The organism is Sporosarcina cyprini, from assembly GCF_022048975.1.
Lineage (GTDB): Bacteria > Bacillota > Bacilli > Bacillales_A > Planococcaceae > Sporosarcina > Sporosarcina cyprini.
The window spans coordinates 1-57,468 of the sequence record NZ_JAKMHX010000022.1; the positions used below are offsets into that span (position 1 = coordinate 1).

Genomic DNA, 57,468 nt, shown 5'->3' on the forward strand with positions numbered 1-57,468 from the left:
GAGGCTTCCTGCGTTGTGTCTTCAGCGGCAGATTGTACATCTTACGCATTCGGCGAATCCTCTTGATGTTCACCACAACACCGTACTGTCTGTAGAGTTCATTTTTGAACCTCACATCCCCCAAGTTTCCGCCGTGCGTAACATAGAGGGATAACATCTGATTCAACAAGGGCTTGTCCCGTTCCGCTTGTGTCTCCGTCTTTTCTTCTGACAGTAATTTATAGTAATAAGAACGGCTGAGCTTGGTGATGCTTGTCAGCAGACTGATCGGATATCGGTCCTTGTAGGCTTCAATAAACTCAAAATCCATCTGTGTTGCGTTCACCCCCTTTTCAATTGTAAAAGCTTTTTTAAATAGAGAATCTCTAGTTTCAGCCGTTCGTTCTCTTCCGCCAAATCTTCCTGCTTTATTCTTCCTTTGTTCATCTGTCCGCGGGTATCCCGCAGGGATTCAAACGATTTGGTATCCTGCACAATTTTAGCCCACTCATAGATTCTTCTCCGGTTTGATATGTTGAACCGTTTTGTGAGAGCACTCGCTTTGTGGCCTTCAAAAAACAATTCTACTACCTCTTTTTTCTCTTCAAATGTGTAGTTTCTCTTCTTACCCATAGTAGCAGCACTCCTATCTAACGTAGTTTCAGTATAGTGTGCGCTTTATAGATTGTCTCTTTAGATGGTATTATCTCAGTCCTGAGCTACCACTCGTAAAAGCTGGCAACCGCTCGTATGTCCAAGGGAACCACTCGTAAAAGTCCGGCAACCGCTCGTATGTCCTGGGGAACCACTCGTAAAAGCCGGCAACCGCTCGTATGTCCCGAGGAACCACTCGTATAAACCGGCAACAGCTCGTATGTTCCGATGAACCACTCGTATAAACCGGCAACCGCTCGTATGTCCTGGGCTACCACTCGTATCCGCCGACAACCGCTCGTATATCCTGGACTACCACTCGAATAAGCTGGCAACCGCTGTATGTCTTGGGCTACCACTCGTATAAGCTGGCAACCGCTCGTATGTCTCGGGCTACCACTCGTATAAGCTGGCAACCGCTCGTAAGTTCTAGGCTACCACTCGTATCCGCCGACAACCGCTCGTATATCCTGGACTACCACTCGAATAAGCTGGCAACCGCTCGTATGTCCCGAGGAACCACTCGTATAAACCGGCAACCGCTCGTATGTCACGGGCTACCACTCGTAAAAGCCCGACAACCGCTCGTATCCCCTTATCCAATCCCATTTTCATTCCATCTTACTTGGAACAAGCAATTGCTACTGCAGGTTTCATGTCTAAAATATCAAAAAGGACTGTCCAGCAAATCAGTTTCCACTGACTTGTCGGACAGTCCTACGACTTAACCATTGCACCTATTATTCTTCACGCTGCACTAAACATTCAGCGGCATTTCCAGCTGCGTCTGTCACAACTATGCTCAGAAGATCTTTCCCCGCTTCAAATGAAGGCAGCTCAAATGAAAACGTCCCGTCTTGATTCAACAAGAAAGATACAGCCTCACCTGACTGGCCGTTTTTCGTCAATATGTACGAGGCCTGCAGTTTTTCATTCAGCTCGAATCCTTCTCCGATTTCTTCCAAGGCCTGATTGAATTCGATATAGTGGTCTGTCACTTGGCCTTTCACCGAGGCCGCATCGATGGAAGCAGTCACCACAGGCTTTGTTGTTTTCACAAAGACAGGACCGATACTGGCATTCAGAGCGAGCGCTTTTACCATTCCTGTAAAATTAACTGAATAGATTCCATCCGCCAGTAGCGTTTCTTCTCCGGACCAGGAGGATTTGTATCGTTGAAGTATCGGAAACTCCCTTGTTCCGAGGCTAATCCCGTCTTGATAGAACAAACTATCTACCGGTTCTTTTGTTATATAATTAACAAGTTCCAAGGATGGATAAGACACATCGGTATTCACCGACAATCTGACAGCTACGTGCCCGCCTGCTTCCGTTTCAGTAAAGGAGAGATCCGTCTTCGTCATGCGAAACTCCTCAATGGCAGGTGTGACGGTTGCTCCGTTGCTGAAATCAGCTGCAAATGGCAATGATATTTCAACCGATTGGTCGCGGTTGGCAATTCGGATATAGCCTGTTAGCTCGTCTCGATATTTCGTATTTGGATTTTTTGATGCTTTTAATGAAACCTGCAGCCTTTGTTCCCCATTGAGTGTAAAGGACGGCGGATTAATCGTCACTTCTGCATCTCCAAACGCTTTAATCACTTGAACCGTGACATCATATTCTCCGCCCGTCCCTTTTATATCTTTTACTAGAAGCTGTTTGGATATCGAGATGTCCTCATCCAGCGATACAGAACCAAACGTAACAGTACCTTTTGGATTCTCCACCAATTCTCCCTCACCATTCATTTCGACCTTCTCAATGGAATAGGCGAGGATAGCCGGGTGAACAGCTTCATAAGGCTGTACACGTCCCGCGCCTTGATCGAACACATCAAACTTTTCAGTATCCAGCACTCTTGCTGTATTCGAAAGCGCCACTTTAATATCAAACGGCGTCCAGTCCGGATGGGCTTGCTTAATGAGTGCTGCTACCCCAGCTATGTAAGGTGCTGCCTGCGATGTTCCAGTCTCCCGTTTATAGGCATCTTTATAGATGGCGCCTGATTTATCTTCCACATATCTCGGCATCGTTGAGAAAACTTCTGTTCCTGGCGCCAGCACATCGGGCTTAATGTCAAAATCCGGTTTGGACGGTCCACGGGAGCTTGAGCTGTCCACCTGATCATCCCGCGTCGAATTGCCGACTGAAATGCCAAGTCTGGAAGTGCCGGGAGCACGCACGGAACCACGAACCGGCCCTGTGTTGCCAGCCGTGCTTATCGCAACGATCCCAGCCATCACCGCATGATTTAGAGCGATCGAGACGGCATGGGTTTCTAAATCGCTATCCAAGCTTAGCGATAGATTAATGATATCCATCTTCTGCGCGACCGCTTCCTCAATTCCTTTAAGAAGATAGGATGTTTTTCCGGCTGTATATGCGCCAAATACCCGATAGGCATACAACTCAATTTTAGGAGCTACCCCTCTTACTCCATTTTTCCCTGCCAAAATTCCAGCGATATGCGTTCCGTGATACGATTCAAACGCGGCTCCGGTAGACGGATGTTTTTCCGGAGCTCCTTCCGGGCGTTCAGCAGGTGACGTCTCGGAAGGATCGTCTTCCTCCCTCGACCGGGCGTATTCTTCCGGATTGGATTGATCCACAAAGTTTTTCCCGCCTTTATATACGTCTTTTAAATCGGGGTGGTTTTTATCTATGCCCGAATCAAGAACCGCCACCTTAATTCCCTGTCCTTCAATTCCATCTGCCCAAAGAGCTTGCAACTCGGGAAAGAGGCGATCGATTTCGGTTTCATTATCAGACGGGCAGGCAGCGGACGTCGCAACCGCTCCTCTCACTTGCACATCTGGTTCAATCCAAACCACTTCCTTGAGGGAACGGACTTTTCCGATGTCTTTCCGTCGGATAATTGCAGAGAATGCATTTAGTACGGTGCGAAACGGCTGAACCTCACTAACCCTGATGTTCCTTGCAGCCATCTCATGAATGACTCGCTGTTGTTGCAGGTTTACGGCTGCATCCGCTTTTTTATAAGCTTCGTCAGTGAAAGGAATGCCGTCCAATTCCGCCGCACGTCTCTGCAGAACGATAGGATCTTCACTCAAATGAACAATGACAGCTATTTCTTCCTCTTCAGATGATCTGTTATACAAATTCCGCATATAGAATCTCCTTTAGCTGTTCTTCACAAGTTCTCATCATTTGTTCATCATTAACTTCAAAATCCACTCATCTGTTTGCCGTGTCCCTTCATTTCCAAGCGTACAGAAAGCTTCAATGCTCTTCTCGACGTCATCGTGAATAAAACCGTCTGTGGATTGAATTTCTTGGTGGCTCATTGCAAGCAGAGCCGATTGGACGGCTACGTTGGAGCAAGTGGAGACCTTCATGGCGCAACCAGCTTTCGCACCGTCGCAAATCATCCCGGACACATTGCCAATTGTGTTTTGCACCGCCGCTTTCACTTGCTGAAGTGTCCCGCCAAGCAAATAAACGATGGCAGCGCTGGCTCCCATTCCGGCAGCTGTTACACCGCATAACGCCGATAAACGGCCAAATTTCGATTTTATATGAATGGTGACGAGGTGGCTGAGCGCTACAGCGCGGATCATGACTTCCTCAGAAACTTGAAGCTTCTCTGCTGCAGCAACGACCGGCAGCGTGACGGCAATGCCTTGGTTTCCACTGCCTGTATTCGCCATAACCGGCAAGGTGGAACCCGCCATCCGCGCATCGGAACCAGCTGCAGCAAGCGACATAGCCGCTGTCGCTAAATCATCTGACAGAATCCCTTTCTTCACGTTTTCCTGAATCGTACGGCCGACATTTAACCCATAGTCACCGGACAGCCCTTCCAGCCCGATCACTTTATTCAGTTCAATACTTCTCTTTACAAGAGCCAATTCCGATAACTCCGCTTGCAGCACCCACTCATAAATTTCATCAAGCGTCAGTGCCTCTAGCTCTTCCTCTTCCGATTGGATGCGGATGTTTTCACACCCTCCGCGGAATACAGCTTCGCCATCCACTTCAATTAACGTAATATTGCTATGGTTATCGCTAATAATTACACGAGCTTCCTTTTGATCTGTCTTCACCTTCACTTCTATATATAATCTTTTCGGCGTATCTGCCTGGCCCGCCTCGATTTTTCCTTCTTCTATAAGTTGAAATGCTTTCATCTCATCATCTTTTGTCAGCCCATCCAGCAGTTCCAATTTCCTCTCCGGATTTCCTCCTACCGCACCGATGGCGGCAGCAAAGTCGAGACCTTTTCCTGTCATGCCCGGAATACCGACGGATTTTGCATTTTTTATGATATTTCCGCTGGCCATCACGACGATTTGTCGGATTTCGCCTTCCGCATGGCTCTTGGCTGTCGCAGCCGCTAATGCGATCGCTACCGGTTCAGTGCACCCCAATGCCACAACTAGCTCTTTCTCTAAAACCGCTGAAATTCTATTTCTCTCCATTTTTACAACCCCCATTTGTTCGTCATGATGCCGCCGTCCTCATCCAATTCAGTACAGCATCTTATCTGCTCTTTCCCTTGAACATACTGACTTTCGTCCTGAAGTTCAATGGGGTTCGTCTATTATGGAGTTTTTCATGTCAGGTTGGGCAGCATCCACTCCAATCCACCAAAAAAACGCCTATCCGGCGTAACCAAATAGGCGAGGTGTGAATGAAAATGGATTATGTTTTATAAGTCGGTTCATCAATTCAAATAGGATCTTCAGATTTCATTTCCGCTATCAAATCAAAATAGCGATTCGCTTTCTCTTCAATATAGGCCGCTCTCTGTTTCGCTTCTTCCAGCTGTGCATGCGCCGCAGCTTGTTGTTTACGCATGATCTCATGGCGCTCCGGCACGGTGGCATCCCCTTCCTGGCAGAGGGCGATATATGTTTTAATATCGTTTAGTCCCATGCCGCAATGCCTCAGATGTTTTACACACAACAGCCAGTTAACCGCAGCTGGGTCGAACTGGCGATTGTTATGTTCGTCGCGCTGTAAATTCGGCACTAATCCTTTGTCCGTATAGTAGCGGACTGTATGCTCGGTTAACTCAAGCAATGCAGCCACTTCCTTCACCGTATACATCGCCAACCTCCTTTATGGGCGCCCAAATGAACGGCTATAAAATTGTCCTGATTGAACCATCCGGCGTACTTTTTCTAAACGGAGTGATTCATATTCTTCCAATGCTTGGACAGCCGCCTGTCCTTGAACGCAATTTTCTGCGCATCTACCTAAAGCCACAGCATCTTGCAAGGATTCATTAAACCCGCTTGCCGTAACAGGAGCCGGAACATGTGCCGCATCCCCAACGAGCGCGATCCGGCCCTTCGCCAGCCGATTGGGCACATATTCTTTTATCGGAATCCCGATTAGCGTCCGTTCTCGTATGGCATGACGGGCAGCAAATCGCCAAGGTTCTGGCCAGCCTGCGGTCTCTGCTTCCAGCTCTCTGAGCGTCTGCTCCGGTATATCTTGTCCATTCAATGAATGAAATACGACCATTCCTTCGACACACCCCAGTTGGCGCAATAAGCCGCTTCGCTTATTGTCATACCATGTACAGCCGATTCGGCGGCTCCCGGCAACAGAAGATTTATCCTCCCTTTCAATAATGGAGCCGAACTTAAAACCATCATAACTGTCAAACATCTCAACGGAAGGACCGCTAGCTGCAGGACGAAGTGATTCAGGCAAATCATTCTCATCGATGGAGGCGAGCCATCCCATATAGCCAGCGTATGTAGCGTTCGGTTTGTCAGGCGATACATATTTTCGCACCTGGCTATTGTGCCCGTCCGCCCCGATCAGCAGATCTCCTTCAACTCTCTCCTCTTGATCGGTTACGACCCAGGCTGAGTTAGCATCCTGTTCTACTTCGACAATCCGTGTATTATAGCGCAGCTTGATCCTGTCATCCTGTTTAGCCGCCTCCCGCAGACGCGACTCGATCGAAGCCCAAAGCTGGACGGAACTTTTCCCTCCAGACACAAGTTGCTTCAGCAGTTTCTCTGTCTTCGAGCGACCGAACGTTCCACCGTCTACACGGAGACCCGATCCGCCAATCCGATGTTCCCCGACTTTCTCTACGATGGTGACCTGGACACCCTCTTGCGCGAGGGCAATACCGGACATGAGCCCTGAAAGTGAGGCACCGACAATAACAGCCGCCCCTTTTTGGCCTTTCTCTATCTCAACATTCATAACGCCGAGCCCCCTCCCGATTTTTTAAAGTAGTATATCACCTTCGAGTGACTCGAAGTCAACCTGAAAGGGTTACTTCTAAGAGCAAACACCAGCCACCGGAACAGAAAAAGCCTGCTCGTTTTGAAAGCATCAAAACAAACAAGCTTATATCTCTTTAAGCTAGGCTATCCAGAGATGAAAGTAACCTTCGCGTCTGCACTAATTAAATTATTTTCGCTTCCAGAGGACAATCATGAGAATCGTAATTAGAGCAAAAGCGACGAATGCCATGAAAGGAATTGTGATAAATCCTAAGTAATTAACGTACTGGCCTGAACACGGCACACCGCTTGTACAAACGCTAAATTGCTGTAACGAAGGGATTTTCTGCAGTGCGTAATGATAAGAAGAAACGGCCACACCGATCATTGACAAAGGCAGTGCATACACATATACGTTTTTATCATTGCGATAAAACGCGATCCCCAGCAAAAAGACCAGCGGGTACATTAGAATACGTTGATACCAGCAGAGATCACAGGGGATGAACCCCATTCTTTCGCTAAAAAACAAACTTCCTGCCATGGCGATTATAGCTGCAATCCACGCAAGCAATAACGGTTTATTTACCACTTGCCGTCGCCTCATCTACCTGATCAAAGAAATCCTTCATACTGCTTCCTTCAAACAATTTTCCGTTAATAAAAATCGACGGTGTTGAGGATATTCCTAAATGATTCGCTATGCTCATGTCCTTCTTCAAAGCTTCATTCCCTTTTCCTTCTTGATACGCATTCAGCACTTGCTGTACATCCTCTGCACCTACAACTTCAGCTAACAGCGTTTCCATAACGTCATCTGTGAATTGCATGGCTTTACCAGATTCGTCGGTTTGATTGGCGAACAATAAATGATGGAACTTCCAGAACACATCATTGCCGAGTTCCTTATAGACAGTCTCAGCAAATTGCGCAGACGCGGTCGAGTCAGGACCCATGAAAGCATAATTCATAAAATACACTTTGGCCTTCCCTGTTTCAACAAGCTCCTTTTCAATTACCGGAAGAAGACTGTCATTAAAATCTTTGCAATGAGGGCATTGATAGTCTCCAAACTCAACGATTTTGACAGGTGCAGATGCATCTCCTAAAAAAGGCTGCCCTTTATAGTCAATGTCGGCGGACTCCTTTTCTTTTCCTGTCAGCACTATAATCCCAATGATACAGACAGCTATAACTCCAACAAACCAAAATATTTTCTTTGACAACGGTACCACTCCTAAACGAAAACTACTTTATGTAGTGTGATGAGATAATAAATTTACGCAAGCGCATAAATAAATAGGCCACTAATGATACTAAAGACTACAATTGACAGAAAGACTGTTTTTATCGGCAGCCGCAACCGAAACTCATGGACTGGATTCAATATCGATTCAATCCGAAGATCAACGGCAGTCGCAGCAAATGAAACAAATGTAAATGGCATCTTCTCTTGCTTCCCTACTCTAACCATTTTCACAAGCGCACTGCCCAAATGAACAACTGTCCCCTGTCGTTGAATTGCAAATTCATCCGCCAACACTTCCTGTACAACCTTATATTGACGATAAAACCATTTTTGAATTGGGATATACCACATGACAGATGAGCTGAGAGATAATAAGAAAACCTTTAAAGGATCGCGATTTACTTTGTGGTACATTTCATGAGCCACCACTGCCTCTAGCTCTTCTTGATTTAATAAATGATACAAGCCCGTTGTAATGATGATTTTAGGTCGGATAAACCCCATTGTAAATGCAGCAGGCGTCGGATGCGAGAGAACAATAATACATTCTTTTCCGAGCTTGAAAACTTGATTTAACTTCTTTGTAAGTTCTCTTTCCTTGTACTGCTGAAAATGTTGCTTCACTTTAGTCATTTGAATCCATTGCAAACCAATTTTCCATAACGAAAACAACAATGTATACACGACCAGCCCATCAAGCACATGCATCAAGGATGACAGACCAATTTCCTTAAGCCAGCTATGACATACGGAAACCATGTTAAGCTTCATATCGCAACCTGCAAATATAGAAACGGCATACAGAACCATTTGAATAGCGATGATGCTGGTTATGAGAATCGAGACAGTCAAAATAAAAAACGATTGGCGTTTTACCATACATTACAGCCCTTTTTTCAATTCTTCAATTTTACGTTCCAGCTTCGCGACAAGATCGTCATCAGCTTCCTCGAGCGCGTCTAGCATATGGCTGACGACCACACTTCCAAACTCATCCATCAGTTCGTTTGTCATTTCTTTCGACTGGCTGTTTAAAAACTCCATCCTGGATTGAATCGGTTTGTATAAAGAAGATCTCCCTTCGGTTCTCTTCTGAAGAATATTCTTCTCTACCAGTCGATTCATCACCGTCATTACCGTGTTAAAATTCGTTACTTTTTCCTGGTCAAGAACTTGCTGCACATCCCGTATAGTTAGTTCTTCAGCATCCCATAAAATGTCCATAATTTTTGCTTCGAGCGGCCCAAAAAACCGGGTCAGCCCACTCTCATTCAATTTAAAGCTTTTTACTCTCAACTTCGAACACCTCACACTACATATTGTAGTGTCTCATTTTACATTATGCAATAATTACTTTCAGACTTGCAACGCATAAAAAAGCTCACCCTTTCAGAAATGGGGTGAGCCTGCGTTTCGGGAAATCCTCGTATAAAACACTAAAAAACTCATTGAATAAAATGAGCTCATATGGTATTTTTATATAGATAGGCATTTATTAATAAAAACGTCTATATTTACCCTATCTTAATTGTACACCATAACCTATTTGTTCGTCAACCCTTTTACTCATTTTTTTAAGGAGCGTGTGCTATGAGGTCAAATTTCGAGCAGGAGCAGCAAAGAGTAACTGATGTGATGGAGTTAATTCAAAACAAGATTCGCCGGTTGGAGAAAGAAACGTCACAACGCCGGGACGAAGTGGTGAGCATTCGGAGACATTTTTGGGATGAGGTCAAGGTAAATACGGATTCGTTCGATGATTATCTTGAAACCATTATCGGCTTGCGGCAAGAAGCTCAGGCCCTTTCTGTGAGCCAAAGCACTCATCGGCAAGCTTCCAAAAAATTGTCCACACTTCGCCGGATGCAGGATGCCCCCTATTTTGGCCGGATCGACTTTCTGGAAGAGGGCTTTTCATCTGACGAACAAATTTATATTGGCATATCCACGCTGACTAACGACAGCGGAGAGGACTTTATTATCTACGATTGGCGAGCGCCGATTTGCAGTGTGTATTACGATTATCAGCCAGGTGCAGCCCATTATACGACACCGGGTGGAGTGATTCGTGGAGAGCTGTTGAAAAAGTGGCAGTATCTCATTCGGGGCGGTGTTCTTCAATCCTTATTTGATACGAGTCTCACAATCGGCGATGAAATTTTGCAGGAGGTATTAGGGAAAGGCACCGACAAACAGATGCATTCGATTGTTGCCACTATTCAACAGGAGCAAAATAAAATCATCCGCCACGATCAAGGCAAACTGCTCATCGTCCATGGAGCGGCAGGCAGTGGCAAAACGTCTGCGGCGCTACAGCGGATTGCCTATTTGCTATATAAATATCGCGACACGATCAAAGCAGATCAAATCATCCTGTTCTCGCCGAATACGATGTTTAATCATTATGTAGCCAATGTGCTTCCGGAGCTCGGTGAGGAAAACATGCAGCAGGTCACCTTCCAGGAATATCTGGACTATCGACTAGGGAAACAGTTTACTGTTGAAAACCCGTACGACCAATTGGAATATGTGTTGACTGCCGCACACAGCAGTTCCTATTACGCCAGAGTGGCAAGCATTCGACTCAAGGCCTCTACTCCGTTTTTCGAAGCAATTGAAGGCTATCGACATGCCTTGGAGACAGCAGGGATGTCGTTTAAAGGAGTAGCCTTTAAAGGGGAGACCATTGTTAGTGGAGAGCAAATTGCTGAACAGTTTTACGAGCACGACACCGCAATCCGCTTTCATAACCGACTTGAGAAATTAAAGGATTGGCTGTTGCAAAAAATAGCCGACTTCCAAGAAACAGAGTGTACAAAACCTTGGGTTTTAGAGGAAATCGAGCTGCTTAGCAATGAGGAGTACCATAAAGCACGCATGCTTCTTGCAAAAAAGCACGGCGTGCAAAAAGAAATGATGGCGGATTTTGATGTGGATCCTGATGAACTTGCCCAATTGATCGTTCGACAGCGGATGAAGTCACTGCGAAAACGTGTCGAAGCATATGATTTTATTCATATGAAAGAGATTTACAAGCAGCTATTTACTTCCCCCGAGCAAATTAGGCAATGGTATGACGGAGAGCTAATTGAGGAGTGGCCTGCTATCTGCAAAGAAACACTGACAACGATCAACGATGGAATCTTGCTTTACGAGGATGCCACACCGTTTTTGCTATTACAGGAGCTCATTCTCGGGTTTCAATCCAACCGGACAATTAAACATATTGTCGTAGATGAAGCACAGGATTATTCACCGTTCCAGTTCGAGTATTTACGACGGCTGTTTCCTGCTGCCAAGATGACGGTTCTGGGCGATTTCAACCAGGCTATTTTTGCGCATGCAAGAGACCGGGTTGACTTTCAAACACTCACTGGGCTGTACGGGGCGGAACAAACGGAAGTCGTCCACTTGGCCCGGAGCTATCGTTCCACGAAACCGATTATCGAATTCACACGAAGACTCGTACCGAACGGCGAGGAGATTATTCCATTCAATCGTGACGGCGAGCTGCCTGTTCTGACACAGCTCGAAAGCAAGGAGGCACTGCACCGCCACATCACCTCGAAGGTGGCAGAACTGCAAAGCCTCGGCTGCCAGAGTATCGCCATCATTTGTAAATCAGCAGCAGAAAGCCAGAATGCCTTTGATGCCTTATCCCATATCGAACAGATTAAGTTCCTTAAGAAAGGCACAATGGAATACGAGCAAGGTGTTGTCGTCATTCCGTCGTATTTGGCGAAAGGAATTGAGTTTGAAGCAGTTATTATTTACAATGCTTCCGAAGCAGTTTACGGGGATGAAAGCCTGCAGCGCATTTTCTATACCGCTTGCACGAGAGCGATGCATTATCTGTATTTATACAGCGTCGGAGAGCCGACTTCCTTGTTGCACACTATTCCTAAAGAATATTTCATCCAAGCATAATCAAAAAAGCGCCACTTTGTTCCGTGCGGAACGAAGCGGCGCTTTATTTCTTACTGTTTTACATCAACCACCAGTAACTGCAGTATCCTCAGTCGTTACACGCTTCTCTTCTTTAATCAAAGCTGCTGAAATGGTACCGATCACAAGCAGGAAGCCTGCGAAGTAGAAGCCCATGTTCAAGCTGCCTGTAACGTCAGTCAAGAAACCTGTAATGTATGGCGCCAAGATGGATCCACACATCCCGATAAAGTTATACACACCGAATGATGTAGAGTATGCATTCTTCGGCGCATTGTCTGCCACAACGGCAACCAATACCGGGTTTGTACTAATCTTACCGAAAATCCCGTAACCGATTAGAGCAGCGTATAGTACCCACATGCTATCAAACGCTACGATCGATACAAGTGCAACGAGCGATGCCGGAAGCATGATAAGCAATACCGGACGGCTCTTTCCTAGACGGTCTGCAACCCAGCTGAAGAAGATAGAAGCTGGAATGGCTGCCCAAGGTACAAGAGAAGATACAGTCGCAACTGCGCTTCCTTCAATACCGCGAGCATGTTGCAAGTAGTACGGCATCCAAGTTACAACAACGAAGAAACCGTAGATGGCACAGAAAATTGTAATGTAAGACATGAGCAAGTTGCGGTTTTTGAACAAAACGCTCATTTTAAGTTTTTCTTGTTTATCGAGTACAGCATTTACTTCTTTGCCTTTTGGCTTTTCCTTAACGAGCCACCACATGAGCAAACCGATTAAGACAACCGGAATAGCGACGATATAGAATGGCGCTCTCCAGCTCATCCCTGCTTCAAGCGTGAAGCTGGATAAGTAGTACCCTGCGGAAAGACCGAATGCCATACCGCTGTTAATGATCGCAGAACCGACAGTCAAGTGCTTTTTCGGAATCGCTTCAGAAGACAATCCATACTGTGGTCCGTAATAGAATCCTTGGAAAATACCAACCATTAGCCACATCAAAATAAATAGGAAGAAGCTAGGCATTGCGCCTGAGATTGCTGCGAATAGTCCAAATAAGATAATACCTGGAACCAATACTTTCTTCTTCCCGATTTTATCTCCTAACATACCGGATGGAATGTTAAGTCCTGCATAACCGATGAAAAAGATACTGCTGATCATACCAAGTTGTCCAGCAGATAAACTGAACTCATTTTGAATATCATCCATGACAGGGTTCAAGATTGCACGTGTTCCATAGATAGCAACCCACCCTAAAAAGAATACGATAACGGCTTTGACCCAATACGGGATCAATTCGTCCTTCTGGCCATTATCATGAACTTGCTTTGCCATTATGAGTGCCTCCTCATTCTTTCTATAATGGTACTTCAGGAAAATGATCATTTACCTTGCACTGTTATCATACGGCAGAGAGCATTGCAGACGAATAAAAACACGTAATGCGACATTGCTAAAACATTAAATTTCTAAGTAATTCCTGCCAAGTTCAAATCGACCAGCGGCTTCCGCCTGTTTATCCGATTCAGGCCGATCAAAAACAATTTCACATGCAGTCCTCTAAAAGGCTTTGCCGGACGCTAATTAATTGTTGTGAATAGCTGCTACACTTTTCAACATATAACCAAGACCCGGATACGTAATGATATACTCTTCCGGTTCCTTCAATCGTTCTTTAATTTTGCGCCGGATCCGTGCTATGCCGACACGCAAATATTCCACATCATCGCGATATTGCGGTCCCCATACTTCCGACAGCAGTGTTTCGTGCTGAACAACCTTGTCCAAATTGAGCGCCAGAATCTCCAATAGCAGAAACTCGGTTTGTGTGAATTTCAATTCTTCTCCGTCAATCCACACCCGCTTGCTGCCTACATCAACTTGAATGGAGCCTGTCTCAATCATCGAAGAGGCGTTTACAGTCCCTTCCGTGAGAGCCGGCTGGCTTCTGCGCAAGACGGCATTTACACGTGCGAACAGCTCATCTAACGAGAAAGGCTTCGTCAAATAATCATCTGCTCCGAGATTCAAGCCATTTACTTTATCTTTCGGATTGCTTCGCGCTGTCAGCATGATAATGGGCGTATGTGAGAACTTCCGGAGTTCTTTTAACACATAAAATCCATCCTTGCCCGGCATCATAATATCGAGCAAGATTAAATCTGGCGAAATCAGATCATAGTTTTCAAGCAGCTCTTCTCCAGAAGATGCCGTCTCAACGTCATATCCAACCGAACGTAAATTTGCTGAGATGAAACGTAGAATCTTCGCTTCGTCATCTACGACACATATTTTTTGTTTCATCCCTTACCACCCTCTCTTAATGGAAAGTAAAGTGTAAACGTACTGCCTTTTCCAGGCGTGCTGTCCGCTTTGATTTTCCCCTCATGGGCTTCCATAATTCCTTCGCAGATCGACAGCCCGAGACCCGTTCCGCCGGAGCGCCGTGTGGCGGTCACATCCACCTGATAGAAGCGATTGAAAATCTTCTGCAGATGTTCCTTGGAAATCCCAATACCATTATCCGATACAGCAATCGTCAGCCAATTGCCCTTCTTTTCAAGCGTCACGTCTATCTGCTTTTTCGGATGATCATTATAGCGGAGCGCGTTCGTAAACAAATTGACCAGCACTTGCTGCACGCGTGTTTTATCAGCATAGAAGAACAGGTAATCTTCCGCTTTGTTATGAAACTCGATTTTTGCATTTTCTTTTAATACAAACGGAATCAATTCAATCGATTTTTCAATCACATGGTCCGCTCGAATCATATTGCGCTCGATATACATGGAGCCAGATTCGATTTTTGAGATATCCATCCAATCGTCAACCAGCTGCTGAATACGCTCAATGTCTTCATGGACCCCTTCAAGCAGTTCACGCTGGAAATCAGGCTCCCATTCGACGTTATCGCGGAGCAGCGTCTCGACGCTTCCCCGAATATTGGTGATCGGCGTCTTGAACTCATGCGATGTCAAGGAAATGAGGTTGTTTTTCAACGTATCAATTTCCTCTTCTTTTGTGATATCACGAATAAGCAGACCCTCACCAATCTTCTCATCATCGGAAACAACAGAAAACTTATGGAGCATGTAGAAGTCGGTATCCCCGGTTTTCGTCTTGTGCTCCAGCTTCAATTCATTTACATCGCCATTAAAGTAGGAAATTAACTCTTCTTCGGTAATATCGAATATTTTGCTAAGTCGCTTTAAGACATCCGGCAACCGTTTAAGCTCCACATTTAATCCATCGCCATCAATTACATTCAAGAAAGATTCATTGACGTAATCGACTTGGTAATTATTATTCAGTAGCATAATTCCTTCCGACATACTTTCCAGAACGGCATCGAGCTCTGCGTGTTTATTGCGATAGCGCTCAAAAAGCAATTTGTTTTGCATCATAATGGCAAGCGACCTTGAAAAAGTTTGTAGGAAAGACTGTTCTTTCGACTCGATTGTCTGTCCTTCCAATAAATCAATGATTAAATAGCCATTCGGCAATTCACTTAGAATGATGGGTTCGATCCGTTGATTTGTACCTTGAACATGCTGTTCCATATACTTCTGCAAGCTGATGTTTTTGTAGATATGCTCACGTGTCACAGCCAGCTCACGGAACCAGATATGTACTGAAAACGGAACAGTCGGCTCCATTTTTTGCAGGCATAATTGAATAAAGTGAGGCAAATCCACCTCAGAAGACACTGGTGTAATCAGCTTGTTGACAGCCAGCAGCTCGGCATTCCGCGTTTCTAAATTAGCAGTTCGCTCTTGCACGCGTGCTTCAAGCTTTGTGTTCAGCTCCATCAATTCAGCACGGTTTTCCTCGATTTCGAATAGCATTTCATTGAAATGAGTGAGCAGGTCCGTCATTTCCTGGGGCCCGTCGATCTGTTCTGCAATTTGTACAGGCTGATTGGATTTGTAGCTCGCTGAATACCGTTTGATCGTATCGAGCAAATTGCGAATCGTTCTTTCAAGCCTTGCGCTTAGGTAAAGACTAGCCAGAACGACCAACAGTGCCGTTAAGGGAATGAACCATAATATCGTAATAGCCGCATCTTTCAATGGTTTTAAAATTAGCGTAGACGGGTTCGCAATCCAAAGCGTCCAACCGAGATTTGGCGTTTTCGTATAAGTGATGAATTCCTTTTCCCGGTCTTCTTCTTGTATCGTCATACTTTTGACGGAACCGCCATTGGTTTGATTGATCGTCTGAACAATTTTAGAATCCGTCAGGTTGACCATCTTCGTTTTGGTGTCAATATCCGGATGGATAATGACATTATTATCTTGATCCAGCAAAACAGCATAATTCGCGTCGCCGGAAATCCGGGTCGAAACATACTTTTCTAATGCATGTAAGTCGATTGCCCCTAATATGTAGCCTTGCATTTGACCGTTGCTGTTAAAGATAGGCGATACAATAGCTACAAGCAGTGTATCGGTCCCCCCTCTGCCATGGAAGACCGGAGATACAACTTGCCGCTTTGTTTTCAGCAACTCTTTGTAATACGATCGATCACTAAAATCAATATGTTCGCGCGTTGCACCATCTGTATAGACTGGCGGATAGAAGACGAGCGACTCTCCATGTTTATCCCCGACATACAAATTGACGAATCCAGGATAGTGGGCTTTGACATCCCCCAGCACCTCTTCGATTTTTTGCATATCGTCCGACTCCATTAAAGGTGCAATAATGGAAGACATGGTCTCAATGACACTGCCATGCTGTTCCATGTAGCTTTCTATATTATCATCTAGAAACTCGGTCACTTTCGTCTGGCTGTCTTGATTATCTTTAATTAAAGAGGAGAGCTGAAAGAATTGAAAAATCCCAAGTGAAATAATAGTCGTCAGCCCAATCGCTAAAAACGAATAGCTCAATTCCTTTCGAAACGAGCGGGATGGTATTTTCTTCATTCAGTCCCTCCTCTCTTTGTGAACTACAATCTACGAGGTAACCTCTTTATAGTAATATATAATAATATTATTTTGTAATTTGAGTGCCTGCTTTGCCTTCAACAGCTAAATCTGCTTGTCCAAGAGAACAGATAATTGCACGGCCGCCACGTTCAGCAAATTTCATCGCCGCTTCCATTTTAGGACCCATGCTTCCTGCAGAGAACTGTCCTTCATCTGCATATTTCTTTGCTTCTTCTAACGTAATGCAGCCAAGCGCTTTTTGATCCGGCTTGCCGTAGTTCACGTAGACATTATCTACGTCTGTCAAAATCATGAGGACATCCGCTTCTGATTCTTCTGCAAGACGGAATGCACTGCGGTCTTTGTCAATAACGGCTTCAATGCCAGTCAGGCTTCCATCTTCTTTACGTGCAACTGGAATGCCGCCGCCTCCAGAAGCGATGACGATGACTTGGTTGTCTGTCAGCATTTTAATAGTTTGTGAGCTTAAAATGGATTTCGGTTCAGGTGAAGCAACCACTCGTCTCCAGCCGCGTCCTGCATCTTCTTTCACGACCCAGCCTTTTTCTTTAGCCAATTGTTTCGCTTCTTCCTCTGAATAGAAGACACCGATCGGCTTGGACGGATCAATAAATGCCGGATCTTCCGGGTCCACTTCTGTCTGTGTCAGCATGCTGACAACTTCGCGGTCTAGCTTCAACTTATTCAATTCATTTTTCAATGATTGTTCCATCATATAGCCGATAAAACCTTGCGACTCCGCGCTGCAAACATCCAATGGAAGCGGTGGAACGAAATCCTTCGCTTCTTCGTTTTGACGAAGAATATTCCCGACTTGCGGTCCATTCCCGTGAGTGACAATGACCGTGTGTCCGTTCTTTACAATCTTCGAAATGATTTCTGTGCTGATCCGCACGTTTTCATATTGATTTTCATACGTCGCTTCCTGTTTAGGTTGGAGAATTGCATTTCCTCCGAGTGCGATTACTACCTTTTCAGCCATTCTAATTTCCTCCTCTTTATCAATAAACCAAGCAACATTCCAAAAACCGTGTCGATTCCGGAACTATGCCCCATATCCAGTAAATCTTCAATCACTGGTTCCAATGTATAAATATCGGTCTTCTCTGTTAACGCGGATACTGCCTTCACTACCGTCGAGCTGAATCTGCCATCCAGTGCATACAGCAAATATTCTAGGCCAACATCCGTAGTCAGATTTTCTTCCGCCACTAAACGGCGAAGCGTTTGAAGTGCTTCTGAAGAGATCAAGCCAACAGCTGTATGGATGGCCAAGATCCCAACGAGATGATCATCACCTGATGGAGTGAGCCCCTGGCCTCGGCCCAAAAAGAACCGCAAGCTTTGTTCCAATTTCTTTTGATCCGATGAAAGGAGTACCGCAACGAGCTCTTTCAGTTGCCGGCCTGTTTCGCTAGCAGGCCTATTTCCTTCCAGATAGTCCGCTACAAACTCTTCAATCTCAATGTCCAATCCCGTTTTCATCGGTTTTTCCACCAAGATGGATAGAAGCATGACTAAGTTATTCGTCACATTTTCTGCCTCAAGCTCACGACAGGACAACTCCCAATGAAACGGGTCGGCTTCAGCAAGCGAAACGGCAAGTGACGCCGCTTCAAAGACAAGCTCCTGTGAATCCGCTTGCCATTTCACCAGGCTTTCCTGTTCAATGGCTTTTACAAAAGAGTGAACATCCTCACCCGATAGGTGGATACCGAAAGGAAGCTCGCCATTCTTCTTCGTTCCGATGAAAAACAACCTGCCGCCCATCCGGATATTCACGCCATTTTGAAAGACACTGTGCACAGAGCCTTCCGGGTGCTCAGAAAGCAGCAGAGGAATACGCTGCTCGTATTCCTTTGCTGCTGCAACTGTTTTGTTTCCTGCCCCGCTGTTCATTAGATCAAGCCGAGTTTGATCGCGTACGCTTCCAATGCTTTTTCAAAGCATTCTTTCGGTGCACGGACCGTACCTGCTCCTACTTGTCCCATTCCAGCTTTTTTATGGGCAATCCCTGTATTAATGACTGGCTCAATGCCTGTCTCCACTACTTTACGTGCATCAATTCCGAGACAAGCGCCTTGGAAATCCCACGTAGGAATTGTGAAATTGCTGTTTTGAGATACACAGATCTCAGCCATTTCGTTACTTGTCGCAAGTGCATCGTCAAAACCGCCTGCACCGACAAAGCGAGTAACGCCTGGTGCAGCGATCATCGCCATACCGCCGACGCCGAATGTTTCTGTAATGGCGCTGTCTCCGATATCCGGGTTGGCATCTTCTTGTGAGTAACCTGTGAAGAACAGGCCTTGTGGCGTGTTAACCGGTGCTGTGAACCACTCGTCACCCATTCCGCTAATACGGATTCCGAAGTCTTTACCATTACGGCACATTGCTGTAACAACTGTACCGTGTTCAATCGTGCGCGCCGCATCCATGACTGCCTTGCTAGTTGCCATGGCAATGTTCAGGAAGAACTGGTCAGTATCCGCAAGGAACTGAATGACATCTTTGCGGTCTTTATCATCCATTTCTACTTGTACGATGTACGGGCTGATTTCCTTCAAGAAGATCAACGATGCCGCAATATTACGTTGGTGGAACTCGTCACCCATTGTGATCGCTTTTGCAATCATAACGTTCAAGTTCAAGCCGTCTTCTGTCAGCTTAAGCGCTTTCGAGATTGTCGGGCCAAGTACGTTTTGCATCCATTTCAAACGGTCAATAACTTCTTGAGAGTTTGCACCGAAACGAAGCACTTTCCCGATTCCTTCGTTCATAATGCAGTACGCTTCATTGCCATCCGTGCGGTTTTCTACAACAAAAACAGGCATGTTGGCAGAAGTAATTCCGCCCATAGGACCTACCGCGTTCACATGGTGGCAAGGGATGAATTTCACTTCGCCGGAAGCAAGCTGTTTTTCCGCTTCTTCTGGAGTAGCTGCCCATCCTTCATAGATCGATGCACCAATGCAAGAGCCTTGCATTGGGCCTGTCATGTCTTCCCACTTAATTGGAGGGCCTGCATGGAGCAATACTTTACCATCATTAAGTTCTTTTACTTTTTCTTTAGCCGGAACAACATCTACTAAGAATGGCGCTGAGCCGGTAATTTTGTCGATGACTGCCTTGTTTGCTTCATCCATTGAATTGTATTTCATACTCGTTCCACCTCATTCGTTATATTTAAAGCCGTTCTATCCCGATATGGCGAAGGCCCAGTCCATCTTCGGCCAGACCTTCATTCACTATCTTGCCGTCCTGTATTACTTCAACAAGCTAAGGATTTTAGCCATACGCGCGTTACCGCCGGCAATTGGACGCCAATCATATTGCACGAATTGAGTGCCTGTATCTGCAAGCGCATCCGTAAAGCCTTTTAAACCGACATTGATGACACGCGGACGGTCTGAAACGAGGGAAGCGATTTCATCGGAAACGGACAAATCGAATTCCTTGCCAGACTTCTCGCCTTCCACATGCTTCTTCTCGTAGTCTTCTACGTGAAGTCCTACGATGCTAAGTGCTGTACGGACTGCTTCGTTGTTCGTTTCTTTTACAATAATGCCTGCTTCTTTCAATGCTTTCACATGGCCATCGTAGCTTTGCGGATCGTTTTTCGTACCGCAAACGGTAGCGACGACATGCAGTGTGCGTCCATCTTCTTTAGCAGTAGCCACTGCTTTTTGAATGGAAGGAAGCAATGCACTTGCCATGTCATCATGCGAACCATAGCCAAGTACGAAATCGAGAAGAATGACAGCTGTAGATGCATCAGCACCTGCCTCTTCAATAAATTTCGAACGTGTTTCAGGATCGATCATCGGATGCGGCTTTCCTTGTGTGTACTTGTCATCACCAAGGTCGACAACTTCATGGCCTTCATGTTTAAGAACATAACCTTCTTCGTTTTTGATATGTGTTCCAAGTCCCAAAGCGTCTGAGATCAAGATCGCTGCTTCCGAAGCGAGTGTTCCGCCCGAATACAAGCCCTTTAATGTACGTTGGCCTTCTTTAAGATCTGTGTTGGACACTGTGAAATCACCAGCATTATAATCAGGTTTCACTTCATTGCCTTTTGCCAGGTCAACAGCGATGTAAGCTGTCTCTGCAAGCGTGTATGCCTGATATACATTGCCAACGTATTGCTCTGGCTTTTCGCCGAGGAATACAGCAACGACAGGTTTGGTCAAGCTTTGAAGCAAGTCCATTACTTCATTCCGTACATGCTCTGCAGGCGGCTTCGAAATGATTGTGATGATTTCTGTTTGGCTGTGATTTTCAAGCGCTCGGATGCCATCCATCATCGTGATTGCACCGATTGGATCTTTCAAGTCACGTCCGCCTGTTCCAATCGCATGGCTGACACCTTCGCCGAGACGGTCAATAATCGTTGAGACTTCTTGGATCCCTGTTCCGGAAGCACCTACGATACCGATGCGTCCTTTGTTTACTACGTTAGCGAATGCAAACGGCACGCCATCCAAAATACCTGTACCACAGTCAGGACCCATAACAAGCAATCCTTTGTCATGCGCTTTTTGCTTTAGACAAAGCTCGTCCTCAATCGATACGTTGTCACTGAATAAGAAAACGTGAAGTCCACGGTCAAGCGCCTTGTCCGCCTCGTCTGCTGCATATTGACCCGGCACTGAAATCATAGCGACATTCGCACCTGGTAATGCGTCCACTGCTTTGTCCCATGTACGCACTGTTTCAAAGCTTTGTTTTTTATTGCTGATGGATTGGTCTTTCAAATACTGATCGACTTTTTCTAGCACTTTGTCAATTAAACTAGCATCGTCTGTGTCTACAACGATTGCCATGTCGTTTGATTCGGCTGCTTCCAATTCAGGTGTATGCAATCCAGCCGTATTGAAAATATCCTTGTTCGCTGGAGTCGCCATCATTATTTGCACCTTGTTGAGCCCTTCCATCGTCGACACGGAATTCGTAAGTAACATCAGGTTGATGGAGTCTTGGTACGAGTTCTTCTTAATAATCGTATGAAGCACAAAAATCACTCCTATATTTTTTTGAAAATCAGCACAGCAAGTCACATGCCCAAAAATTCTCAGAAATAATCGCATGCAGCTGTTGATTTTCTACGCCAAAATCATTGTAACTGAGGCGCCATTGCAGACGAATAAAATCCACGGGTCCCACATTACAAAAACGTAAAAATTCTGATCAAAAGCTGTTTTCTTAGCGAACGGTAGTATAGTATTTAGAAGAAAAATGTTGAAATGAAATAGATTTTGAACCTAACGATAATCTAAAGAAGTTCAAGAGTACAGAGGAGACGAAATGATCATGGCAGAAACATTTGTCTATCGGCAAGTCGGAGAGTGTTCCATTGAGGGTGTGCTCCATCGCTCACCTGTGAAACAGGCGCCTTTGCTTGTTTTTATCCACGGAGGCGGACTAGTGTGGGGCACGAAGGACGATTTACATAAAGAACAAATAAAACGGTACACCGAAGCGGGATTCCACGTGTTTTCTGTCGATTACCGCCTGGCACCGGAAACTAAGCTGACCGGCATTCGGGAAGATATCGAAAGTTTGATCGCATGGTTAAAAACCGAGGCCTCTTCTATGTTCGACTTTGATCCGAACCGCGTGGCTGTAGTCGGCAGTTCCGCTGGCGGTTATTTAGCTTTGCTGTCCGGCACTTTTGAGGTGAAGCCGGATGCCATTGTGTCTTTCTACGGCTATGGACAAGTGACCGGAGACTGGTATAAGGAACCGAGTCCTCACTTTACAGCAATGCCTACGGTTCCTGAAGTGCTTGCAAACCAGCTAGTACAACCCTCGCCGATTTCTTCGGCTCCCATTCAAACAAGATACGCCATTTACTTGTATTGCCGTCAGACGGGCTCATGGCTTGATTGGGTGGCAGGTAAAGATCTTGCCAAGGACGAAGAGGCCTTGAAAAAATTTGCTCCTTTCGAGCTTGCAGACGCTGCATATCCGGCCACCTTGCTAATTCATGGAGATGCAGACAAAGATGTTCCTTATTCGGAATCAGTCGGAATGAAAGCGAAGCTGGACGCCCTGGGAGTCTGCAATGAACTGCTGACAATCCGGCAAGGACAGCATAATTTTGATGCGAACATGGAGGATCCGGACGCGATATATGCAGTGGAACAGACGATACGATTCCTGAAAGAGCGTTTTAAAATCGAAGAATCCTAACAAAGGGGAGTGCTTGAAATGAGAGTGAGCTTTGACGAGCTGAAAATGTTAATAGCACGGAAATTGACGAAGGCCGGTCTGCAGCCAGCGCATGCAGAAACGGTTGCCGATGTACTGGCACATGCAGATGCCCGGGGGATTCATTCACACGGTGCGATGCGGGTCGAGTATTATGCGGAGCGTATTGCAAAAGGTGGAACGACGATTGAACCGGATTTCAAATTCACAAAGACCGGAACGGGAACGGCCGTGCTGGATGCCGATAACGGAGCCGGGCATGTGGCGGCGAAAGAAGCAATGGAACACGCCATTCAAATGGCTCGCGAAAACGGTACAGCCATCGTTGGCATACGCCGAATGGGCCACAGCGGCGCCCTGTCTTATTTCGTCGAGCAGGCTGCTGAAGCTGGTATGATCGGCATTTCCATGTGCCAATCGGACCCTATGGTCGTTCCGTTTGGCGGTGCCGAACCGTATTTCGGTACAAACCCGATCGCTTTCGGAGCACCGGGCAAAGATGGCGATAAAATCATTATTGACATGGCGACAAGCATCCAGGCTTGGGGGAAAATCCTGCATGCCCGTTCAAAGCAAGAATCTATTCCAGATACGTGGGCAGTCGACAAGGATGGAATTCCAACGACAGACCCATTTAAAGTGAACGCCCTTCTGCCAATTGCCGGGCCAAAAGGGTATGGTCTCATGATGATGATCGACATCTTATCAGGCGTTCTGCTTGGTCTGCCATTTGGCAAGCATGTGTCCTCCATGTACCACGACCTGACTGCAGGCCGTGAGTTGGGCCAGCTGCATATCGTCATTGATCCCGGCGCTTTCACAAGCACGGAATTGTTCCGCGAAAGCATCTCCGGCATGATGAAGGAATTGAACGAGGTGAAGCCTGCTCCAGGGTTTAATCAAGTGCTGTATCCGGGACAAGACGCCTTGCTGAAAGAGCAAGAGGCCATGAAGAACGGAATTGAAATAGTCGATGATATTATCGATTACTTGCGGAGCGATGTCATCCATAACAATCAATACGATCATAAAGATCCGTTTGCGAAGTAAAATGACGAATGAGCGCAGCCAGGTTAATTCCCGGCTGCGCTCATTTTATCAATCCACGGTCTGTGCCTGCTTTAACAGGAAAGCCCGCAAGACTTGCGCGCCTTCCATCAGCTGCTCCATGGAAGTAAATTCGGCTGGATTATGGCTAAGTCCATCCTTGGACGGAACGAAAATCATGCCTGTCGGACAGAGAGAGGCCATATTCATTGCATCATGGCCAGCGCCGCTCGGCATCTTCATCCAAGCGATTCCTTGTGCCTCGCAAACTGATTCCAAATCCTTCACTAGCGCGTTGTCCATTTGAACAGGCGTCTCGCTTGAGATTTCCTCCATCCAGATATTCAGGCAACGAGCTTTCTTCACATCGTCTATCGCTTTTTCAAGTGCCTCCACGACCCGCTGGCGGGATTCGAGGCTCGTTCCTCGGATGTCGACATCCAATTCCGCGAGGCCCGGCACAACATTCATGGCGCCAGGCTGGATGGAAAAGACACCGACCGTACCGACTGTGCCATGCGCAAGCTCCTCGATTGCTGCCCGCTCCACGGCAAGTGCAATTTCCGCTCCACCTAGAAGGGCGTCATGCCGATAATCCATCGGCGTTGTGCCGGAATGATCCGCCGTCCCCTCGACATGCACGTGAAAACGAATAGGTGCCGCAATAGCGGAGACAATCCCAATCGAGACGTCTTGCTTTTCAAGAACTGGCCCCTGTTCCACATGCAGCTCAACGAATGCCTTGAATTCATCACGAAAACGCTTTGCCAAATGAACCTCTTCCAAATCAAGACCGTTCTCTTCAAATGCATGCATCAGCGTGACTCCGTTTTTATCTGTCAAAGACCTGGTATACGCAGGATCCAGCCGCCCCGTCATCGCTTTGCTTCCTAAAGTCGATGCACCAAAGCGAGCGGATTCTTCACATGCAAAGATGATCACTTCGAGCGGGTGCAAAGTAGCAATGCCCTCATCCGCTAGGGAACGCATAATTTCAAGAGCGACAAGAACGCCCGCCGTTCCATCGAATTCTCCAGCAGCATACACCGAGTCAATATGCGAGCCCGTTGCCACAACCGGCAAGTCAGGGGCAGCCCCTTCCCGGCGCGCAATGACATTCCCCGCATAATCGGTCCGCACCGTCAGACCCGCAAGCTTCAGCTGCTCGATCATATAGAGCCGAGCGTCGCGTTCCATTTTCGTATAGGCCAATCGATTAATGCCTTCTCCTTTGTCCGTGAACTTCGCAAGTTCTTCAAACGAGAGGCGCAGCCGGTCCATCTTCATGGCAATTCCCCCTCTTTCTATAATCGTGTTTCTATTTACAAAATTGTTATATCTCCAAGTATCGCAAGTTGAAGCTAGAAAATCAAATCTGTTTTTTGGACTGCAATCAATCACAACAGGAGGATGGGGATAGTATGAAGAATAGGAGAAATTGAAAAACCCCTCCCCGAAAAATCGGGAAGAGGCTGTATACGTTGATTAACGCTTCGAGAACTGTGGTGCGCGACGAGCAGATTTAAGACCGTATTTTTTACGTTCTTTCATACGTGCGTCACGTGTAAGCAATCCAGCAGCTTTAAGAGCCGGGCGGAAGTCAGGATCTACGTTAAGTAGAGCGCGAGCTACGCCGTGGCGGATAGCGCCAGCTTGACCTGTGTAACCGCCGCCGTGGACGTTTACGTGGATGTCATAGCTTCCAAGTGTTTGTGTTGCTACTAGTGGTTGTTTGATCACTTCGCGAAGTGTTTCAAATGGTACGTAGTCTTCTACGTCACGGTTGTTGACGACGATTTTTCCTTCGCCAGGAACGAGACGTACACGAGCTACTGAACTTTTACGACGGCCAGTGCCGATATATTGTACTTGTGCCAAAGGTGGTTCCTCCTCTTAATTATCCACGAAGCTCGTAAGCTTCTGGTTTTTGTGCCGTATGTGGATGTTCCGCTCCAGCATACACGTGAAGTTTCTTGATAGTTTGACGACCTAGAGGACCTTTTGGAAGCATCCCTTTAATCGCTAGTTCCAACATTTTAGTTGGGTAGTTAGTACGCATTTCAAGCGCTGTACGAGACTTGATACCGCCTGGGTGGTTCGAGTGGCGATAGTAAATTTTGTCGTGTAGTTTGTTTCCAGTAAGGTGAATCTTGTCCGCGTTGATGATGATTACGTGATCACCAGTGTCAACGTTTGGTGTGAACGTCGGTTTATGTTTACCGCGTAAGATCGCTGCAACTTCAGATGCAAGACGTCCAAGCGTCTGGCCTTCAGCGTCGACAACGAGCCATTTACGCTCTACTTCGTGACCTTTAGCCATGAATGTTGTACGCATGTATTGTTCCTCCTAATGAATGTCAAAATTGTTCCGTTTTCTCTATCCCTAAACACAAATAAACTTTCCGGGGCTTATTGTGGGGTTATTGAAATACCATTTATCATCTTATAATGTTTACCACTTTAAGTCAAGCGTTTTTGTGAAAACACCAGGAAAAGTTGGCTCAGCCGTCATATGTGACATTAACAAGGTACAAACCGTGAGCTGGCGCGGTTTTCCCTGCCCTTTTACGGTCTTTCGCCTCTAAGATCGCCTGAATGTCCGCCGGCTCGTTCCAGCCGATTCCGACGGCTAGCAGCATGCCTGCAATGGTCCTCACCATATTGTATAAAAATCCGTCGCCTTCGATTGTCATGATCAATTCCTCGCCCTGCTCCTCAATGGTGAGCATGCGTATCGTCCGCACTTTACTTGCAGTTGCCGTTTTTGAAGAGCAGAAACTAGTAAAGTCATGAGTCCCCATAAAATAGTTCGCTGCTTCGCGCATTCGCCCGATGTCTGGATTCCATTTGCCCAAATGAACAGAATAATTCCGCTCAAACGGGCTTTGCACTTCACTTTTTGTCCATTTGAACATATACGTTTTTCCAGTGGCCGAATAGCGGGCATGAAAATCGTCATCGACGAATTCCACAGACTCCGCCCGGACATCTTTTGGGAAGTACACATTCAACGCCATTTTCCACCGTTCCAGCGATAGATCGAGCGGTGTGTCGAAATGGATGACCTGTCCCAGGGCATGCACGCCTGCATCGGTCCTTCCGCTCGCTACAGAGAAGATCGACTGGTCTTTATGGAGCTTGCGAAGCCCCTTATCGATTTCCGACTGCACCGTGCGCATCTTCGGCTGATACTGATAACCTGCAAAATTCGTTCCGTCGTAGGAAATGACAGCTTTCACTCGTCTCATCATATCCCTCCTAACTCCGAAGCAAAAGTAATACGGCCAGCAATAAGCCAAAGATGACAAGAGCTAATGTATCGCGCCATTGCCAATCCAATTGGCGGTATCTCGTGCGCCCTTCTCCTCCGCGGTAGCCGCGGACTTCCATCGCGATGGCCAAATCCTCTGCCCGCTTGAAGGCACTGACAAACAAAGGTACGAGCAATGGGACTACGGCTTTGATCCGCTCTTTCAGAGAACCTGTTGTCAAATCGGAACCCCTAGCCAGCTGGGCTTTCATGATTTTATCCGTCTCGTCCATCAAGGTTGGTATGAACCGCAGAGAAATCGACATCATGAGCGCCAGTTCATGGACAGGGAGCTTCACCTTTTTCAATGGGTTCAGCAAGGTCTCCATTCCGTCCGTTATGGAAATTGGCGAGGTCGTCAAAGTTAGAATCGTCGTCATCAAAACGAGAACTAGAAAACGAACGGAAATATAAATCCCCTGCCGAAGCCCTTCTTCATAAATCCGGATGAACTTCCATTCAAACAAAATCGGTCCTTCTTTTGTGAAAATGAAATGCATTAACAGCGTAAAAGCGACCAGGAATAAAATCGGTTTTAATCCATTAAACAAAAAATACATCCGAATTCTTGACGTCAAAATGGTCAGTAGCGTAAACGCCAGCAGGACGGCATATGTCGCTGTATTATTGGCGAAAAAGACGGCTACGATGAACAGAAAGACAAAAATCAACTTCGATCGGGGATCCAGCCGATGGACGAAGGAATGGCCTGGGATATAGCGGCCAAAAATCATTTTTTCCATCATCTTCGGCCACCTGCTTCCTTCAAGACCACGGCCATCTCTTTTGCGAGCTGCTCCTCTGTTAAAGCTAGTCTTCCGAGCTGTTTACCCGTCAGTTTCTCAAAATCCCGCTGGAATCGGACAGAACGCGGAACCCCTAACCGATAGGAAGCCAGCTCCTCTGCCTGCCCGAATACATCCTCCGGTGTGCCGGATAAAACAGACCTCCCATCGTGCATGACGAGGATCTGGTCGGCATATCTCGCCGCGTCCTCCATGCTGTGCGTGACTAGGATGGTTGTCAGGTTCTCTTCTACATGCAAACGGTGGAACAGTTCCATAATCTCTTTCCTACCCCGCGGATCAAGTCCCGCTGTCGGTTCATCCAAAATGAGTACAGAAGGATTGAAAGCAAGAACGCCCGCAATTGCCACCCGGCGCATTTGACCGCCTGAAAGATCGAATGGCGACTTCTGTGCCACATCGGGCGGCAAGCCGAGGAGCTTGATCAATTCATGTGCCCGGCTTCTTGCCTCCTCTTCCGGAATGCCAAAATTCAATGGACCGAACATAATATCCTTCTCAACCGTTTCTTCAAACAGCTGGTGTTCGGGGAATTGAAAGACGATGCCGACATGCTTTCTGACATCCTTTAAAGCCTTCCCTTTCGTATCGGATGTAATGACAGTCGGACCGACTCGCACAGAGCCTTCAGAAGGCTTCAGGAGCCCGTTCAGATGCAAGAGCAATGTGGACTTGCCCGAACCGGTATGTCCGATTATAGCGGTATAGGAGCCGGATGGGATGGTCGCATTGACCTCTTCCAATGCTCGTTTTTCAAAAGGCGAATCCTTCGCATATAAATAGCCTACTTGTTGAAGTACGATGTCCATAGTTCATTCACCAACTCTTCTTCTGACATATGGTTACCATTCAATTCAATGCCCTCATCTCGAAGATAGCTGGACAATTTCATGGAAAACGGCAAATCAAGTCCGATGGCTTCCAGCTCATGCCCTCTTTCGAAGATCTCCGCGGGCGATCCAATGGCAAGCACCTTTCCTTGATTCATGACAATGACGCGGTCAGCCAACAGGACTTCTTCCAAGTCATGCGTAATAGAGAGAACCGTCAAGCCCGTTTGCCGTTTCAGCTCCTCTACCACCCGGATGACTTCATCCCGGCCTTGCGGATCCAGCATGGAAGTCGCTTCATCCAAGATGAGTAGCTCAGGTTCGAGGGCAAGCGCCCCTGCGATTGCTACACGCTGCTTCTGTCCGCCAGATAGGTGATGGGGTTCGTGGTCCAGAAAGGACTCCATCTTCACCTGGGCAAGGGCAGAATGCACCCGCGGCACCATCTCCTCAAAAGGAACTCCATTGTTCTCCAAAGCAAATGCGACATCATCCTGAACGGTCGAACCGACAAACTGATTGTCGGGGTTCTGAAAAACGATGCCCATTCGTGACCGGATGTCCCAAAGATTCTCTTCACCCAACTCTTCCAGGAAGACGCGAATCGTCCCTTCGCTTGGGAATAAGAGTCCGATGATCAATTTGGCCAATGTCGATTTACCGGAACCATTATGTCCAACTATCGCAATCCATTCACCCTCTTTGATGGTGAATGAAATATCATCCAATGCTTTTCTGCTCTCCTGCTCGTCTTCTGATGCATATGTGAATGAAACATGTTCTAACGAAAGGATTTCCTTCAATTCGACCACCCCAGACTGAATCGTTATGTATCATTTGGAGCATCAAGTCCGTAAAGAATTCACTCCACTACGGCCCGTTCGGCGAGAATATGCATTGACAAGCTGTTACGGCCTCCACCGATCATGCGTATGGTGGGGGTCTTACAGCCAGTGAATGCAGGATATAAAAATAAAAATAAAAAAAGCGCGCACCTCATCCGAAGAAATGCGCTCATATCTATAACTGATAGCGGGTGCTCAATCCGAATCAGCGGATGAGGTACGTAGAGCTAGACCAATGGAGGTACAGTACCTGCCATCAATCGTAACACTCAGCTTTTCATATTGTCGTATAAATCTATTGTAAAAGAAGGGTGTGGCTATGCGAATGCCAGACACACCCTCCTCCGATTCCAAACAGACACCGGCGGCATACGTACCGCCCGTCTAGATGGATTAAACTAATTCGATAACTACTACAGGTGCTCCATCGCCACGGCGAGGTCCCATTTTCATGATACGTGTGTAACCGCCTTGGCGATCTGCATAACGCGGTGCAACTGTATCAAACAATTTTTGCAATGCAAATGTCGTTTGCTCTTTGCCCTCTTCGTCTTCAGTTACAATCACTTCACGACGGATGAACTCAGCAGCTTGACGACGCGCATGCAAATCTCCACGCTTACCAAGAGTGATCATTTTTTCGACTACGGAACGCAATTCTTTTGCGCGCGCTTCAGTCGTTTGGATACGCTCATGAATAATGAGGTCTGTCGCTAAGTCGCGTAGCATCGCTTTACGTTGTGAACTTGTGCGTCCAAGTTTTCTGTATGCCATAGAAGTTTCCCTCCCTCAATTTATTTCTTAATCTTCCGAGCGTAACCCAAGGTTCAACTCGTCCAATTTCGCCTTCACTTCTTCAAGTGATTTACGGCCAAGGTTTCGCACTTTCATCATTTCATCCTCTGACTTGTTAGCAAGTTCAAGGACTGTATTGATGCCTGCACGTTTCAGGCAGTTATAAGAACGAACGGAAAGGTCAAGTTCTTCAATCGTCATCTCAAGGACTTTCTCTTTCTGGTCTTCTTCTTTTTCCACCATGATTTCAGCAGATTGTGCTTCGTCAGTCATGCCGACAAAAATGTTCAGATGCTCCGTCAGGATTTTTGCTCCGAGCGAAACAGCTTCTTTCGGACCGATGCTGCCATCTGTCCAAATATCAAACGTCAACTTGTCAAAGTTTGTACTTTGACCGACCCGTGTGTTTTCAACTTGGAAATTGACGCGTGAAACTGGAGTGTAAATAGAGTCAATCGGAATAACACCAATCGCAAGATCCTCACGTTTGTTCTGATCAGAAGGTGCATAGCCGCGTCCACGGACAGCATACATGCGCATGCGGAGATGCCCGTTTTTGCCAAGCGTTGCGATATGAAGATCAGGGTTCAGCACTTCGACATCACTATCGTGAGTAATATCAGCTGCTGTTACAACTCCTTCACCTTTTACATCTATTTCAATCACTTTCTCATCATCTGAGTAGATTTTGAGAGCAAGCTTCTTCACGTTCAAAATAATTGTTGCTACGTCTTCGACGACACCTTCAATTGTAGAGAATTCATGAAGAACCCCGTCGATCTGAATAGATGTTACGGCAGCTCCTGGCAATGAAGAAAGAAGCACACGGCGCAAGGAATTCCCTAACGTATTTCCGTATCCACGCTCCAATGGTTCAATAATAAACTTACCGAACTTGGAATCTTCGCTGATCATAACTGTTTCAATCTTCGGTTTCTCAATCTCGATCATTCATTTACCCTCCTTCAAAACGTCTAGTATATAGGCCGTTCCATATTGAAATCGATTCGTATAGACAACAAATTGCAATCACACAATTCATTTTTGCCAAAAATTGTGCTTCTCAATCAATTGGAGAACAAACCTTTATACACGACGACGTTTTGGCGGGCGGCAACCGTTATGTGGTACCGGAGTTACGTCTCTGATTGCAGTTACTTCAAGACCTGCAGCTTGTAGTGAACGAATTGCAGCTTCACGTCCAGCACCCGGTCCTTTTACTGTAACTTCCAAAGATTTCAAGCCATGCTCCATAGATGCTTTCGCAGCTGTTTCAGCAGCCATTTGTGCAGCGAATGGAGTTGATTTACGGGAACCTCTGAAACCAAGTGCACCAGCGCTTGACCAAGAAAGTGCATTCCCGTGGCTGTCAGTGATCGTTACGATAGTATTGTTGAACGTCGAACGGATATGTGCAATACCAGTTTCAATATTCTTTTTTACACGACGTTTACGAGTTTGTTGTTTACGTGCCATGTTTAGAAAACCTCCCTTACTTATTATTTCTTCTTGTTAGCAACTGTCCGCTTAGGACCTTTACGAGTACGTGCGTTGTTTTTCGTGTTTTGTCCGCGTACTGGCAATCCACGACGGTGGCGGATTCCACGGAAGCTACCGATTTCCATCAAACGTTTGATGTTGAGGGAAGTTTCACGACGAAGATCCCCTTCTACTTTCAAGCCGTCGATTTGCTCACGGATTTTATCTAGTTCTGCATCAGTCAAATCGCGAACGCGTGTGTCTTCAGAGATACCAGCGTTAGCCAAGATCTTTTGTGCAGTAGTTTTACCGATTCCAAAAATGTATGTCAATGAAATGACAACGCGCTTATCGCGCGGTACGTCTACTCCAGCAATACGTGCCATATAGAGTGTGCACCTCCCTTTGAATTAGCCTTGTCTTTGTTTGTGTTTAGGATTTTCACAGATTACCATTACTCGGCCGCGTCTGCGAATGACTTTGCATTTTTCGCAGATCGGTTTTACAGATGGCCTTACTTTCATCTTACCCAACCTCCTTCAATATTCCGGAGTTGCAAAAGTTTATTTGAAACGGTATGTGATCCGACCGCGTGTTAAATCGTAAGGCGAAAGTTCCAATGTCACTTTGTCGCCTGGCAGGATGCGGATAAAGTGCATACGGATCTTGCCTGATACATGCGCAAGAATCGTATGGCCATTTTCCAATTCTACCTTGAACATCGCGTTCGGCAACGTTTCGACTACGGTTCCTTCAACTTCAATTACGTCGTCCTTCGCCATCAATCCTGTCTCCCTTCTATATCCAATAAAGGTCCTAACCATCTAGCGGCAGCAGAGTCGCCTTCAAAGCTCCTTCAACATATGTCCGGATTGCATGAGTGATGTTCGAAAGACGTCTGTCACATTTCGTTTCCCGTAAGTCAGTCCCCGACTATTGTTGTGGAATATCGCATCGGAATAGACACGACCGACAGGATTGCCGTGGAGGAACCCCGAATTCGTTTTAGTCCTTTTCGACAAATACATTATAGCCACTCGCATGGCGAAATGCATTTGATTCGATCTGGTGCGAATCATCATCGGGCTCTTACCAGTTCCTATACCGGGCACCATATGCTTTTGCAGCTCGTTAATCTTACTTTCCGTGCAGCAAGTGCTGCCCTTTACAGAAGGCGTGCATGAATTGTGCCCGGAAAGGATCACTGTGCGCTTTCGCTAAGGATTGCGTCCAAATCTTCAAAAACGTCATTGATGTCCTGCTCACCATCAATATTTGAAAGCACGCCTTTTGCATCATAGAACGCTAAGAGCGGTGCTGTTTGATTCATATTTACTTCCAGACGGTTCGTGACAGTTTCCGGATTATCATCCGCTCGCTGATAAAGTTCCCCGCCATCCTTGTCACAGACACCATCCACTTTTGGTGGATTGAACTGCAAATGATAGGATGTGCCGCATACTTTGCAAATTCTGCGACCGGTCAATCTTGCGATCAGTTCTTCCTTTTCGACTTTGATGTTTAGAACATCGGTGATTTTCCGTCCCATATCAGCGAGAAGCTGATCGAGCGCCTCGGCTTGAGGCACTGTGCGAGGAAATCCATCTAAAAGGAAACCTTTGTCGCAATCCGACTTGCTTAATCGTTCACGAACGATTCCGATAGTCACTTCATCAGGCACAAGTGCGCCTTGATCCATGAACGACTTTGCTTTGACTCCAAGTTCCGTGCCTTCTGCTATTGCAGCACGGAACATATCGCCTGTAGAAATATGAGGGATTTCGTACTTTTCGACAATTTTGTCTGCCTGTGTGCCTTTGCCGGCTCCAGGTAGACCCATTAATACGATATTCATACGTCTTGCCCTCCATCCATATTACACCGATAGGGCCAAACCTATACGGATTTATTTCATGAAGCCTTTGTAATGCCGTTTAACGAGTTGGGATTCCAATTGCTTCATAGTCTCAAGGGCAACCCCGACGACGATGAGCAAGCTCGTTCCACCGATCTGAGCCGACTGTGGAAGGTTGGCTAGATTGATGAAGAAAATCGGCATGACTGCGACGAGCGCCAAGAAGATGGAGCCGACGAATGTCAGTCTGTACAAAGTGCTAGTCAAGTATTTTTGTGTGTTTTGTCCTGGACGAATGCCCGGGATGTAAGCACCTTGCTTTTTCAAGTTGTCCGCCATATTTTCTGGATTCACTTGAATGAATGCATAGAAATAGGTGAACGCAAGGATCAATGCTACGTAAATGATCATTCCGACAGGATGTGTGTAATCGAATGTTCGAGTAATGAACTTCGTTACGCTGTTCTCGCCGAAAAATGCTGCCAATTGCTGTGGTGTGATGAAAAATGCCACGGCAAAGATTACTGGAATAACTCCGGCTGCATTCAATTTCAATGGCAAGTGAGTTTGTTGTCCTGCAGTTGTTTGACCGCGGCCAGTCACTCGTTTTGCATATTGAATTGGAATTTTACGAAGCGCTTCTTGTACGTATACGACACCAGCAATGATTGCGATAATGACAATCAATAAAAGTGCCATCGTTGCAATACGGATGAATAGCAGGTCGCCCGCATCTTGAATTTGAGTGGCATACAGTTGGTTAACCGCGTTCGGGATACCCGCCGCAATACCAGCAAAGATGATAATGGAAATTCCATTACCGACACCTTTTGCGGTAATTTGTTCACCTAGCCACAACAAGAATGAAGTTCCTGCTGTCAGAACGATTGCAATTACGATGTAAGTTGAAATGCCTTCATCCTTGATCAGCGTGCCGCCGAACATTTGGTTAAACCCGAATGACATGGCAATCGCTTGGATAAAAGCAAGAACAACAGTGAAATAACGTGTGAACTGGGCAAGCTTCCGTCTTCCGACATCCCCTTGCTTCGCCCACTCTGTAAATTTCGGAACGACATCCATCTGCAATAACTGCACGATGATGGATGCGGTGATGTAAGGCATGATTCCCATCGCGAAGATAGAGAACTTGGATAATGCCCCACCACCAAATGTGTTTAAGAAACCGATAAATTGGTTATTGGTTGCTTGTAAAGCAGTCGCGTCAACGTTTGGCACTGGAATGAAAGTTCCGAGCCGGAAAACGATGAGCACGAGTAGTGTGAAAATGATTTTAGACCTGATATCTCTAACGCGCATAAAGTTGGAGATTGTCTGAAACATTATACCACCTCGGCTTGCCCGCCCGCTTTCTCGATTGCTTCTTTAGCGGAAGCAGAGAATTTGTGAGCTTTGACAGTGATCTTTTTCTCAAGAGTCCCATTACCAAGAATCTTAATACCGGATTTTTCATTGCTCACAATTCCTGTTTCGACTAGCAATTCAGGCGTTACTTCCGTGCCATCCTCAAAACGGTTAAGTGTTTCAAGGTTAACGATCGCGTATTCCTTACGGTTGATGTTCGTAAATCCACGCTTAGGAAGACGTTGGAAAAGTGGAAGCTGACCACCCTCGAATCCAAGACGAACGCCGCCGCCGGAACGAGCCTTTTGACCTTTGTGACCTTTACCGGAAGTTTTACCAGTACCGGAACCGATACCACGTCCAATACGCTTACGTGATTTACGTGCGCCTTCGGCTGGTTTCATTTCGTGTAATTTCATCCTTATCGGCACCTCCTTATTCGAAAATGTGGATTATTGTTCTTTTACAGATACCAAGTGGCTGACTTTGTTGATCATGCCGCGGATTGCGACGTTATCTTCATGTTCAACCGTTTGGTTTAATTTGCGCAGACCTAATGCTTCAACTGTTTTGCGTTGTGCCGGTTTAGCACCGATCACACTTTTAGTAAGGGTGATTTCAAGTTTGTTTGCCATTGTATTTCCCCCCTCAACCTAACAGTTCTTCTACGGATTTGCCGCGCAATTTTGCTACGTCTTCTGCGCGTTTCAAGCTCTTCAGCCCTTCAATTGTTGCACGGACCATGTTGATCGGTGTGCTAGAACCTAGAGATTTTGAAAGGATATCCGTGATTCCTGCTAGTTCTAGTACCGCACGGACAGGTCCTCCGGCGATAACTCCAGTACCAGGTGCTGCTGGTTTGATAAGGATCTGTCCAGCACCGAAACGTCCTAGTACTTCGTGTGGTGTAGTTCCTTGTACCATTGGCACTTCAATCAAGTTCTTCTTCGCATCTTCGATAGCTTTACGGATTGCATCTGGAACCTCTTGTGCTTTACCAGTTCCGAAACCGACACGGCCGTTTTTATCTCCGACTACGACAAGTGCAGTAAAACGGAAACGACGTCCACCTTTAACCACTTTCGCTACGCGGTTAATCGTAACTACGCGTTCTTCGAATTCACTTTTAATCTGATCATTACGACGCATGAAATATGTCCCTCCTTCTTAATTAAAATTCCAGTCCATTTTCGCGTGCTGCGTCCGCAAGAGCTTTGACACGGCCGTGAAATAGGTATCCGCCACGGTCAAAAACGACTGCCTTGACGTCTTTTTCAACGGCTTTTTTCGCGATCATTTCGCCGACTTTAGCTGCTGCTTCAGCATTGCCTTTTGAGTCAGCACCGAACTCTTTATCCATAGTGGAAGCACTTGCAATCGTAACGCCATTCACATCATCGATCAATTGTGCATAGATATGTTTATTTGAACGGTACACATTCAAACGTGGACGCGCTGCGGATCCGCTGATTTTCGTACGCACACGTGCGTGACGTTTTTTACGTACAGCGTTTTTATCCTGTTTTGTGATCATCGTGGTCACTCCTTCCGGATGCCTTAAGCGGCATTATTTACCTGTTTTTCCTTCTTTGCGGCGGATTTGTTCGCCTTCGTACTTAATACCTTTACCTTTGTAAGGCTCTGGTGGACGTACTTGTCTGATGTTCGAAGCAAGAGCACCTACACGCTCTTTGTTGATGCCGCGAACGATGATCTTTGTATTGGAAGGAACTTCAACTTCGATTCCTTCTTCTGGTGTGAACTCAACTGGATGAGAGTATCCAACGTTCAATACAAGCTTTTTACCTTGAAGTTGTGCACGGTAACCTACCCCGACAAGTTCAAGAGTACGCTCGAATCCTTGAGATACACCTACGACCATGTTGTTCAAAAGTGAACGAGTTGTTCCGTGGATGGAACGGTGTTCTTTCGCGTCAGAAGGACGGATCAAAGTGATAACGTTGCCTTCTTGTTCGATTTTGATATCAGTGTTAAATGTATTTGTAAGTTCGCCTTTCGGTCCTTTTACAGTCACGTGGTTGTCATCAGAAATAGTGACAGTTACGTTTTCAGGCACCTCAATCGGCTTTTTGCCAATACGGGACATTCAATTGCACCTCCATTCTATTGTTGCGGATTACCAAACGTAAGCTACGACTTCTCCGCCTACTTGTTTTGCACGAGCTTCCTTATCTGTAAGGAGACCATGTGATGTGGAAACGAGGGCGATACCTAGACCATTCAAAACTTTAGGCACTTCGTTCGTTTTTGCATAAACGCGAAGACCCGGTTTTGAAATACGTTTAAGACCAGTGATAACACGCTCGTTGTTTTGACCATATTTCAGGAAAATGCGGATGATGCCTTGTTTGCTATCTTCCACGTATTCGACATCGCGGACGAAACCTTCACGCTTCAAGATTTCTGCGATTTCTTTTTTCATATTTGAAGCAGGTACCTCAAGCTTCTCGTGGCGAACCATGTTCGCGTTACGGATGCGTGTAAGCATATCTGCAATCGGATCACTCATTGTCATTCCATTAACCTCCTTCCCAAGTTAGGGGATTACCAGCTAGCTTTTTTGACGCCTGGGATTTGTCCCTTGTATGCAAGTTCGCGGAAACAAATACGGCAAAGTTTGAATTTACGATATACGGAGTGCGGACGACCACAGCGCTCGCAACGTGTATATTCTTGTACTTTGAACTTTGGCGTACGTTTCTGTTTAACGATCATTGATTTCTTAGCCACGTTTTCGCCTCCCTTTTATTTACTTTTGGAACGGCATGCCGAACTGCGTCAATAACTCACGTGCTTCTTCATCGGAGTTTGCAGTCGTAACGATGACGATATCCATTCCACGTACTTTTGATACTTTATCGTAGTCAATTTCAGGGAAAATGAGCTGTTCTTTAACACCTAGCGTATAGTTGCCGCGACCATCGAATGCTTTTTTAGAAACACCACGGAAGTCACGTACACGAGGAAGTGAAATAGCGATCAGCTTGTCAAGGAATTCATACATGCGATCTCCACGTAGCGTTACTTTCGCTCCGATTGGCATACCTTCACGTAGACGGAATCCAGCGATTGACTTCTTCGCTTTTGTAACTACTGGTTTTTGACCAGAGATAATTGTTAAATCTTCTACTGCCGCATCTAGTGCTTTTGAGTTTTGAACTGCGTCACCCACACCCATGTTGATGACGATTTTCTCGACTTTCGGCACTTGCATGACAGACTTATATTCAAACTTGCTCATAAGAGCAGGTGAGACTTCTTTTACAAATTTATCTTTCAGACGGCTCATTCTAAAGAACCTCCCTTCTTCAAGAGATTATTTTTTTTCTTTAAGTTCTTTTTTGCTAATTACGTCAAGTACTTCGCCGGACTTTTTAGCAACACGGGATTTGATGCGGTATGTTTTGTCGCCTTCCGTTTTTTCCTCGTATTTATAACCGACGCGAGTAGGTTCGCCCGATTTAGGATCGATTAGCATTACGTTAGAAACATGGATAGCTGCTTCCATGCTCACAATGCCTCCTTGAGGATTTGCTTGGTTCGGTTTCGTATGCTTTTTGACGATGTTAACACCTTCGACAAGAACTCGTTCTTTGTTTGGAAGTACTGAGAGGATGACGCCAGTTTTACCTTTGTCTTTCCCAGTGATAACTTTTACTTTATCGCCTTTTTTAACGTGCATTGTATCGCACCTCCTTGATTGGCACTGTCATGTGATTAAAGAACTTCTGGAGCTAGTGAAATGATCTTCATGAAGTTGTTGTCGCGAAGTTCGCGGGCAACTGGTCCGAAAATACGAGTTCCACGTGGGCTCTTATCATCACGGATGATTACGCATGCGTTTTCGTCGAACGTAATGTAGGAGCCATCTTTACGACGCACTCCGCTTTTCGTGCGGACGATTACAGCTTTAACAACGTCACCTTTCTTGACAACGCCGCCTGGTGTTGCTTTCTTGACCGTAACAACGACGATATCACCGATATTCGCAGTCTTGCGTCCAGTTCCACCAAGTACTTTAATAGTTAAAACTTCACGCGCACCTGAATTGTCGGCAACTTTCATACGAGTTTCCTGTTGAATCATTGAGGCTACCTCCTCTCGGAATTTACTTTCCGAACGTTATTAAATGATGACCGCTTTTTCGACTACTTCGATGAGGCGGAAACGTTTTGTTGCTGATAATGGGCGAGTTTCCATAATGCGAACGATATCGCCGATTTTCGCTTCATTCATTTCATCATGTGCTTTGAATTTCTTTGAATACTTTACACGCTTACCGTATAAAGAATGCTTTTTATGTGTCTCTACCATTACGGTAACTGTTTTATCCATTTTGTCGGATACGACACGGCCTGTATATACTTTGCGCTGGTTACGCTCAGTCATGGCTGCAACCTCCTTCATCAGTTATTTGCACTGATCTCTCTTTGACGTATTACAGTTTTCATGCGCGCAATCGATTTGCGAACTTCGCGGATGCGTGCAGTGTTTTCTAATTGTCCTGTCGCTAATTGGAAGCGAAGGTTGAAAAGCTCTTCTTTCAGTGATTTTACCTTTTGCTCGATTTCTGCAGTTGTCAAGTCACGGATTTCATTAGCTTTCATTAGACTCACCACCAATTTCTTCACGTTTAACAAACTTGCTCTTTACAGGCAGTTTGTGCGATGCGAGTCGAAGTGCTTCACGTGCAACTTCTTCAGACACACCTGCAATTTCAAACATTACTCGACCAGGCTTTACAACTGCTACCCAGCCTTCAACAGCACCCTTACCGGAACCCATCCGGACTTCAAGAGGCTTTTTCGTATATGGTTTATGCGGGAAAATATTGATCCATACTTTACCGCCACGCTTCATGTAACGTGTCATCGCAATACGGGCAGATTCGATTTGACGGTTTGTGATCCAGCCAGATTCAGTAGCTTGGATGCCGAATTCACCGAATTGAACTTTTGCGCCGCCTTTTGTCATACCGCGCATTTTGCCACGGAATACACGACGGTGTTTAACGCGTTTAGGCATTAACATATTATTTGCCTCCTTCCTCAGAGTTCTTCTTCACTGGAAGGACTTCTCCCCGGTAGATCCATACTTTAACGCCTAGCTTACCGTAAGTAGTATCGGCTTCTGCATGTGCATAGTCGATGTCAGCACGTAATGTATGGAGAGGAACAGTTCCTTCGCTGTAGTGTTCCGCACGAGCGATGTCAGCACCGCCAAGACGTCCGGATACTTGCGTTTTGATACCTTTAGCGCCAGCACGGATTGTGCGTTGGATCGCTTGTTTTTGTGCACGACGGAAAGATACACGACTTTCCAATTGACGTGCGATTGATTCTGCAACCAATTTCGCGTCAAGATCAGCACGTTTGATTTCTACGATATTGATGTGAACACGCTTGCCAGTGATTTCGTTAAGCTGTTTACGAAGTGCCTCGACTTCAGAACCGCCTTTACCGATCACCATACCTGGCTTCGCAGTGTGAATAGTAATGTTAACACGCTTTGCTGCACGCTCGATTTCCACTTTGGAAAGCGCTGCGTCTACTAGGCGTTGTTCGATATATTCACGGATTTTCAAGTCTTCGTGTAATAGGTCTGCGTAGTCTTTTTCTGCATACCACTTCGAATCCCAATCACGAATGATGCCAACCCGTAAACCATTAGGATGTACTTTTTGACCCACGAATTATCCCTCCTTCTTTTCAGATACCACTACAGTGATGTGGCTAGTACGTTTGTTGATCGCACTTGCACGGCCTTGTGCACGTGGACGGAAACGTTTCATTGTCGGACCTTCATCTACGAATACTTCGCTTACGATGAGGTTTTCGACATCCATTTCATAGTTGTGTTCAGCGTTTGCAATTGCTGATTTCAATACTTTTTCTACAACCGGAGATGCCGCTTTAGGCGTCAGGCGTAGAATCGCGACAGCTTCACCGATTTTCTTGCCCCGGATAAGATCAACGACCAAACGGACTTTGCGAGGAGCAATACGGACTGTGCGGGCAGTAGCTTTTGCTTGTTGCATCAGGAATACCTCCTCTCAATTAGCGTTTTGTTTTCTTATCGTCGGCACCATGACCTTTGTAAGTGCGCGTAGGTACGAATTCGCCCAATTTGTGACCAACCATATCCTCAGTCACATAAACAGGTACGTGTTTGCGTCCGTCGTATACAGCAATCGTCAATCCGATGAAAGACGGGAAGATAGTAGAACGGCGAGACCAAGTTTTGATAACCTGTTTCTTTTGTGCATCTTTTTGTGCATCAACCTTTTTCAATAGATGATCATCTGCAAAAGGTCCTTTTTTCAAGCTGCGGCCCATGTCGAAACCTCCCTCCGTGATTGTACTACGGCCCAGTCATTGAACCGCAGTGCTATCACATTATTTTTTACGACGACGAACGATAAGTTTGTCGGATTTGTTGTTTTTCTTACGAGTTTTATAACCAAGAGCCGGTTTGCCCCATGGTGTAACAGGAGTCGGACGACCGATTGGTGTACGTCCTTCACCACCACCGTGTGGGTGATCGTTAGGGTTCATGACAGAACCACGAACAGTCGGGCGCTTCCCTAACCAACGAGAACGACCAGCTTTACCGATGTTGATCAATTCGTGCTGTTCGTTACCAACTTGACCGATAGTAGCGCGGCAAGTAGCAAGAACCATGCGAACTTCACCAGATTGTAGACGGATGATGACATATTTGCCTTCACGACCTAGAAGCTGTGCAGATGTACCTGCAGAACGTACTAGCTGTCCGCCTTTACCAGGCTTCAACTCGATGTTGTGAATCGTAGAACCCATTGGAATGTTTTCTAGTGGAAGTGAGTTTCCTACACGGATATCAGCTTCCGGTCCAGACATGATTGTCATGCCTACTTCAAGACCTTTTGGTGCTAGGATGTAGCGTTTTTCTCCATCTGCATAGTTGATCAATGCGATGTTAGCAGAACGGTTTGGATCGTATTCGATCGTAGCAACGCGTCCTGGAATGCCATCTTTCAGACGTTGGAAATCGATGACACGGTATTGGCGCTTGTGGCCTCCACCTTGGTGACGAACAGTCATCCTACCTTGGTTGTTACGGCCGCCTTTGCGTTTGAGCGGTGTAAGCAATGATTTTTCCGGCTTATCTGTCGTGATGGCAGAGAAGTCCGAGCTAGTCATGTTACGACGTCCGTTGGAGGTAGGTTTGTATTTCTTAATCGCCATTGGTGTTCCCTCCTTCGTTTAATTGCGTTTCAATTACATTTCAAATAGTTCGATGTCTTTGGAGTCTGCTGTCAACGTAACGATCGCTTTACGGCGCTTGTTAGTATAACCAGCATGTTTGCCCATACGCTTGAACTTACCTTTGTAGTTCTGAACGTTGACTTTTTCCACTTTCACGCCGAAGATTTCTTCGACTGCTTGCTTTACAAGCGTTTTGTTAGCGCGTGTATCCACTTCGAAAGTGTATTTTTTTAACTCCATTTGTTCAGAAGAACGCTCGGTAATGACCGGACGTTTCAATACATCACGTGCTTCCATTAACCAAGCACCTCCTCTAATTTTTCAACTGCACCTTTCGTGATGACAAGCTTGTCATGAGCGACAAGGTCAAGAACGTTGATGCCGTTAGCTGTAACTACGCTTACGCCAGGGATGTTACGAGCGGACAATGCCACTGTTTCATCTAGGTCAGCAGTTACGAACAATGCTTTTTTCTCGATTGAAAGGTTTTCAAGCACTTTTACAAATTCCTTTGTTTTTGGTGCATCGAAAGCTAGGCCTTCCAATACGATGATTTCTTCGTCGCGAACTTTTGTAGAAAGTGCAGAACGAAGAGCTAAGCGACGAACTTTTTTAGGAAGTTTGTAGCTGTAGCTTCTTGGAGTTGGACCGAATACGATACCGCCTCCACGCCATTGTGGTGAACGGATGGACCCTTGACGAGCACGACCTGTTCCTTTTTGGCGCCACGGTTTACGTCCACCGCCGGCTACTTCCGCGCGAGTTTTTACTTTATGGTTACCTTGGCGCAAAGAAGCGCGTTGTTGAACCAATGTTTCAAATAGGACAGCTTCGTTCGGCTCGATTCCGAAGATTGCTTCGTTCAATTCGATTTCGCCGACTGAAGAACCTGTCTGGTTTAGTACGGATACTTTAGGCATTCTTGTTTCCTCCTTCCTTTAGAAATTAGTTCCCTTTAATAGCACTTTTCACTTGGATCAATGATTTGCGTGCTCCTGGAACATTACCTTTAACTAGCAACAAGTTACGCTCAGCGTCAACTCGTACGATTTCAAGGTTTTGAATAGTAATTGTTTTCCCGCCAGTACGTCCAGGTAATTTCATACCTTTGAATACGCGTTGTCCGTCAACAGCTCCTAGGGAACCTGGTGCACGGTGGAAACGGGAACCGTGGCTCATTGGGCCGCGGGAATGTCCGTGGCGTTTAATAACACCTTGGAATCCTTTACCTTTTGATACTCCTGTAATGTCAACGATATCGCCTTCAGCGAATGCGTCAACTTTGACTTCCTGACCAACTTCGTACCCAGCTACATCCATTCCGCGGAATTCACGGATGAAGCGCTTAGGTGCCGTTTCAGCTTTTGCAACGTGTCCTTTTTCAGGTTTGTTTGCAAGCTTTTCACGTTTATCTTCGAATCCAAGCTGGATTGCTTCGTAGCCGTCTGTTTCAACTGTCTTCTTTTGAAGAACAACGTTAGGAGCAGCTTCAATCACAGTTACTGGGATCAAATCGCCGTTTTCAGCAAAGATTTGCGTCATACCGACTTTTCTTCCTAAGATTCCTTTGGTCATTTGTCACACCTCCTGAAATAGTTTGTTTTGTATTGGTAAGATTAAAGTTTGATTTCGATGTCTACGCCTGACGGTAAGTCAAGTTTCATCAATGCATCGACAGTTTGTGGTGTCGGATTGACGATATCGATTAGACGTTTATGCGTACGCATTTCGAACTGCTCGCGCGAATCTTTGTACTTATGTACCGCACGAAGGATCGTGTATACAGATCTTTCAGTTGGCAACGGAATCGGACCTGATACGCTAGCACCTGAACGTTTTGCTGTTTCAACGATCTTTTCAGCAGATTGATCAAGAATACGGTGATCATATGCTTTTAAACGAATACGAATCTTTTGTTTTGCCATTATTTTCCCTCCTTTTTCGCCTATTTTCTAGACATTCTCCACGGAAATTTCCCACACGCGCGCCATGGCAAAGCGGCCGGGCGTGTCGGCAACCTCCCGCTTCATCGCAGTCAAAGACCAACATTCAACATTATACATAAGGATATAGATTTCCGCAAGTCTTTTACGGAAAATCTTTTCTTTAACCTTGCTTATTATATATTCTTCGGTTCAGATATTCAAGTGGTATCCATACATTTGGAAAAAAGTCAGAGAAGTGCGCAACCTCAACGGTCTGCATACGCTGCGTTTGTCGGTTTCTTTAGTGTTATCTCTACTCTAGCCCAGACAAATTACTAAGTTGTTTTGAAATGATCTGTATAGGAATCTCGGAATCAAGCGGGCACTTTACTTCAGTTGAGAGTCTGCGAGAACTCGAAGATCATACAAGATTGAACTAAATCGTTCAGTGGATAGCTCAGTTAAGTATTTATAGACATGAAAAATCCCGTCACAAGGACGGGATTTTCACGATTGCAATCAATGTACTATCTTACTTTTCGATTGTAGCAACAACGCCAGCGCCTACTGTACGTCCACCTTCACGGATTGAGAATTTAGTACCTTCTTCAATCGCGATTGGAGAGATCAATTCAACAGTCATTTCAACGTTGTCTCCAGGCATAACCATCTCAACGCCTTCTGGAAGAGAGATGATTCCAGTTACGTCAGTTGTACGGAAGTAGAACTGTGGACGATAGTTAGAGAAGAATGGAGTGTGACGTCCACCCTCTTCTTTAGAAAGAACGTAAACTTCTGATTTGAACTTAGTGTGCGGCGTGATTGTACCTGGCTTAGCAAGAACTTGACCACGTTCGATATCTTCACGAGCTACCCCACGAAGAAGTGCACCGATGTTGTCTCCAGCTTCTGCATAGTCAAGAAGCTTACGGAACATTTCAACACCTGTTACAGTTGTTGATTTTGGTTCTTCAGTCAAACCGATGATTTCTACAACGTCACCGACTTTAACTTGGCCACGCTCAACACGTCCTGTAGCAACAGTACCACGGCCTGTGATCGAGAATACGTCCTCGACTGGCATCATGAATGGCTTTTCAGTGTCACGTGGAGGAGTTGGGATGTACTCGTCAACAGCGTTCATAAGCTCAACGACTTTCTCTTCCCACTCTGGCTCTCCTTCAAGAGCTTTTAGAGCAGAACCTTTGATGACTGGTAGGTCGTCGCCAGGGAACTCATACTCGGAAAGAAGGTCACGAATTTCCATCTCAACAAGCTCAAGAAGTTCTTCGTCGTCAACCATGTCACATTTGTTCATGAATACAACTAGGTAAGGAACACCTACTTGACGAGAAAGAAGGATGTGCTCACGAGTTTGTGGCATTGGGCCGTCAGCAGCAGATACTACTAGGATACCGCCGTCCATTTGAGCAGCACCAGTGATCATGTTCTTAACGTAGTCAGCGTGTCCTGGGCAGTCAACGTGTGCATAGTGACGCTTTTCAGTTTCATACTCGATGTGAGAAGTGTTGATTGTGATTCCACGCTCTTTTTCTTCTGGAGCGTTATCAACGTCAGCGTATGATTTCGCTTCTCCACCCATTTTCTTTGAAAGAACTGTAGCGATTGCTGCAGTCAAAGTTGTTTTACCATGGTCAACGTGACCGATTGTACCAATGTTAGCATGCTCCTTGGAGCGGTCGAATTTTTCTTTAGCCATTTTGGAATTCCTCCTTAAAATGTGAGTGTTTTAATTTTATATAGCTATGGAAGCTGGAGGTTCATTCCCTCCAACTATCCATATCTTACAAGTAATCAACTGTAGAAACAAGGACGAAATACAATTATTCGCCTTTATTTTTTTTGATGACTTCTTCAGCGATTGATTTCGGTACATCTTCGTAGTGATCGAATACCATTGAGAACACACCGCGTCCTTGTGTATTCGAACGTAGAGATGTTGCGTAACCGAACATTTCCGCTAGTGGAACCATTGCACGGACAACTTGTGCGTTACCGCGTGCTTCCATACCTTCTACGCGTCCACGACGGGAAGTGATGTCACCCATGATATCTCCCATGTATTCTTCAGGGATGATGACTTCAACTTTCATCATTGGCTCGAGAAGTACTGGATTACATTTAGCTGCTGCGTTTTTAAGTGCCATGGACGCAGCGATCTTGAATGCCATTTCGTTGGAGTCAACGTCATGGTAAGATCCGTCGAAGAGACGAGCTTTAACATCGATCAATGGATATCCAGCAAGAACACCATTGTCTAGTGAGTCACGAAGACCCGCTTCAACGGACGGAATGTATTCACGAGGAACAACCCCACCGACGATTGCGTTTTGGAACTCGAATCCTTTTCCTTCTTCGTTCGGAGCGAACTCGATCCAAACGTGTCCGTATTGTCCACGACCACCAGATTGGCGGACGAACTTACCTTCAACTTCCGCAGCGCTGCGGAATGTTTCACGGTAAGATACTTGTGGAGCACCTACGTTAGCTTCAACCTTGAACTCACGGCGTAGACGGTCAACGATGATATCTAGGTGAAGCTCACCCATACCTGCGATGATAACTTCGCCTGTTTCTTGGTCTGTATGTGCACGGAATGTAGGGTCTTCTTCTTGCAATTTCGCAAGAGCCGTACCCATTTTGTCTTGGTCGCCTTTTGTTTTTGGCTCGATTGCAACAGAGATTACCGGTTCAGGGAATTCCATTGATTCGAGGATGATTGGCGCCTTTTCATCACATAGTGTGTCCCCAGTTGTTGTATCTTTCAATCCAACAGCTGCCGCGATTTCACCCGCGTGGACTTCACTGATCTCTTCACGGCTGTTCGCGTGCATTTGAAGGATACGTCCAACACGCTCACGCTTACCTTTCGTCGAGTTCTGTACGTAAGAACCTGATTGAAGGACACCGGAATAGACACGGAAGAATGTAAGTTTACCGACATAAGGGTCAGTCATAACTTTAAATGCAAGCGCGGAGAATGGATCTTCATCGCTTGGGTGACGCTCTTCCTCTTCTTCAGTATCAGGGTTGATACCGTTCATGGAAGGGATGTCAGTTGGTGCTGGCAAGTAGTCGACAACTGCGTCAAGTACGAGCTGAACACCTTTGTTTTTGAATGCTGTACCGCAAACAACTGGATAGAATTCTACCGCTAGTGTCGCTTTACGGATAGCTGTTTTGATTTCTTCTACTGAAAGCTCCTCGCCGCCGAGGTATTTTTCCATAAGATCTTCATCGAAATCGACAACCGCTTCGATTAGCTTCTCACGGTACTCTTCAGCTTGCGCACGGAACTCTTCAGGAATTTCCTCGACAGTTGTATCTGTACCAAGGTCATTACCATACATAGTCGCTTTCATCTCGACAAGGTCGATGATTCCGCGGAATGTATCTTCAGAACCGATCGGCAATTGGATCGGGTGTGCATTCGCTTGAAGGCGGTTATGGAGTGTTCCTACTGAGTAAAGGAAGTCTGCACCTGTCTTGTCCATCTTGTTGACGAACACGATACGTGGAACACCATAAGTTGTAGCTTGGCGCCAAACTGTTTCAGTTTGAGGCTCAACACCTGATTGCGCATCAAGAACTGTTACAGCACCATCAAGTACACGGAGTGAACGCTCAACTTCAACAGTGAAGTCCACGTGTCCCGGTGTATCGATGATGTTTACTCGATGGCCTTTCCATTGTGCAGTTGTTGCCGCAGAAGTGATCGTGATACCACGCTCTTGCTCCTGCTCCATCCAGTCCATCTGAGAAGCACCCTCGTGCGTTTCTCCGATTTTATGGATCTTACCTGTGTAAAAAAGGATCCGCTCAGTCGTCGTTGTTTTACCAGCGTCGATGTGAGCCATGATACCAATGTTACGAGTATTCTCTAAGGAGAACTCTCTAGCCATTTTGTATATCTCCTTCCGTTTCGGGTTGGGGCGTCAATCAAATCACACCTCGGTGTATGTATTCTTAGATCAACAAGAGCGAGCTCGTGAAATTTCTCTTGAAAATCTTTGCCATGCACCTAAGGCTTTTATCTCCGTTCAGCAAAAGCTTGCACGCGTTGCAGATTCTTCTGCTGAAAAAAGATAAATGTCCGATCTTACCAGCGATAGTGAGCGAATGCTTTGTTCGCTTCAGCCATCTTGTGCATTTCTTCACGACGTTTTACGGAAGCACCTGTGTTGTTGGAAGCATCAAGGATTTCATTCGCAAGACGTTCCTCCATTGTTTTCTCACCGCGTGTACGGGAGTAGTTCACCAGGTAGCGCAATCCTAGAGTCGTACGGCGTTCAGGACGTACTTCGACTGGAACTTGGTAGTTCGCACCACCGACACGGCGAGCACGTACTTCAAGTACAGGCATTACGTTGTTAAGTGCAGCTTCAAATACTTCAATCGGGTCTTTTCCGGAACGTTCTTTAACAAGTTCAAACGCACCATAGAGGATTTTTTGAGATGTACCTTTTTTACCGTCTACCATCATTTTATTGATAAGACGAGTGACAAGCTTGGAATTGTAAATCGGATCCGGTAATACGTCACGTTTTGCAACAGGACCTTTACGAGGCATATTGTGTTCCTCCTTTCGAAATGATCATTTCGTTATTAGTTTTTCTTTTCTTTTGGTCTTTTCGCACCGTATTGAGAACGGCTTTGCATACGGCCAGTTACGCCAGCTGTATCGAGTGCACCACGAACGATGTGGTAACGAACACCCGGTAAGTCTTTTACACGTCCGCCGCGGATAAGAACAACGCTGTGCTCTTGAAGGTTGTGGCCTTCACCAGGGATATAAGCGTTGACTTCAAGAGTGTTAGTCAAACGTACACGCGCGTATTTACGAAGAGCCGAGTTCGGTTTCTTCGGAGTCATCGTGCCGACACGTGTGCAAACACCTCTTTTTTGTGGTGAATTAACATCAGTCATCGACTTTTTGAAGCTGTTATAGCTCTTTCCGAGTGCTGGTGATTTAGAACCGGAAACTTTCGATTTACGAGGTTTGCGGACTAATTGGTTAATTGTAGGCATCGGATTTTCCTCCTTTCATTACTCTTTTTACAAGACCACACATCCAGGTGGTTCATTTTAAGGGTAAAAACAAAGTCTTTGTGCATATATACACAAAAACCATTAAACAGTAATTGCAACCGCTACTGCTCCAACCTCTATTCCACATGCATGGCCGAGAGTGATTCTCGAGTCCACATATGTAATAGGGATGCCATGAAGCTCTGCTTCCCGGATTACCGGGGCGATAAAGCGTTCATCTGCATCGGTCGCAAGGATAATTTCCTTTGCAGCACCTGTGCGGATCGCTTTAACTGTTTGCTTTGTACCGATGATCGTTTTCTGTGCCTGCTCCACTTTATCATAAGACATGAGCATATCCTCCAAAGTACAGACATTCAACTATCAACCTTTTGTATATTATCACTTGCCGGAGAAACTGTCAACAATTAATAGAAAAAACGGGGGGATCTTTTTGACTCCCCCGCTTTGTTCCGGGTTACTCTACTGATACTGCGTCAGCGGAGTCCGCTTCTTTGTCTTGTTCCATCTCGACATGGCGGTAACGCTGCATACCTGTACCAGCAGGCACAAGTTTACCGATGATGACATTTTCCTTCAAGCCGAGCAATTCATCCGTCTTGCCTTTGATGGCTGCATCCGTAAGGACACGTGTCGTTTCTTGGAAAGAAGCGGCTGATAGGAATGATTCCGTCTCAAGCGACGCTTTTGTAATACCAAGAATTACCGGACGGGATGTAGCCGGCACTTTGCCTTTTTTGAGGACAACGGCATTCGCTTCCGAGAATTGATGGATATCCAGCAAAGATCCAGGCAGCAAGTCAGTGTCTCCCGCTTCAATAACACGCACTTTGCGAAGCATTTGGCGAACCATGACTTCAACGTGCTTATCTCCGATTTCAACACCTTGCATACGGTATACTTTCTGAACTTCCTTCAGCAAGTATTCCTGAACCGTTGCAACATCTTTTACAACAATCAATTCTTTTGGATCGATTGAACCTTCCGTGATGCTTTCACCCCGGTCGATCGTATCGCCGATTTGAACTTTTAGACGGGCATTGTAAGGGGCCAAGTACTTTCTCGTTTCGACTTCACCCTGGATTGTGACTTCTTTCTGTCCTTCCCGGATTTCATCGATTTCCGTCACTTCACCTTTAATTTCAGAAATGACAGCTTGCCCTTTAGGATTCCTTGCTTCGAAAATTTCTTGGATACGCGGAAGACCTGATGTGATATCGTCTCCTGCGACACCCCCTGTATGGAATGTACGCATCGTAAGCTGTGTTCCTGGCTCTCCGATCGATTGGGCAGCGATGATTCCGACTGCTTCGCCGACCTCAACCGTTTCACCTGTAGCCAAGTTGATGCCGTAACATTTTTTACATACACCGTGTTTCGTATTACATGTGAATGCAGAACGGATCGTCACTGTCTCGATGCCTGCATCAATTACTTTCCGAGATAAGTCAGCCGTAATTAAGCCATCTTTCTCAACAATCACTTCACCAGTTTCCGGGTGGCGAATTGTTTTCTTCGTATGGCGGCCTTCGATACGCTCTTCCAGTGTTTCGATAATTTCAGCGCCTTCAGTCAGTGCGGAAATTTCTAGACCTCTATCTGTACCACAATCATCTTCACGGACGATAACATCTTGGGCAACATCAACAAGACGTCGAGTCAAGTAACCTGAGTCGGCCGTTTTAAGGGCTGTATCCGCAAGACCTTTCCGCGCTCCGTGGGTCGAGATAAAGTACTCGAGTACCGTCAGACCTTCACGGAATGATGATTTGATCGGTAGTTCGATGATACGTCCAGCCGGGTTGGCCATCAAACCACGCATCCCAGCGAGCTGCGTAAAGTTCGATGCGTTACCCCGTGCTCCGGAATCACTCATCATGTAAATTGGGTTCGTGTTTTCCAAGGAATCCATCAACTTGTCTTGGATTTCATCCTTGGCATGGCTCCAATAAGAAATAACACGATCGTAACGCTCTTCTTCCGTAATAAGACCACGGCGGAATTGCTGTGTTACTTTATCCACTTTACTTTGTGCTTCCTGCAAGATTTCATCTTTGTTCGGCAAGACGACGATATCGGCAATACCAACAGTGATACCTGCACGCGTTGAATATTTGAAGCCTAGGTTTTTCATGCGGTCCAGCATTTTGGAAGTCTCAGTAATATGGAACTTCTTAAAGATTTCCGCAATGATGTTACCTAGGAATTTCTTAACGAAAGGTGCTACCAAGTCTGCGTTTTGCAGATGTTCCTTAACATTTACAGTTCCGTCAATGAAGTATTTATCCGGCGTTTCCACTTCCAAGTTGTGGTTTGTCGGCTCATTGATATACGGGAATGTTTCCGGAAGGATTTCGTTAAAGATCAACTTTCCGACTGTTGTCAGCAAGAGCTTGTGGTTCTGCTCTTCTGTGAACGTCGGGTTGTTCAAGGATCCAGCGTACACAGCGATTCTTGTATGAAGATGTACATGGCCTGTCTGGTATGCGATCAATGCTTCATTCACATTACTGAAGACAGTTCCTTCGCCTGCTGCCCCTTTCCGTTCCAGTGTTAGGTAATAGTTACCTAATACCATGTCCTGGGAAGGTGTAACAACTGGTTTACCATCTTTCGGGTTCAAGATGTTCTGTGCCGCAAGCATGAGCAAACGCGCTTCCGCTTGAGCCTCTGCGGATAATGGAACGTGAACAGCCATTTGGTCACCGTCGAAGTCAGCGTTATATGCTGTACATACGAGCGGATGCAGCTGGATGGCACGGCCTTCAACAAGCATCGGTTCAAACGCCTGGATACCGAGTCTGTGAAGAGTAGGGGCCCGGTTAAGAAGAACTGGGTGTTCCCTGATAACATCTTCAAGAACATCCCACACTTCAGAATGCAGACGTTCAATCTTACGCTTCGCACTCTTAATGTTATGTGCAAGTCCGCGCTCTACAAGCTCTTTCATGACAAACGGCTTGAATAGCTCGATCGCCATTTCCTTAGGCAGTCCGCACTGATACATTTTCAAGTTCGGGCCTACGACGATAACGGAACGGCCTGAATAGTCAACCCGTTTACCGAGCAAGTTTTGACGGAAACGACCTTGTTTCCCTTTCAGCATATGTGACAAAGACTTCAATGGACGATTTCCCGGTCCAGTGACAGGGCGTCCGCGTCGTCCGTTATCAACTAATGCATCAACTGCTTCCTGGAGCATCCGCTTTTCGTTTTGGACGATGATGCCAGGTGCGCCTAGATCAAGCAAACGCTTTAGACGATTGTTACGGTTGATGACTCGACGATACAGGTCATTCAAATCCGAAGTGGCGAAACGGCCGCCATCCAATTGAACCATCGGACGCAATTCCGGCGGAATGACCGGAAGCACTTCAAGGACCATCCATTCAGGACGGTTGCCTGAATTACGGAATGATTCCACTACTTCAAGACGACGGATCGCACGTGTGCGGCGCTGCCCTTGAACAGTTTTCAATTCCTCTTTCAGCATTTCCGTTTCCTTGTCTAGATCGATCGCTTTCAAAAGCTGTTCAATCGCTTCTGCACCCATCAAAGCTTGGAACTTGTTGCCGTACTTTTCACGGTATAAGCGATATTCCTTTTCAGAAAGCAATTGTTTACGCTCTAGCGGAGTATCGGCCGGATCAATAACGACATACGATGCAAAGTAGATGACTTCTTCCAATGCACGTGGCGTCATATCCAAAATGAGTCCCATACGGCTCGGGATTCCCTTGAAATACCAAATATGCGTTACAGGAGCAGCCAATTCAATATGTCCCATACGCTCGCGTCGAACTTTTTGACGAGTTACCTCGACGCCGCAACGGTCACATACAACACCTTTGTAACGTACTCGCTTATATTTACCGCAATGACATTCCCAGTCTTTCGTCGGTCCGAAAATACGCTCACAGAACAAGCCGTCTTTCTCGGGCTTTAACGTACGGTAGTTGATTGTTTCAGGTTTCTTAACTTCACCATATGACCAAGAACGGATCTTATCTGGCGAAGCGAGGCCAATCTTCATATACTCAAAATTATTAACATCTATCAAGGAGCCTACCTCCCTTTAATCTTATCTCCACGATGGTTCCATAAAATCAAGCTTCACATTTCCTATCCGTTGAAAATAGGGGAGTACTTCAGGACTCCCCTATTGGTATGAAATCAAACAGGCTGATCTTCCGTCATGAGGTTGAGTGCATCCGTTGGCTGCATATCGTCATCTTCATCAAGATCACGCATCTCGATCTCCTCGAAATCATCTGTCAGCATTTTAACGTCCAAGCCCAGGCTTTGAAGTTCCTTGATCAATACTTTGAATGATTCTGGAACGCCTGGCTGAGGTACACTTTGTCCTTTGACAATCGCTTCGTATGTTTTCACACGGCCTACGACGTCATCGGACTTCACTGTAAGGATTTCTTGCAATGTATAAGCGGCACCGTAAGCTTCCAGTGCCCATACTTCCATCTCCCCGAAACGCTGTCCGCCGAATTGGGCTTTACCACCGAGCGGCTGTTGCGTAACAAGTGAGTATGGTCCAGTGGAACGGGCATGGAGTTTATCGTCGACCATGTGGGCCAACTTGATCATATACATGACACCAACAGAGACCCGGTTATCAAACGGTTCACCTGAGCGGCCATCATACAAGACCGTTTTTCCGTCACGATTCATGCCGGACTCTTCCATCGTATCCCAAACATCTTCTTCGTTGGCGCCGTCAAATACCGGGGAAGCCATGTGGATACCCAGATTACGTGCAGCCATTCCAAGATGCAATTCCAAAACCTGACCGATATTCATACGGGATGGTACGCCGAGTGGATTCAACATGACATCGATCGGTGTGCCGTCCGGCAGGAATGGCATATCAGACTCCGGTAAAATCCGGGAGATAACCCCCTTGTTACCGTGACGTCCCGCCATCTTGTCCCCAACAGAGATCTTACGTTTTTGGACGATATAAGCACGAACGAGCTGATTAACGCCCGGTGGCAATTCATCCCCATCTTCGCGGTTGAACACTTTCACGTCAAGGACGATACCGCCCGCACCGTGTGGAACGCGTAATGAAGTATCGCGCACTTCCCGTGCCTTTTCTCCAAAGATGGCATGTAGAAGGCGTTCTTCAGCAGTCAGTTCGGTAACCCCTTTAGGCGTTACTTTACCAACTAGGATATCGCCATCGCGTACTTCGGCACCGACGCGGATAATGCCGCGGTCATCGAGGTTTCGAAGTGCGTCTTCACCGACGTTCGGAATATCCCGTGTAATTTCTTCAGGTCCGAGTTTCGTGTCCCGTGCTTCTGATTCGTACTCTTCGATATGAATCGAAGTGAATACGTCGTCTTTCACCAGACGTTCACTCATGATGATGGCATCCTCATAGTTATAGCCATCCCACGTCATGAATCCGACTAATACGTTTCGTCCAAGCGCCAATTCACCTTTATCCATGGATGGACCGTCTGCGATGATATCGCGTGGTTTCACACGATCACCGACAGCTACGATCGGACGCTGGTTATAGCAAGTCCCTTGGTTGGAACGAATGAAATTCTCCAGACGGTACACAGTAAGGTCACCCTTAACTTCTTTCCCGTCGATTGTTTCAATGCGTCGAATGCGGACTTCTTTCGCTTCTACGTGCTCTACAATACCGTCGTATTTCGCAATAACAGCAGCACCTGAGTCACGGGCTGATACATGCTCCATTCCAGTTCCGACAAACGGTGCTTCCGGATTGAGCAATGGTACAGCCTGCCGTTGCATGTTCGCACCCATGAGGGCACGGTTCGAGTCATCGTTTTCAAGGAATGGAATACATGCTGTCGCCGCAGAAACTACCTGTTTCGGCGAAACGTCCATGTAATCGATCTGTTCACGTTTAAAGACTGTGTTATCCCCTTGGAAACGGCCGATGACTTCCTCATTTACATAAGAGCCATCTTCGTTTAAAGGAGCATTCGCTTGAGCGACAACATAATTGTCCTCGATATCTGCTGTCAGATAGTCGATTTGTTCTGTAACACGATTTGTTTCCGGATCTACTTTCCGGTAAGGCGTTTCGATGAAACCGAATTTATTCACTCGCGCAAATGTCGAGAGCGAGTTGATCAATCCGATGTTCGGACCTTCCGGCGTTTCAATTGGACACATACGGCCATAGTGGGAATAGTGAACGTCACGAACTTCCATTCCGGCACGTTCCCGTGTAAGACCACCAGGCCCCAGGGCAGAAAGTCGACGCTTGTGCGTTAATTCCGCTAGCGGGTTTGTCTGGTCCATGAACTGAGACAACTGGGAGCTTCCAAAGAACTCTTTAATAGATGCAATAACTGGCCGGATATTGATCAGCTGCTGCGGTACGATTGACTGCGTATCGTTGATCGACATCCGTTCCTTAACAACCCGTTCCATTCTGGAAAGTCCAATCCGGAACTGATTTTGAAGCAATTCACCAACCGAACGGAGACGGCGGTTTCCAAGGTGGTCAATGTCATCTGTATTGCCGACGCCATGCAATAAATTGAAGAAGTAGCTGATGGAAGCAACGATGTCAGCTGGTGTGACATGCTTCACGGACTCATCAATACTAGCGTTGGAAATAACATTGATCACTTGCTTGTCTTCACTTTTTGGTGCATATATCTTAATTGTTTGGATCGTAATATCATCTTCCAAGACACCACCGACATGCGAGATTTCCTGGATGCCGATGCCTTTTTCAAGATGAGGCAAAAGGCGGTCCAATGTTCTGCGGTCGATGAGCTGATCTTTCTCCAACAGGATTTCGCCAGTTTCAGGGTCAACTAGTGTTTCCGCAACAACCTGATTGAATAGACGATTTTGCAAGTGGAGTTTTTTATTCATTTTGTAACGGCCCACATTTGCGAGGTCATATCGCTTCGCATCGAAGAAACGAGAAAACAGAAGACTCTTGGCGCTGTCCAATGTAGGCGGTTCACCAGGACGCAGGCGCTCGTAAATTTCCAGAAGCGCTTTTTCCGAGTTTTCGGTATTGTCTTTCTCTAGCGTGTTGCGAAGATACTCATTGTCTCCAAGCAACTTGATGATCTCTTGATCTGTGGAGAAGCCAAGGGCACGCAAAAGCACTGTAATCGGCAGCTTTCTTGTACGGTCGATGCGGACATGCACGACATCTTTGGCATCCGTTTCGTATTCCAGCCAAGCTCCACGGTTAGGAATGACCGTTGCGGAGAAACCGCGTTTACCATTCTTATCCGTCTTGTCATTATAATAAACGCTCGGTGAACGGACCAACTGGGAAACGATAACCCGTTCCGCACCATTGATGATGAACGTTCCGTTTTCAGTCATAAGCGGGAAGTCGCCCATGAAAACGTCCTGCTCTTTCACCTCTTCAGTTTCTTTGTTGTGCAAGCGCACTTTAACGCGGAGCGGTGCTGCGTACGTTACGTCACGTTCTTTTGATTCATCGACCGGGTATTTGGGCTCCCCGAGTTGATAATCGACGAATTCCAACGAAAGATTCCCTGTGAAATCCTGGATCGGGGAAATATCGTGGAACATCTCACGTAATCCTTCTTCCAAGAACCACTCGTAAGATGCCGTCTGGATCTCAATCAAATTCGGCAACTCGAGGACCTCATTGATTCGCGCGAAACTTCTGCGCTGACGGTGTTGACCATACTGAACTAAATGA

65 protein-coding genes (1 of these 65 only partly in view) are annotated in these 57,468 nt (G+C 46.2%); 3 read left to right on the top strand and 62 right to left on the bottom strand.

What is annotated here, in order from left to right; genetic code table 11:
• From L7D49_RS07635 to L7D49_RS07690, 12 genes are all read right to left on the bottom strand, one after another.
• Positions 1–310: IS3 family transposase (locus L7D49_RS07635; protein WP_238080187.1), on the bottom strand; the 310-nt coding region annotated here is incomplete at its 3' end.
• A gap of 11 nt (positions 311–321) precedes the next feature.
• Positions 322–612, bottom strand: coding sequence for a helix-turn-helix domain-containing protein (locus tag L7D49_RS07640; RefSeq protein WP_238080188.1), 291 nt, complete (start codon positions 610–612; stop codon positions 322–324).
• Positions 613–698: 86 nt separating this feature from the next.
• Positions 699–1,049, bottom strand: a complete 351-nt coding sequence (locus L7D49_RS07645) for a hypothetical protein (RefSeq protein ID WP_238080256.1) — start codon at positions 1,047–1,049, stop codon at positions 699–701.
• A 13-nt stretch (positions 1,050–1,062) separates the two neighbouring features.
• Entirely contained in the window at positions 1,063–1,242 is a 180-nt protein-coding gene (locus L7D49_RS07650; protein ID WP_238080257.1) for a hypothetical protein, read from the bottom strand.
• 131 nt (positions 1,243–1,373) lie between these two features.
• Positions 1,374–3,764 carry a S8 family peptidase gene (locus L7D49_RS07655; RefSeq protein WP_238080258.1) on the bottom strand — a complete coding sequence of 797 codons (2,391 nt, stop codon included), beginning with the start codon at positions 3,762–3,764 and terminating at the stop codon, positions 1,374–1,376.
• A 36-nt stretch (positions 3,765–3,800) separates the two neighbouring features.
• Positions 3,801–5,075 (bottom strand): L-cysteine desulfidase family protein, encoded by a 1,275-nt coding sequence (locus tag L7D49_RS07660; RefSeq protein WP_238080259.1) that lies wholly within the window; start codon positions 5,073–5,075, stop codon positions 3,801–3,803.
• A gap of 250 nt (positions 5,076–5,325) precedes the next feature.
• Positions 5,326–5,706 (bottom strand): MerR family transcriptional regulator, encoded by a 381-nt coding sequence (locus tag L7D49_RS07665; RefSeq protein ID WP_238080260.1) that lies wholly within the window; start codon positions 5,704–5,706, stop codon positions 5,326–5,328.
• Positions 5,707–5,718: 12 nt separating this feature from the next.
• Positions 5,719–6,825 carry an FAD-dependent oxidoreductase gene (locus tag L7D49_RS07670; protein ID WP_238080261.1) on the bottom strand — a complete coding sequence of 369 codons (1,107 nt, stop codon included), beginning with the start codon at positions 6,823–6,825 and terminating at the stop codon, positions 5,719–5,721.
• 210 nt (positions 6,826–7,035) lie between these two features.
• Positions 7,036–7,440 (bottom strand): disulfide oxidoreductase, encoded by a 405-nt coding sequence (locus L7D49_RS07675; protein WP_336246380.1) that lies wholly within the window; start codon positions 7,438–7,440, stop codon positions 7,036–7,038.
• A complete protein-coding gene (locus tag L7D49_RS07680) occupies positions 7,430–8,083 on the bottom strand; it encodes a DsbA family protein (protein ID WP_238080262.1) in 654 nt (217 codons plus the stop codon). Before L7D49_RS07680 ends, L7D49_RS07675 begins: the two co-directional genes overlap by 11 nt.
• Before the next feature lie 44 nt (positions 8,084–8,127).
• The gene (locus L7D49_RS07685; protein ID WP_238080263.1) at positions 8,128–8,976 is read right to left on the bottom strand and encodes a M56 family metallopeptidase; all 849 of its coding nucleotides are present in this window, start codon (positions 8,974–8,976) and stop codon (positions 8,128–8,130) included.
• Between the two features lie 3 nt (positions 8,977–8,979).
• Positions 8,980–9,393, bottom strand: a complete 414-nt coding sequence (locus L7D49_RS07690; RefSeq protein WP_238080264.1) for a BlaI/MecI/CopY family transcriptional regulator — start codon at positions 9,391–9,393, stop codon at positions 8,980–8,982.
• A gap of 294 nt (positions 9,394–9,687) precedes the next feature.
• Here L7D49_RS07690 and helD point away from each other — a divergent pair, with 294 nt between their 5' ends.
• A complete protein-coding gene (helD, locus tag L7D49_RS07695) occupies positions 9,688–12,024 on the top strand; it encodes an RNA polymerase recycling motor HelD (RefSeq protein WP_238080265.1) in 2,337 nt (778 codons plus the stop codon).
• Between the two features lie 63 nt (positions 12,025–12,087).
• Here helD and L7D49_RS07700 read toward each other — a convergent pair whose 3' ends face one another.
• The 7 genes from L7D49_RS07700 to fdrA all read right to left on the bottom strand — a co-directional run bounded on the left by L7D49_RS07700 (position 12,088) and on the right by fdrA (position 21,976).
• On the bottom strand, positions 12,088–13,344 hold the full coding sequence (locus L7D49_RS07700; RefSeq protein WP_238080266.1) for an MFS transporter: 1,257 nt from the start codon (positions 13,342–13,344) through the stop codon (positions 12,088–12,090).
• Between the two features lie 249 nt (positions 13,345–13,593).
• Positions 13,594–14,313 (bottom strand): response regulator transcription factor, encoded by a 720-nt coding sequence (locus L7D49_RS07705; RefSeq protein WP_238080267.1) that lies wholly within the window; start codon positions 14,311–14,313, stop codon positions 13,594–13,596.
• Complete coding sequence (locus L7D49_RS07710; protein ID WP_238080268.1) at positions 14,310–16,937, bottom strand: ATP-binding protein; 2,628 nt, start codon at positions 16,935–16,937, stop codon at positions 14,310–14,312. The genes L7D49_RS07705 and L7D49_RS07710 overlap by 4 nt, the downstream gene beginning before the upstream one ends.
• A gap of 67 nt (positions 16,938–17,004) precedes the next feature.
• Positions 17,005–17,943, bottom strand: coding sequence for a carbamate kinase (gene arcC, locus L7D49_RS07715; protein WP_238080269.1), 939 nt, complete (start codon positions 17,941–17,943; stop codon positions 17,005–17,007).
• Positions 17,928–18,860 carry an oxamate carbamoyltransferase subunit AllH family protein gene (locus L7D49_RS07720; protein WP_238080270.1) on the bottom strand — a complete coding sequence of 311 codons (933 nt, stop codon included), beginning with the start codon at positions 18,858–18,860 and terminating at the stop codon, positions 17,928–17,930. Before L7D49_RS07720 ends, arcC begins: the two co-directional genes overlap by 16 nt.
• The gene (locus tag L7D49_RS07725; RefSeq protein WP_238080271.1) at positions 18,860–20,122 is read right to left on the bottom strand and encodes a YlbE family protein; all 1,263 of its coding nucleotides are present in this window, start codon (positions 20,120–20,122) and stop codon (positions 18,860–18,862) included. The genes L7D49_RS07720 and L7D49_RS07725 overlap by 1 nt, the downstream gene beginning before the upstream one ends.
• Positions 20,123–20,227: 105 nt before the next feature.
• Positions 20,228–21,976 carry an acyl-CoA synthetase FdrA gene (fdrA, locus tag L7D49_RS07730; protein WP_238080272.1) on the bottom strand — a complete coding sequence of 583 codons (1,749 nt, stop codon included), beginning with the start codon at positions 21,974–21,976 and terminating at the stop codon, positions 20,228–20,230.
• Positions 21,977–22,274: 298 nt separating this feature from the next.
• On the opposite strand from fdrA, the gene L7D49_RS07735 reads away from it, so the two are divergent.
• Both L7D49_RS07735 and allD read left to right on the top strand, forming a co-directional pair.
• Entirely contained in the window at positions 22,275–23,156 is an 882-nt protein-coding gene (locus L7D49_RS07735) for an alpha/beta hydrolase (RefSeq protein ID WP_238080273.1), read from the top strand.
• 18 nt (positions 23,157–23,174) lie between these two features.
• Complete coding sequence (gene allD, locus L7D49_RS07740) at positions 23,175–24,224, top strand: ureidoglycolate dehydrogenase (RefSeq protein ID WP_238080274.1); 1,050 nt, start codon at positions 23,175–23,177, stop codon at positions 24,222–24,224.
• A gap of 48 nt (positions 24,225–24,272) precedes the next feature.
• On the opposite strand, the gene L7D49_RS07745 is transcribed toward allD, so the two are convergent.
• The 43 genes from L7D49_RS07745 to rpoB all read right to left on the bottom strand — a co-directional run.
• Complete coding sequence (locus L7D49_RS07745; protein ID WP_238080275.1) at positions 24,273–25,508, bottom strand: Zn-dependent hydrolase; 1,236 nt, start codon at positions 25,506–25,508, stop codon at positions 24,273–24,275.
• Positions 25,509–25,706: 198 nt separating this feature from the next.
• Positions 25,707–26,099 carry a 30S ribosomal protein S9 gene (gene rpsI / locus L7D49_RS07750; protein ID WP_238080276.1) on the bottom strand — a complete coding sequence of 131 codons (393 nt, stop codon included), beginning with the start codon at positions 26,097–26,099 and terminating at the stop codon, positions 25,707–25,709.
• Between the two features lie 19 nt (positions 26,100–26,118).
• Positions 26,119–26,556, bottom strand: coding sequence for a 50S ribosomal protein L13 (gene rplM / locus L7D49_RS07755; RefSeq protein WP_238080277.1), 438 nt, complete (start codon positions 26,554–26,556; stop codon positions 26,119–26,121).
• 166 nt (positions 26,557–26,722) lie between these two features.
• Positions 26,723–27,469 (bottom strand): tRNA pseudouridine(38-40) synthase TruA, encoded by a 747-nt coding sequence (gene truA / locus L7D49_RS07760; RefSeq protein WP_238080278.1) that lies wholly within the window; start codon positions 27,467–27,469, stop codon positions 26,723–26,725.
• 10 nt (positions 27,470–27,479) lie between these two features.
• The gene (locus L7D49_RS07765; protein WP_238080279.1) at positions 27,480–28,277 is read right to left on the bottom strand and encodes an energy-coupling factor transporter transmembrane component T family protein; all 798 of its coding nucleotides are present in this window, start codon (positions 28,275–28,277) and stop codon (positions 27,480–27,482) included.
• On the bottom strand, positions 28,274–29,146 hold the full coding sequence (locus L7D49_RS07770) for an energy-coupling factor ABC transporter ATP-binding protein (RefSeq protein WP_238080280.1): 873 nt from the start codon (positions 29,144–29,146) through the stop codon (positions 28,274–28,276). Before L7D49_RS07770 ends, L7D49_RS07765 begins: the two co-directional genes overlap by 4 nt.
• Entirely contained in the window at positions 29,122–29,970 is an 849-nt protein-coding gene (locus L7D49_RS07775; protein ID WP_238080281.1) for an energy-coupling factor ABC transporter ATP-binding protein, read from the bottom strand. The genes L7D49_RS07770 and L7D49_RS07775 overlap by 25 nt, the downstream gene beginning before the upstream one ends.
• Positions 29,971–30,405: 435 nt before the next feature.
• Positions 30,406–30,786, bottom strand: coding sequence for a 50S ribosomal protein L17 (rplQ, locus tag L7D49_RS07780; protein ID WP_207959134.1), 381 nt, complete (start codon positions 30,784–30,786; stop codon positions 30,406–30,408).
• A 27-nt stretch (positions 30,787–30,813) separates the two neighbouring features.
• On the bottom strand, positions 30,814–31,758 hold the full coding sequence (locus L7D49_RS07785; protein WP_184209307.1) for a DNA-directed RNA polymerase subunit alpha: 945 nt from the start codon (positions 31,756–31,758) through the stop codon (positions 30,814–30,816).
• A gap of 135 nt (positions 31,759–31,893) precedes the next feature.
• On the bottom strand, positions 31,894–32,283 hold the full coding sequence (gene rpsK, locus L7D49_RS07790; RefSeq protein ID WP_184209308.1) for a 30S ribosomal protein S11: 390 nt from the start codon (positions 32,281–32,283) through the stop codon (positions 31,894–31,896).
• 23 nt (positions 32,284–32,306) lie between these two features.
• A complete protein-coding gene (gene rpsM, locus L7D49_RS07795) occupies positions 32,307–32,672 on the bottom strand; it encodes a 30S ribosomal protein S13 (RefSeq protein WP_238080282.1) in 366 nt (121 codons plus the stop codon).
• 24 nt (positions 32,673–32,696) lie between these two features.
• Positions 32,697–32,810: a 50S ribosomal protein L36 gene (rpmJ, locus tag L7D49_RS07800; RefSeq protein ID WP_076758849.1), complete on the bottom strand. Its 114-nt coding sequence runs from the start codon at positions 32,808–32,810 to the stop codon at positions 32,697–32,699.
• A gap of 39 nt (positions 32,811–32,849) precedes the next feature.
• Positions 32,850–33,068 (bottom strand): translation initiation factor IF-1, encoded by a 219-nt coding sequence (gene infA, locus L7D49_RS07805; RefSeq protein WP_184209310.1) that lies wholly within the window; start codon positions 33,066–33,068, stop codon positions 32,850–32,852.
• A 419-nt stretch (positions 33,069–33,487) separates the two neighbouring features.
• On the bottom strand, positions 33,488–34,141 hold the full coding sequence (locus L7D49_RS07810; protein WP_238080283.1) for an adenylate kinase: 654 nt from the start codon (positions 34,139–34,141) through the stop codon (positions 33,488–33,490).
• 51 nt (positions 34,142–34,192) lie between these two features.
• Positions 34,193–35,485, bottom strand: coding sequence for a preprotein translocase subunit SecY (gene secY / locus L7D49_RS07815; RefSeq protein WP_238080284.1), 1,293 nt, complete (start codon positions 35,483–35,485; stop codon positions 34,193–34,195).
• Entirely contained in the window at positions 35,485–35,925 is a 441-nt protein-coding gene (gene rplO / locus L7D49_RS07820; RefSeq protein ID WP_207959137.1) for a 50S ribosomal protein L15, read from the bottom strand. The genes secY and rplO overlap by 1 nt, the downstream gene beginning before the upstream one ends.
• A 33-nt stretch (positions 35,926–35,958) precedes the next feature.
• Positions 35,959–36,141: a 50S ribosomal protein L30 gene (rpmD, locus tag L7D49_RS07825; RefSeq protein ID WP_238080285.1), complete on the bottom strand. Its 183-nt coding sequence runs from the start codon at positions 36,139–36,141 to the stop codon at positions 35,959–35,961.
• A 13-nt stretch (positions 36,142–36,154) separates the two neighbouring features.
• Positions 36,155–36,655 (bottom strand): 30S ribosomal protein S5, encoded by a 501-nt coding sequence (gene rpsE / locus L7D49_RS07830; RefSeq protein ID WP_207959138.1) that lies wholly within the window; start codon positions 36,653–36,655, stop codon positions 36,155–36,157.
• A 22-nt stretch (positions 36,656–36,677) separates the two neighbouring features.
• Positions 36,678–37,040 (bottom strand): 50S ribosomal protein L18, encoded by a 363-nt coding sequence (rplR, locus tag L7D49_RS07835; protein ID WP_238080286.1) that lies wholly within the window; start codon positions 37,038–37,040, stop codon positions 36,678–36,680.
• Between the two features lie 33 nt (positions 37,041–37,073).
• Positions 37,074–37,613 (bottom strand): 50S ribosomal protein L6, encoded by a 540-nt coding sequence (gene rplF, locus L7D49_RS07840; protein ID WP_238080287.1) that lies wholly within the window; start codon positions 37,611–37,613, stop codon positions 37,074–37,076.
• Positions 37,614–37,643: 30 nt separating this feature from the next.
• Positions 37,644–38,042: a 30S ribosomal protein S8 gene (gene rpsH, locus L7D49_RS07845; protein ID WP_184209324.1), complete on the bottom strand. Its 399-nt coding sequence runs from the start codon at positions 38,040–38,042 to the stop codon at positions 37,644–37,646.
• Between the two features lie 29 nt (positions 38,043–38,071).
• Positions 38,072–38,257 (bottom strand): 30S ribosomal protein S14, encoded by a 186-nt coding sequence (rpsN, locus tag L7D49_RS07850; RefSeq protein WP_066366377.1) that lies wholly within the window; start codon positions 38,255–38,257, stop codon positions 38,072–38,074.
• Positions 38,258–38,276: 19 nt separating this feature from the next.
• Positions 38,277–38,816, bottom strand: coding sequence for a 50S ribosomal protein L5 (gene rplE, locus L7D49_RS07855; RefSeq protein WP_238080288.1), 540 nt, complete (start codon positions 38,814–38,816; stop codon positions 38,277–38,279).
• Between the two features lie 27 nt (positions 38,817–38,843).
• Complete coding sequence (gene rplX, locus L7D49_RS07860) at positions 38,844–39,209, bottom strand: 50S ribosomal protein L24 (protein WP_238080289.1); 366 nt, start codon at positions 39,207–39,209, stop codon at positions 38,844–38,846.
• A gap of 35 nt (positions 39,210–39,244) precedes the next feature.
• Complete coding sequence (rplN, locus tag L7D49_RS07865) at positions 39,245–39,613, bottom strand: 50S ribosomal protein L14 (RefSeq protein ID WP_184209331.1); 369 nt, start codon at positions 39,611–39,613, stop codon at positions 39,245–39,247.
• Between the two features lie 39 nt (positions 39,614–39,652).
• A complete protein-coding gene (gene rpsQ / locus L7D49_RS07870) occupies positions 39,653–39,916 on the bottom strand; it encodes a 30S ribosomal protein S17 (protein ID WP_184209333.1) in 264 nt (87 codons plus the stop codon).
• Between the two features lie 17 nt (positions 39,917–39,933).
• The gene (gene rpmC / locus L7D49_RS07875) at positions 39,934–40,134 is read right to left on the bottom strand and encodes a 50S ribosomal protein L29 (RefSeq protein ID WP_025783856.1); all 201 of its coding nucleotides are present in this window, start codon (positions 40,132–40,134) and stop codon (positions 39,934–39,936) included.
• Positions 40,124–40,558, bottom strand: a complete 435-nt coding sequence (rplP, locus tag L7D49_RS07880) for a 50S ribosomal protein L16 (protein ID WP_184209335.1) — start codon at positions 40,556–40,558, stop codon at positions 40,124–40,126. The genes rpmC and rplP overlap by 11 nt, the downstream gene beginning before the upstream one ends.
• Position 40,559: 1 nt before the next feature.
• Complete coding sequence (gene rpsC, locus L7D49_RS07885; RefSeq protein ID WP_184209337.1) at positions 40,560–41,216, bottom strand: 30S ribosomal protein S3; 657 nt, start codon at positions 41,214–41,216, stop codon at positions 40,560–40,562.
• Positions 41,217–41,219: 3 nt separating this feature from the next.
• A complete protein-coding gene (gene rplV, locus L7D49_RS07890) occupies positions 41,220–41,564 on the bottom strand; it encodes a 50S ribosomal protein L22 (protein ID WP_238080290.1) in 345 nt (114 codons plus the stop codon).
• A 19-nt stretch (positions 41,565–41,583) separates the two neighbouring features.
• Positions 41,584–41,862, bottom strand: a complete 279-nt coding sequence (gene rpsS, locus L7D49_RS07895) for a 30S ribosomal protein S19 (RefSeq protein WP_191693410.1) — start codon at positions 41,860–41,862, stop codon at positions 41,584–41,586.
• Between the two features lie 60 nt (positions 41,863–41,922).
• Positions 41,923–42,753: a 50S ribosomal protein L2 gene (gene rplB / locus L7D49_RS07900; protein ID WP_238080291.1), complete on the bottom strand. Its 831-nt coding sequence runs from the start codon at positions 42,751–42,753 to the stop codon at positions 41,923–41,925.
• A gap of 33 nt (positions 42,754–42,786) precedes the next feature.
• A complete protein-coding gene (rplW, locus tag L7D49_RS07905; protein ID WP_238080292.1) occupies positions 42,787–43,071 on the bottom strand; it encodes a 50S ribosomal protein L23 in 285 nt (94 codons plus the stop codon).
• Complete coding sequence (rplD, locus tag L7D49_RS07910; protein WP_238080293.1) at positions 43,071–43,694, bottom strand: 50S ribosomal protein L4; 624 nt, start codon at positions 43,692–43,694, stop codon at positions 43,071–43,073. The genes rplW and rplD overlap by 1 nt, the downstream gene beginning before the upstream one ends.
• 25 nt (positions 43,695–43,719) lie before the next feature.
• Entirely contained in the window at positions 43,720–44,349 is a 630-nt protein-coding gene (gene rplC, locus L7D49_RS07915) for a 50S ribosomal protein L3 (RefSeq protein ID WP_238080294.1), read from the bottom strand.
• 41 nt (positions 44,350–44,390) lie between these two features.
• On the bottom strand, positions 44,391–44,699 hold the full coding sequence (rpsJ, locus tag L7D49_RS07920) for a 30S ribosomal protein S10 (protein ID WP_042478628.1): 309 nt from the start codon (positions 44,697–44,699) through the stop codon (positions 44,391–44,393).
• A gap of 532 nt (positions 44,700–45,231) precedes the next feature.
• Positions 45,232–46,419 carry an elongation factor Tu gene (gene tuf / locus L7D49_RS07925; RefSeq protein ID WP_184209352.1) on the bottom strand — a complete coding sequence of 396 codons (1,188 nt, stop codon included), beginning with the start codon at positions 46,417–46,419 and terminating at the stop codon, positions 45,232–45,234.
• Between the two features lie 124 nt (positions 46,420–46,543).
• Positions 46,544–48,622: an elongation factor G gene (fusA, locus tag L7D49_RS07930; protein ID WP_238080295.1), complete on the bottom strand. Its 2,079-nt coding sequence runs from the start codon at positions 48,620–48,622 to the stop codon at positions 46,544–46,546.
• A 197-nt stretch (positions 48,623–48,819) separates the two neighbouring features.
• Positions 48,820–49,290 (bottom strand): 30S ribosomal protein S7, encoded by a 471-nt coding sequence (gene rpsG, locus L7D49_RS07935; protein WP_207959161.1) that lies wholly within the window; start codon positions 49,288–49,290, stop codon positions 48,820–48,822.
• A gap of 35 nt (positions 49,291–49,325) precedes the next feature.
• A complete protein-coding gene (rpsL, locus tag L7D49_RS07940; RefSeq protein ID WP_184209358.1) occupies positions 49,326–49,748 on the bottom strand; it encodes a 30S ribosomal protein S12 in 423 nt (140 codons plus the stop codon).
• A 102-nt stretch (positions 49,749–49,850) separates the two neighbouring features.
• On the bottom strand, positions 49,851–50,099 hold the full coding sequence (locus L7D49_RS07945; RefSeq protein WP_238080296.1) for a ribosomal L7Ae/L30e/S12e/Gadd45 family protein: 249 nt from the start codon (positions 50,097–50,099) through the stop codon (positions 49,851–49,853).
• Between the two features lie 127 nt (positions 50,100–50,226).
• Positions 50,227–53,829 (bottom strand): DNA-directed RNA polymerase subunit beta', encoded by a 3,603-nt coding sequence (gene rpoC / locus L7D49_RS07950; RefSeq protein ID WP_272493172.1) that lies wholly within the window; start codon positions 53,827–53,829, stop codon positions 50,227–50,229.
• Between the two features lie 113 nt (positions 53,830–53,942).
• Positions 53,943–57,468: the 3' portion of a DNA-directed RNA polymerase subunit beta gene (gene rpoB / locus L7D49_RS07955; protein WP_238080297.1), read on the bottom strand. Its footprint extends 17 nt past the window's final position; only the last 3,526 of its 3,543 coding nucleotides appear in the window; the start codon falls outside the window, past its right edge; its stop codon occupies positions 53,943–53,945.

Excerpts from the sequence above, each read along its gene's own strand:
- L7D49_RS07640 (WP_238080188.1), bottom strand. The coding sequence starts at position 612 with ATGGGTAAGAAGAGAAACTACACATTTGAAGAGAAAAAAGAGGTAGTA.
- L7D49_RS07650 (WP_238080257.1), bottom strand. The coding sequence starts at position 1,242 with ATGGGATTGGATAAGGGGATACGAGCGGTTGTCGGGCTTTTACGAGTG.
- L7D49_RS07655 (WP_238080258.1), bottom strand. The coding sequence starts at position 3,764 with ATGCGGAATTTGTATAACAGATCATCTGAAGAGGAAGAAATAGCTGTC.
- L7D49_RS07660 (WP_238080259.1), bottom strand. The coding sequence starts at position 5,075 with ATGGAGAGAAATAGAATTTCAGCGGTTTTAGAGAAAGAGCTAGTTGTG.
- L7D49_RS07665 (WP_238080260.1), bottom strand. The coding sequence starts at position 5,706 with ATGTATACGGTGAAGGAAGTGGCTGCATTGCTTGAGTTAACCGAGCAT.
- L7D49_RS07670 (WP_238080261.1), bottom strand. The coding sequence starts at position 6,825 with ATGAATGTTGAGATAGAGAAAGGCCAAAAAGGGGCGGCTGTTATTGTC.
- L7D49_RS07685 (WP_238080263.1), bottom strand. The coding sequence starts at position 8,976 with ATGGTAAAACGCCAATCGTTTTTTATTTTGACTGTCTCGATTCTCATA.
- helD (WP_238080265.1), top strand. The coding sequence starts at position 9,688 with ATGAGGTCAAATTTCGAGCAGGAGCAGCAAAGAGTAACTGATGTGATG.
- L7D49_RS07700 (WP_238080266.1), bottom strand. The coding sequence starts at position 13,344 with ATGGCAAAGCAAGTTCATGATAATGGCCAGAAGGACGAATTGATCCCG.
- L7D49_RS07705 (WP_238080267.1), bottom strand. The coding sequence starts at position 14,313 with ATGAAACAAAAAATATGTGTCGTAGATGACGAAGCGAAGATTCTACGT.
- L7D49_RS07710 (WP_238080268.1), bottom strand. The coding sequence starts at position 16,937 with ATGAAGAAAATACCATCCCGCTCGTTTCGAAAGGAATTGAGCTATTCG.
- arcC (WP_238080269.1), bottom strand. The coding sequence starts at position 17,943 with ATGGCTGAAAAGGTAGTAATCGCACTCGGAGGAAATGCAATTCTCCAA.
- L7D49_RS07720 (WP_238080270.1), bottom strand. The coding sequence starts at position 18,860 with ATGAACAGCGGGGCAGGAAACAAAACAGTTGCAGCAGCAAAGGAATAC.
- L7D49_RS07725 (WP_238080271.1), bottom strand. The coding sequence starts at position 20,122 with ATGAAATACAATTCAATGGATGAAGCAAACAAGGCAGTCATCGACAAA.
- L7D49_RS07735 (WP_238080273.1), top strand. The coding sequence starts at position 22,275 with ATGGCAGAAACATTTGTCTATCGGCAAGTCGGAGAGTGTTCCATTGAG.
- allD (WP_238080274.1), top strand. The coding sequence starts at position 23,175 with ATGAGAGTGAGCTTTGACGAGCTGAAAATGTTAATAGCACGGAAATTG.
- L7D49_RS07745 (WP_238080275.1), bottom strand. The coding sequence starts at position 25,508 with ATGAAGATGGACCGGCTGCGCCTCTCGTTTGAAGAACTTGCGAAGTTC.
- rplM (WP_238080277.1), bottom strand. The coding sequence starts at position 26,556 with ATGCGTACAACATTCATGGCTAAAGGTCACGAAGTAGAGCGTAAATGG.
- truA (WP_238080278.1), bottom strand. The coding sequence starts at position 27,469 with ATGAGACGAGTGAAAGCTGTCATTTCCTACGACGGAACGAATTTTGCA.
- L7D49_RS07765 (WP_238080279.1), bottom strand. The coding sequence starts at position 28,277 with ATGATGGAAAAAATGATTTTTGGCCGCTATATCCCAGGCCATTCCTTC.
- L7D49_RS07770 (WP_238080280.1), bottom strand. The coding sequence starts at position 29,146 with ATGGACATCGTACTTCAACAAGTAGGCTATTTATATGCGAAGGATTCG.
- rplQ (WP_207959134.1), bottom strand. The coding sequence starts at position 30,786 with ATGGCATACAGAAAACTTGGACGCACAAGTTCACAACGTAAAGCGATG.
- L7D49_RS07785 (WP_184209307.1), bottom strand. The coding sequence starts at position 31,758 with ATGATCGAGATTGAGAAACCGAAGATTGAAACAGTTATGATCAGCGAA.
- rpsK (WP_184209308.1), bottom strand. The coding sequence starts at position 32,283 with ATGGCACGTAAACAACAAACTCGTAAACGTCGTGTAAAAAAGAATATT.
- rpsM (WP_238080282.1), bottom strand. The coding sequence starts at position 32,672 with ATGGCACGTATTGCTGGAGTAGACGTACCGCGCGATAAGCGCGTTGTC.
- rpmJ (WP_076758849.1), bottom strand. The coding sequence starts at position 32,810 with ATGAAAGTAAGGCCATCTGTAAAACCGATCTGCGAAAAATGCAAAGTC.
- infA (WP_184209310.1), bottom strand. The coding sequence starts at position 33,068 with ATGGCGAAGGACGACGTAATTGAAGTTGAAGGAACCGTAGTCGAAACG.
- L7D49_RS07810 (WP_238080283.1), bottom strand. The coding sequence starts at position 34,141 with ATGAATATCGTATTAATGGGTCTACCTGGAGCCGGCAAAGGCACACAG.
- secY (WP_238080284.1), bottom strand. The coding sequence starts at position 35,485 with ATGTTTCAGACAATCTCCAACTTTATGCGCGTTAGAGATATCAGGTCT.
- rplO (WP_207959137.1), bottom strand. The coding sequence starts at position 35,925 with ATGAAATTACACGAAATGAAACCAGCCGAAGGCGCACGTAAATCACGT.
- rpmD (WP_238080285.1), bottom strand. The coding sequence starts at position 36,141 with ATGGCAAACAAACTTGAAATCACCCTTACTAAAAGTGTGATCGGTGCT.
- rpsE (WP_207959138.1), bottom strand. The coding sequence starts at position 36,655 with ATGCGTCGTAATGATCAGATTAAAAGTGAATTCGAAGAACGCGTAGTT.
- rplR (WP_238080286.1), bottom strand. The coding sequence starts at position 37,040 with ATGATCACAAAACAGGATAAAAACGCTGTACGTAAAAAACGTCACGCA.
- rplF (WP_238080287.1), bottom strand. The coding sequence starts at position 37,613 with ATGTCCCGTATTGGCAAAAAGCCGATTGAGGTGCCTGAAAACGTAACT.
- rpsH (WP_184209324.1), bottom strand. The coding sequence starts at position 38,042 with ATGACAATGAGTGATCCGATTGCAGATATGCTTACACGCATCCGTAAC.
- rplE (WP_238080288.1), bottom strand. The coding sequence starts at position 38,816 with ATGAGCCGTCTGAAAGATAAATTTGTAAAAGAAGTCTCACCTGCTCTT.
- rplX (WP_238080289.1), bottom strand. The coding sequence starts at position 39,209 with ATGCACGTTAAAAAAGGCGATAAAGTAAAAGTTATCACTGGGAAAGAC.
- rplN (WP_184209331.1), bottom strand. The coding sequence starts at position 39,613 with ATGATTCAACAGGAAACTCGTATGAAAGTTGCCGACAATTCAGGTGCG.
- rpsQ (WP_184209333.1), bottom strand. The coding sequence starts at position 39,916 with ATGACTGAGCGTAACCAGCGCAAAGTATATACAGGCCGTGTCGTATCC.
- rpmC (WP_025783856.1), bottom strand. The coding sequence starts at position 40,134 with ATGAAAGCTAATGAAATCCGTGACTTGACAACTGCAGAAATCGAGCAA.
- rplP (WP_184209335.1), bottom strand. The coding sequence starts at position 40,558 with ATGTTAATGCCTAAACGCGTTAAACACCGTCGTGTATTCCGTGGCAAA.
- rplV (WP_238080290.1), bottom strand. The coding sequence starts at position 41,564 with ATGCAACAAGCAAAAGCTACTGCCCGCACAGTCCGTATTGCTCCTCGC.
- rpsS (WP_191693410.1), bottom strand. The coding sequence starts at position 41,862 with ATGGGCCGCAGCTTGAAAAAAGGACCTTTTGCAGATGATCATCTATTG.
- rplB (WP_238080291.1), bottom strand. The coding sequence starts at position 42,753 with ATGGCGATTAAGAAATACAAACCTACCTCCAACGGACGTCGTAACATG.
- rplW (WP_238080292.1), bottom strand. The coding sequence starts at position 43,071 with ATGGAAGCACGTGATGTATTGAAACGTCCGGTCATTACCGAGCGTTCT.
- rplD (WP_238080293.1), bottom strand. The coding sequence starts at position 43,694 with ATGCCTAAAGTATCCGTACTAAACCAGACAGGTTCTTCAGTCGGCGAA.
- rplC (WP_238080294.1), bottom strand. The coding sequence starts at position 44,349 with ATGACCAAAGGAATCTTAGGAAGAAAAGTCGGTATGACGCAAATCTTT.
- rpsJ (WP_042478628.1), bottom strand. The coding sequence starts at position 44,699 with ATGGCAAAACAAAAGATTCGTATTCGTTTAAAAGCATATGATCACCGT.
- tuf (WP_184209352.1), bottom strand. The coding sequence starts at position 46,419 with ATGGCTAAAGAAAAATTCGACCGCTCCAAGGAGCATGCTAACATTGGT.
- fusA (WP_238080295.1), bottom strand. The coding sequence starts at position 48,622 with ATGGCTAGAGAGTTCTCCTTAGAGAATACTCGTAACATTGGTATCATG.
- rpsG (WP_207959161.1), bottom strand. The coding sequence starts at position 49,290 with ATGCCTCGTAAAGGTCCTGTTGCAAAACGTGACGTATTACCGGATCCG.
- rpsL (WP_184209358.1), bottom strand. The coding sequence starts at position 49,748 with ATGCCTACAATTAACCAATTAGTCCGCAAACCTCGTAAATCGAAAGTT.
- L7D49_RS07945 (WP_238080296.1), bottom strand. The coding sequence starts at position 50,099 with ATGTCTTATGATAAAGTGGAGCAGGCACAGAAAACGATCATCGGTACA.